We start from the raw sequence: 46,067 nt of genomic DNA on the forward strand, positions 1-46,067 counted from the left end.
GCGCGCGAAGCCGGCGTATCTCGCGCACTCGTTTCCCTGGTGCTGAGGGGTTCACCAAAGGTGAGTGAACAAAAAAGGGAAGCTGTTGCCACCGCCATAGCCGCACTCGAGTACCGGCCCAGCAATGCGGCCCGCTCGCTCGCCAGCGGACGGACGCAAACAGTAGGAGTGCTGCTGGACGACCTCTCTAATCCCTGGTTCGTGGACCTGCTCGACGGCATGCAGAACATCTTCCGGGAGCAGAACCTCCGGATGGTCCTCGGCGATCCACGCTATCTGGCCCGCCCAGGGGAAAGCCCGGTGTCCGCCTTCATGGAATTGCGCGTCGACGGCCTCGTCATCGCCGGAGACTTCAACGCCGATGAAGACCTCACCCGCGCCACACTGCTCACGCCAGCCGTCGTCGCCGGCACCCGCGCCTTCGACCTCCCGGCAGCGGACCGCGTCAGCAACGACGACGCCGCCGGCGCCCGGATGGCCGTCGAACACCTGATTGGTCTCGGCCACAGCGACATTGCCTTCCTCACCGCTCCCACCGGGTCCGCTACCGTGCGGGCCGACGCCTACCGGGACACTATGGCCCGCCACGGCTTGCAGAACTACATCCGAGTGATACCAACGGACTTGAGCGAACATTCCGGCTTTGAGGCAATGAGCCGCCTTATCGACGGCGGCCTGCCCCCGTCAGCAGTCTTTGCCGCCAACGACATCCTCGCCGTCGGTGCGCTCTCGGCCGCCGACGAGCGCGGCATCAGCGTGCCGGGACAACTCTCACTGGTCGGATACGACAACACCTATCTCGCCGGGATCCGCCACATCTCCCTGACCACCGTCGACCCCGTCAGCCGGGACGTAGGCATCCGCGCCGCGGAGTTTCTCCTCGCCCGCATCGCCGACCCCTCCCTCCCGCCACGTACCGAAGTGCTGGCCCCGCGCCTCGTCGTTCGAAGCACCACCGGTCCCGCCGCCCACACCTGACACCCTTGGCCACCCAAAGGCGGGCGGGAGGCGGCCGCTGCCCTCTGTCGTGGTGCAGTGGCCCTGGCTAGACTTGAATTGCGCCGGATTAGACGCATGGATTCGTCTCTGGAGGGCAGGATCATGACAGACCGCAGCGACTCCGAATTGCCCGCGGACCAGGCGCCCGCGGACGTGAAACCAGAAGATAAGGAGCTCCGGGGCCGGTACGTCGAAGGAGCGTACGGTAAGGCTGGCGTGCAGAGAGGCCGGCACGCCGAGGACGAGGAAGGCCAATACGTCCAAGGTGACTACGGTGCGGGCGGCAGGGAGGGCGGCCTGCCCGAACCCTTGGGAGACCGAGCCAAGGAATCCGGGCGCTACGTGGCAGCCGACTACGGCGGCGCTGGTACGGTTCCGGGACGCACGGCCGGGTCGGAAATCGGCCAGTACACCGAAGGTGATTACGGTGCGGACGGTACTGTAGATCCGCTGCGCAAGGCCGGAACAGGTACGCCTGGCGAAATGCCGATGACCGAGGCGCACGGTGGCCACGACGCTGAATCGCAGGCCCGGAACGCCTCGTCGGGTGCCGCGGCCCAGAGCGATGACTCCCGCAGCGGTGCAGATGTGCGCGAAGCGGTCGACATCGCGGAGGCGGGCACCAAGGCGCAGGGGGATCACTCGCATCCGGAACGGGCCAAGACAGGCGAGGCGCCCGTGGAGCAGGTGTTCAACGACCCCGCCATGACCGAGGGGCAGCGGACCGTGACGGACTCCGCAAAGACATCCGGATCTGTACCGCCGGGACCCTCACCCGCCGAAGCCGGATCCGGTGGCGCCCAGTCCGCGGTTGGGGCCCGGGAGTCGGACCGACTCGCGGCGGGCGAGCCGCCGGCCGCGGGCAAGCCCTTCGACGCCGGCAGCGAGGAGGGCACTTAGAGCGCCTGCCCGGGTGGGCAAGCAAGGACGTATCACGAGGCGATTCCGGGCTGGTAGGTGCCGGCGCTCCATTCCTGTCCTTGGGGATCGAGCACCCGGCAGCGCCGGGCGCCCCAGGGGGTGTCTTCGGGCTCGATCACTGAGGTTCCGCCCGCGGCGAGGGCCTTCTGATGAAATGCGTCGACGTCTTCGACCAGGAGATACAGTCCCTGGCCGGTCGACTGGCCGATAAGTGGCGGCCGCTGGGAGGCGGCATCGCTACTTGCCACCATTAACACCGCCTCCCCCATGGAAATCTCGGCGTGCAGCACTGTCCCTGCGGGGCCGTCCTGCCGCTGAATAACGTCAAATCCCACGGCCTGGAGCCAGTCCAGGGCTGCGGGTGCGTCACCGTAGCTGAGATAGGCGAATAACTTGGCGTCCATGCCGGAATGCTATTCCCAAGCGCAGCCGTCCGGAACTAGCGTGGCGGAATGAACTCGTCGAAGACCCCCGCCGAGATCCTCAACATTGCCGGCAACGAGGTTCGCATCTCGAGTCCGGACAAGGTGGTGTTCCCCGAACCCGGACTGACCAAGCTCGACCTGGTCCGCTACTACCTCACCGTCGCCGACGGTGCACTGCGCGGCGCAGGCGGCCGGCCCATGGTACTCAAGCGCTTCCCAAAGGGGATCGGCGCCGAGCCGTTCTTTCAAAAGCGCGTGCCTGAAAACCACCCCGACTTTATCGACACGGCAACGCTGCACTACGCGTCCGGAACATCTGCCGAAGAGGCCGTCATCCGGGATGCTGCGGGCTTGGCGTGGGTAGTGAATCTTGGATGCCTGGACCTCAACCCGCACCCCGTGCGTGCAGAGGACCTCGAGCACCCGGACGAGCTCCGGGTCGACCTCGACCCGATGCCGGGGGTCGACTGGGCGCAGATCGTCGATGTCGCCTATGTCGCGCGGGAGGTGCTCGACGACGTCGGACTGGTGGGGTGGCCGAAGACGAGCGGTTCGCGGGGACTCCACATCCTCGTGCGCATCGCGCCCCAGTGGTCGTACCGCGACGTGCGGCTCGCCGCCGAGACCCTCGCCCGCGAGGTCGAGAACCGCGCTCCGGGCCTCGCCACCGCGCGGTGGTGGAAGGAGGAGCGCGGCGAGAGTGTGTTCGTCGACTTCAACCAGAACGCCAAGGACCGCACCGTGGCATCGGCGTACTCGATCCGGCCCCTGCCCGATGCCCGGGTCTCGACTCCGCTCAACTGGGACGAGGTTACCTCCACCCGGCCGGAACAATTCACGGTGCCCACTGTGCTTGAGCGCTTCGCGGCGATGGGCGACCCCCACGCCGGGATCGACGACGCGGTAGGGACGCTCGACAGGCTCATCAGTCTGGCTGCCGGGCTCGGCCCCGCCGAAAAGCCGCCGCGCGGCAGCGACGGCCTGGGCCGCCGGCAATCGGTAATGCCGCTCATCGAGGTGGCACGGACCAAGACCAAGCCCGAGGCACTCGCGGCGCTCGAGGAATGGAAGACCAGGCATACGGACCTCTTGTCAGCCCTGCATCCCGCCGACGTACTCGTCGACGGAATGCGGGGATCGAGTTCGCTCTGGTACCGGGTCCGGGTGAACCTGCAGCACGTCCCGGAACAGGAGCGGCCGCCGCAGGAGGAGCTCATCGCCGACTACGACCCCTGGGCCGGCAAAGATTGGCCGGGGCGCCCTGGATCCTGACCACCGTCCTGACACCGGCTCCTGAAACCGGCTCCTGAAACCAAGGACGGGGCTCAGGCGTCCTGAGGCTTGTCCGGCTGCGCCAGGGTGTCTGCGTGGCGATGGGCGACCTTCCATTCGCCATCCTCGCGCCGGTAGACCTGGGTCACGCGCAGTGTGTAGTCTCTCGGCTCTCCGTTCACCGAGGCGCTCGTATGCTCGTACCCAACGGTGTAGGCCATGTCCCCGATCACGTCGGCAGCAATCACCTCGTGCGTGTATGACGTGCAATCCGAGAAGGATGCTTCCAACTGACGGAAGATGCGCCCCACGTCCTCGGGACCGCTGCCGGACATCCACGCACCGAGCACGGTAACGGGCTCTCTTCGGGACCAGATGGCGAACCGCGGCGCGGCGTCGCCGTTATGCAGGGCGGTCTCGGCGTCCTTGAGACGCGACCCAACCCAGGCCATGAAGTCATCCCGCTCATTCACGTCGGACCTCCAAAGGGCTCACTGTCCGTCAACGGCAGGATAGGTCTAACGCCGTCCAGGCCGTCCCGGCCCCGCCATCCTAAGCGTGCCTCGTGGTGGCTGCAAGGGTTGGCGTGACTTCTGCCCCGGGCAGCTGCGGGCTAGAGGCCTCGTCTCAATTCCAAGCTTTCCGCAAGGGGGTTCAGGCAAGTTTCGTCCGAGGGTATCCCAATTGATTGCGGGGTGGTTGTTATGGATGAGAAGCCGAGACGGAAACTCTCGGCCCTATTTTGGGTGGTTTCCGTTGCCGTTCTGGGAGCACTTGGGGCATTGGGCTGGTATGCGGTGAACGTCATAGCCGCCCTGTCGTCCCCGTCGGTGCGTTGAATACGTCTCGACGCTGCTGACACCCAATTCGACGCACACTCGGATTGCGGGATCCATTTTGCGGTTGCCATCGCGGCCGGCCGCACATCACCGCCGTCGAACATGCAAAAGACGCGGCGGGGTGCACGACGGGCCTGAACGCCAGATGTTCGCGTTGGAAGTTGTCAGCGGCATAGGCTTCCCGACGACGTCGGGCACGCTTACGGTGGGCAAGAGGAGCAGGACACAAGGCCTTAGAAGGGACCCACCATGCTGATCTGCGCAACTTGCGCCGTGGAACGCGACGAACCTGCCCCGGGGGTTTGCCCGATCTGCGCCGATGAGCGGCAGTATGTGCCCGAGGACGGACAAAAGTGGCTCACACTGGACGGGCTGGCGCAGGAGGGCCAGCAAACGGCGTTGAAGGAGAACGAGCCGGGCCTTGTCGGGATCCGGACGGAGCCAAGAGTCGGGATCGGCCAGACCGCCCAGCTTGTGGCGACAGACGAGGGTTCGCTGTTGTGGGATCCGGTCGGATATGTCGACGACAGAGCTGTGAAGGCAGTGCTCGAGCGGGGTCCGGTCCTGGCGATCGCTGCCAGCCATCCACACATGTTTGGAGTGCAGGTCGAATGGTCGCATCGGCTCGGCGGCGTCCCCGTCTTTGTGGCGGCCGCAGACCGGCGATGGCTGGGGCGCAATGATCCGATCATCGAATACTGGTCCGGCAGTCAAACCATCGCCGAAGGGTTGACCCTGCATCAGACCGGGGGCCATTTCCCGGGCAGCGCGGTGGTGCACTGGGCTGCAGGAGCCGGCGGCAAAGGAGTTCTGCTGACCGGTGACAGCGTGTATCCGAATCCAGACCGTCGCTCCATCGCCTTCATGCGCAGCTACCCGAACCACGTGCCGCTATCCGGCGCGGTGGCGGTGCGAATCGCCGCACAACTGGGAGAGCTCAAGTTCGACCGAATCTATGGCAACTTCAACAATGTAATCGCGTCCGGAGCCAAAGCCATTCTGCACGATTCCGCACAACGGCACACTGCTTGGGCGCGCGGCGACTTCGACCATTTGACCTGATCAGTCCATTTCCCCTTTTGCGTTAGCGTGGGATCAAGCGCCGCAATAGACGTCAGAGGTATCCGAGCCATCATGGCGACAGGAGAACCCCAGGTTCTCACGGCGCTCCCATCCCGTCCCCCTATGAAAGCCGAAGAAGCGGAGTAACAGTGAAGGCCATCGTGTACGAAAAGACAGGACCCTCGTCCGTGATGACCCTTCAGGACAGGCCACTGCCGGCACCCGGACCGGGCCAGGTCAGAGTCCGGGTGGTGGTCTCCGGCGTCAATCCCACCGACTGGAAGTCCAGGGCCGGCGGCGGGAGCGGAAGCAGGCTGGAGGCACCAAGAGTGCCCAACCAAGATGGTGCCGGCGTTATCGACGAGCTTGGATCCGGCGTGCCGGGGCTGTCCGTCGGCGATCGTGTTTGGCTCTGGGACGTCGCCTGGGGCGGCACCGAGGGCACAGCCCAGGAGTACGTGACGGTGCCGGCCGCGCAGGCCGTCGCCCTTCCAGACATGGAATCCTTCGACACGGGCGCATCCCTGGGGATCCCGGCACTGACGGCACATCGTGCACTGACCGTCAGCCAGGACGGGCCGGCCAGGCTTTCGCCGGGCGCCCTGGAAGGGCGGGTGGTGCTGGTCACCGGTGGCGCGGGTGCGGTCGGCCACGCGGCCATTCAGCTCGCCCGCTGGGCCGGGGCAACCGTCATCGCGACCGTGAGCGGGGAGCGGAAAGGTGAACTTGCCCGCCGGGCCGGCGCGCACAGTGTGATCAACTACCGCACTGCCGACGTCCCGCGGGCCGTGCATGAGGCAGCCCCTGGCGGCGTTGATACAATCGTCGACGTCAACGCTCCGGCGAACATCGGCAATGACCTCAAGGTGGTGAAGCCGGGGGGAACCATTTCCATTTATGCTGCCAACCCCGGCGAATCCTTGGCCATTCCCATTCGCGAGAGCATGGGCAAGAACGTCCGATTCCAGTTCATCCTCACGTACACCGTGACGAAGCAGCAGAAGGCGGCGGCCGTTGCCGCCGTCGCCGAGGCCCTGAAAGCGGGGGCATTGCGGGTCGGCGATGAACACGGACTGCCCCTCACCCGCTTTCGACTCGAGGAAACCGCGGCAGCGCACGACGCCGTAGAACAAGGCTTCGTCGGGAAGGTCCTGGTCGACGTGTCCGGCTCCTGACCACGTTCTGCGTGTCCGGCGAGGAGCCCGTGACCAGACAATGGGTTCGGCATACTGGTTCCATGCAGGCGACGACGGTGTTGGTCGAAGGTGAGAGTGACCGGCTTGCGGTTGAGACGCTGGCCTTCCGCCTTGGCCATGACCTGGCAGCCTTGCGGGTGTCGGTCGTCCCGATGGGAGGCGCGACCAGCATCGTCCACTTTCTCGACCGCTACGGACCGAATGGCGCAGGCCACCGGTTGTTGGGCCTGTGTGATGCAGGCGAATCCCGTGGCATCGCCCGCGCGCTCGGCCGGGCAGGTATCGGGTCCGGTTCGCTGGCCGAGCTTGGGTTCCACGTCTGTCACGCCGATCTGGAGGACGAACTCATCCGCTGCCTGGGGATCGACGCCGTGCTCAAAGTCATCGCGGCTCAAGGCGAGCTCGCGTCGTTCCGGCTCCTCCAACGCCAGCCGTCACTGCGGGAGCGGCCAATAGCGGCGCAGTTGCGCCGGTTCTTCGGAGGACGCAGCGGCAACAAGATCCGATACGCGCCACTGCTGGTCGACGCCTTGCCGGCCGGACAGGCGCCTCCGCCCCTCGCCCGCCTCGTTGCATCATTCCCGCTGTGATCCTACTGTCCAAGAAAGGATCGAATCCCTTCACCGTGTCACGGGCATCCCGCTATCTACGTGCGGCGGTGGATGGACTTGTAGCTCAGGTACGCGTTCAGGCCTTCCATCCCGTACTCGGTGCCAAGGCCGGAATCGTGCCGGCCGCCAAAGGGGGCCGCATGGTTGGATGCGAAGAAGTTGAGGCCCACGGAGCCCGTGTCCATCCGGTCGGCCACGTTCAGAGCAGCCGTCGCGTCCTGCCCGAACACCAGGCCGCCGAGTCCGAACTCGGTGTTGTTCGCCAGCGCGACGGCCTCGTCAACACTGCCATCGGCGTCGTCGTATTTTAGGATGCACAGGACCGGGCCGAAGATCTCCTCGCGGGAGATCCGCATCTCCGGGGTGACGTCGGCGAAGACTGTGGGCTCCACGAAATAGCCGCCCTCAAGGCCACCGCCTAACGACGCCGCTCGCCCCCCGGTGGTGACCCGCGCGCCGTCGGCCACGCCCGACTCCACGTACTCCAGCACGGTCCGGTACTGGGACTCCGTTGCGCAAGGGCCGAACACAGTGTCCGCGTCGAGCGGATCACCCTGCTTTCCGGCCGCAATCGTGGCCGTGACCATCTCCACCACTTCGTCATAACGGCTCGCGGGCGCCAGGATCCGGGTCGAGATGTAGCAGGTCTGGCCGGTGTTGCGCATCGACGACCGGATCAGCACCTTGGACATCGCATCCAGATCCGCATCAGGGAGCACAATGGCGCTGGACTTCCCGCCCAGTTCCAGCGTGACCGGACGCAGCAGTTCCCCGCAGGCCGCGGCAATTTTCCGGCCCACCGGCGTCGATCCCGTGAACGCCACCTTTTCGACGCCCGGGTGCTTCACCAGCTGATCCCCCAGCCGGCCGGAGCCGGTTACCAGGTTGACCACGCCCGCCGGAACCCCGGCCGCGGCGACGGCGTCGATAATCACCCGGATGGACAGCGGCGTGGGCGACGCCGGCTTGATCACCACGGTGCAGCCTGCCAGCAGGGCCGGCGCCAGTTTGATGACCACCAGGTTGATGGGGAAGTTCCACGGCGCGATCAGCGCGCAGACTCCCAGCGGGTCGCGCCGGACTACTGACTCGCCGCCGCCGCGCGGGAAGGGGCGGACATCCTCATGCTCAAGGTACCCGGCGAGGGTGGCGAAGTACCGGAAGATACCGGCCGCGTTGGCTGCCGCCCCGGCGGATTCGGACACCGGTGAGCCGTTTTCCCTCGAGTTCGTCAGGGCAAGCTCCTGAGCCCGGTTCTCCACCTCCTCAGCAATCCGGAGAAGGTAGCCGGCGCGTTCAGACGGGGTAAGTCGGGGCCACTCCCCCTGAAAGGCGCGCTGGGCAGAGCCGACGGCGGCGTCCAGGTCTTCCGGCGTTCCGTCCGGCACCGAGCCCCACACTTCGCCCGTAGCGGGGTCGGTCACCGGGTTGCGGCCGGTGCCCCGCGAAGGCTGCCACGCGCCGTCGACAAAGATCGTATCCACATGCGTATGCGGCAGGGACAGCTCCGTCCGGGCTGTCAGGGCAGGAGCATCAGGCGTGGCGGAGGTCATCGGATCACCGCCGTCTTAAGAAGGGCGTTGGATCGGTTAAGGTCCGCGGCGGCCATATCGTGGGCGGCCTGGGTGATGAGTTCGGGCACGATCTCGGTGGCCAGTCTGTCGGTGTACGTGGCCGGGTCCATGCCGAACCATGAGGAGGCGAGGGCGATACCGGCGCGGTCGAAGCGCCATAGCCTGTCGGCATCGCGCATCAGGGCGTCTTCCAGGGACCGGGCCACCGGCCGGGTGTCGTGGCCGTCGATGATCTCGCAGACGCGCTCAATGAATTCGGTGGAGTATCCCAGGGCGGGGAGCACCCGGCGGGCCACGTCGCAGCCCTGCTGCTCGTGTTCGTAGCGGATGGCGGCCTTCCGCCAGTCACCGGTGAAGCCCTCGGATATGATGCGGGATTCATCAACGTGGGCCCAGCCAGTGTCGTGCAGCACAGTGGCCACGCGCACCAGTTCAGCGTCGGCGCCGGGATAGGCCCGGCACAGCCGTTCGGCGTAGGCCAAGGAAATCGGCAAGTGGATGTCGTTTCCGCGCGTCCGCGTCTCATGGACCACGGCCTTCCACAGTGCGTCGAGTTCCTGAACGGCAGCCGGGGTATTGCAGATCGCGGTGGTGTCTACCGGACCAGCCGCGGGAACAGGCCGGACGCTGTACTCCGCGGCAAAGGCCTGGGCCGGCACGTCCACCGGTTTAGCGGCGGGGCTGGCTGCGACCGGAGTCTTGGGGGTGCTCATAATGCTCCTTCGGGTGGGCCGGCGTACTGTCTGAGTGCAGTTAGCTGTCCGTGGTGATGGTCTTGAGTTGCGTGGCGGGGTCCGCCGCGGCGTCGGCAGGGATGTTCTGGCCCTTTGCCAGCGCGTTCTTGACGGCCATGAAGTCCAGCGGGGCGTTGACGCAGTCCGCGGCGATGACCTGGCCCTGGCGGTAGTACAGGACGCTGAACTTTCCGCGGTCCTCGTCCCGACGGAGTACCGTCTGGTCGTAGCCGTTGCACAGTCCGGCGATCTGCAACTTGAGGTCCGCCTGATTGGACCAGAACCAGGGGATGCCGGCGTATTCCTCGCGCCGCCCGGTCAGCGAGTAGGCGGCCACCTTCGCGTGTTCGATGGCGTTGTTGACGCTTTCCAGCCGGATCCGTTCCCCCGGCTCCGACCCTGGCACCGGGTTGGGCATGTTGGCGCAGTCGCCGATCGCCACCGTTGTGCCGTCCGAGGCCAACGCGAAGCGGTCCACCACAATCCCGTTGTCCACCGTCAGCCCGAGCTGTTCGGCCAGCTGGGTGTTGGGAATGACGCCGATCCCCACGAGCACAATCTGAGCGGAGAGGTCTGTGCCGTCCTGGAGTTCTACGCCGGCGACCGCGCTACCGCCCTCGCTTGCTGTGAAGCGCTTCGCGCTGGTGTTGAGCCGGATGTCCAGGCCGCGGGAACGGTGCGCCTGGAGGAAGTACCCGGCCGTCTCATCTCCCACGGCCCGGCCAACGAGCCGCGGACCGAATTCCAGAACGGTGACGTTCTTGCCCATCTTCCGCAGGCTGGACGCGGCCTCCAGCCCGATGAACCCGCCGCCGATCACCACCACATCCGTGGCATCCCCCACCCGCGCCTTGAGTGCCAGCGCGTCGTCGGCGTTGCGGAGGTACAGCACGCCGTCGAGGTTCCCGCCCTCAATCTCCAGCTTGCGGGCCCGGGCTCCGACCGTGAGCGCCAGCCGCTTGAAAGGGAACTGTTTTCCGGAGGAAGAATGCGCGACCCCGGCGCCGTCGGGTTCCTTGTCGATCCGGACGATGTATTCGCCTTTGACCAGGGCCACGTTGTGTCCGGCCCAGTAGTCGTTGGAGCGGAAAATCAGTGATTCGCTCTCGACCGTGCCCTGCAGGAACTCCTTGGACAGGGCCGGGCGCTGGTAGGGTCGGTGGTCCTCGTCGCCGAGCAGGGTGATGTGTTCGTCGAAGCCGAGTGCCCGCAGCGATACAGCAAGCTGGACCCCGGACTGGCTGGCGCCGATGATCAGGAGCCCCGTGCGCGTTGGAGAGCTTTGGTCCGCGACGAGGGTGTCAGTTGCCTGCTCCACTGCTTCCGCGCCCATCGCTACACCTGGGTTTCCGGGGTGGTGACGAACAGCTCCACGGCGTCTGTGAGCCGGAGCTGGCAGGACAGCCGCGAGTTGTCCTCACGGTCGACGGCCGTGCCGTAGAGCATTTCGTCTTCCATGTTCTCCATCGGCGGAAGCTGCGAAAGGCAGTCCTCGCGGACGAAGACATGGCAGGTAGCGCAGGACAATGAGCCGCCGCATTCGGCGACGATCCCGGGGACGCCGTTGCGGACGGCCGTTTCCATGACTGAATCGCCGGGGTTTCCCTGGACGTCGCGGACAGCGCCCCCGGCGTCGGTGAAATGAACCGTTGGCATGTGGTTCTCCTTTGGTTGAATCGGATGATGGCAGGAAAGAGCGCCTCAGATGAACTGGCGGCCGCCGTCCACCACCATGGTCTGGCCCGTGTAGTAGGAACTGTCCGGCCCAGCCAGGAAGAGGGCCGCGCCCACGACGTCCTCGGGCTGGCTGGCCCGCTTGATGGCCCCGCGGTCCACACCGTAGTTCTCGGCGTTCTCCATCAGGCCGTAGCTGGCTTCGGTGAGAGTGAAGCCGGGGGCGATCGCGTTGACCGTGATCCCCCGCCGGCCCAGTTCCTTGGCCATCACCCGGGTCAGGGCCACCACGCCGCCCTTGGACGCGACGTAGTGGAGCCACTGTTCCGAGCCGCTGAAGATCGTGGCGCTGGAGAGGTTGATGACGCGCCCGCCCTCGGGCAGGTACGGGCTCGCCGCACGGGTCACGAGCCAGGGGCCCTTGAGGTTGACGTTCATCACCAGGTCCCATTCGGCCGGGTCGATGTCCTCGAACGGGCTGCGGGTCACCCCCGCGTACACCGCCGCGTTGTTGAGGACGACGTCGATGCTTCCGTTCCCGAAGTCCGCGCAGTCCCGTGCCAGGATCTCAGTGGAGTCCACGCTGGTGACGTCCGCCGGAAAGGCGGCGGCCTCGGCACCGAGTTCGCGGACCAGTTTGGCCGTCTGCTCAGCGCCCTCGAGGTTGATGTCGGCCACCGCCACGCGGTAGCCGCGGCCGGCAAAGCCGAGCGCAAACGCCCGGCCCAGCCCGCCGGCGGCACCGGTGATCAGGACGGTCCTTGCAGCCGGCGCGTTCAGCTCAGACATGGCTGTGGCTGTGCGCGTGGGCGCCGGGTCCGGTGACCAGGAGCTCCGGCTGGTCGGCATCGAGGATCTGCACGGTGCCCTTGGTCCCGTCCACCCGCAGCCGCTGGCCGGTCTTGATGGTGGTGGAGGCGGAACCCGTTCCGGTCACCGCCGGAAGACCGTACTCCCGGCAGACGATCGCCGCGTGGCTCATCATGCCGCCGATGTCCGTGACCGTGGCCTTGATCTTGCCGAAGATCGGGCCCCAGGACGGCGCGGTGACGGTGGCGACCAGGATCTCGCCCTGCTGCACCTCGGAGAGCTGGTCCGCGTCGGTGATGACGCGGGCCAGGCCCTCCACCACGCCCGGCGAGGCAGCCATGCCGCGCAGTCCGCCGCCTTCGACTTCCTCGCCGGCGCCCAGCCACTGCTGGACCTGCTCGGTGGTGATGCCCCACAGCATCCGGGTAAAGGGTTCGGTGATGGATTCCGGCGGGGTGTTCAGCGCCGGGGCGGGCCGGGCGGTCTTGAGCGCGTCCACGATTCCGCGGCGGCGCTCGATTTCGGCCGGCCAGTAGTCCGGGCCGATCGGCTTGGCACCGACGCCCCAGCCCGTGACCAGGTCGAACAGCGCGTCGCGGACCTCGTTGCGGCCCAGGTAGAGGAGGTCGTCCGGTTCGGTCCAGAAACCCTCGGCCTGCATCATGCGGGACAGCTCGCGGATCTTGCGCCAGAAGACGCCCATGGTCCAGTGCTCGATGTAGAAGTTGTGGTTCTCCACGTACGGGTAGGCGGTGGCGGCGAGCCCGCGCTTGGCGTCGAAGAGGGCTTGGTTTTCGCCTTCGAGCAGCTCGCGGTATTCCTCGATGATGCGGTCGCGTTCTGCGATGAGTGCCTCCACCGGCCGCATGATTTCCTGGCCCTCGTCCACGCGGCGGATGTAGTCCGCGATGTAGCCGAGCGGGATTTCCTGGTGTTCGTTCCAGTACTTGTCGTGGCCGTAGAAGCCGTTGCCCACGGTGAAGTTGAACCACGGGTCCTTGGCGCCCTCGTACTGGGCGATCCAGCGGTCCCCACCCGGGGCTGCGGCGATGGCAGCCAGGGTGGCCTCGACGTCGTCGGCGTGACCGGTGTTACGGAAATGAGCCTGCAGCCGTAGCTCAACGGCGAGCTTGGCGAGCTGCTTGAGTTCGTCATCCGGGCGGAAGAGCTCCATGTCCACGCCCTGCACCATTGTGGCGATGGACTGGTCCGGGATGTTGGGGAACACCTGCTTGCAGAAGTTGAAGAAGTCCAGGTAGGCGATGTAGCCGAGGTTGAGGAACTCGAAGTGGTACTGCCAGTTCTGGTAGGCCAGCTGGATCAGCCGGTCATAGCTCTCCAACAGCTTCTCGGAGCCGTCCTTGCCCTTGCCGGAGAGGATGTCCTCCATGGGAACCATGTCCGGAAGCCTGGGGAAGGAGATGGTCTCCATCTCGTCGATGGTGCCCTTGACCTTGACGTGCCACTGCTTGAGGAGCTGCTCCCAGTTCTGGAAGTAGTGGCCCACGCGCTGTTCAAACAGGGGAACGCGGGCGGCGACCTGGTCTACCGGCACCGGGATGGGGGACATGTAGAGGTAGCCCAGGTGGACGCGGAACTCGATGCCGTTGGCGTTGGGGATCATCAGGTGCCGGGCGTTGTACTGGCCCAGGCACTTGACCGCAAACTCGCCGCCGATCGTCTCGAACGGCTTGAACACGGTGGGCCAATGCTGGCTGTCGCAGAACCAGAACTTGGCGTCCTCCTGCTCCTTGAGCTTGTCCTGGAAGACCAGATAGTACGGGTAGATCTTTTCCCAGCCCTCGGCCCCGGCGGGGACCGCGAGCTCGGAGGGTTTGGGGAAGGACTTCAGGGACATGGCGGTCCTTTCAATACGGGCTCGGCGTTGAGCCTGGGTGACGTAGCGGACTAGCGGTTCGGAACGTTCTAGAAGGACGGCTTCAGCACTGAGGCGGTGATGCTGCCGAGGCTAAAGCCGGTGGCGGACGACGGCGCCGGGCCGGCCGGCGTCGTGGTGGCTGGCGTCGTCGGGGAAGCGGGCGCTGCTGCAGAAATGGCGGGGCTGAGTCCGCTGAAGTAGCCGCCGGCTGCCGAGGGCACCGTTTGGGTGGCCGCCCCCGGTTTCGAAGAGTGCACCGTTTCCGGGCGGGACTGCAGCAGGAGCAGGTTCTCTCCGTCGGGCAAGTCCGCATCGAGGGCCCACTCGATGTCCTGCGGGCACTTGTAGTGCTTCTCCGCGCGCTTGGCCATCTGAGCGACGGCGGTGAGCTCGGCGCCGGTGAGGCTGCGGCGGCCGCGGCGTTCGGCGTCGACCTCCCGCTCCACTAGGCGCCCGGCAACGGCGTCCGGGACGAGTTCGGCGTGCTTGTCGCCGAGGTGTTCGGAGACGACCGCCAGCGTGACCTTGTCCAGCATGATGTTGTCCGGCGTGACCTGGCCGGAGACAACCATCTCCCCCACCCCGTAGGAGGAGTCGATAGTGATCTTGGAACGGTCGCCGTTCGTGGGGTCCATGGTGATGGCGACGCCGGAGACCCGTGCGTTGACCATCTTCTGCACCACGACCGCCATCGAGAGGCCCTCGTTGGGGATGTTGTTCTTGAGCCGGTAGATGATGGCGCGGGATGTGAAGAGCGATGCCCAGCACTGGCGGATGTGCTCGGTGACGGCCTTGACGCCGTCGAGCCAGAGGTAAGTGTCCTGCTGGCCGGCGAAGGAGGCGTCCGGCAGGTCCTCGGCGGTGGCGCTGGAGCGAACGGCCACCGGGACTGGCGACTCAAAGCGGGACATCAGGGACTCGTAGGCGGCGACGGTGAGCTCGCGCAGGGCCTGAGGCACCGCGCGGGAGCGGATGTCCGCCCGGATCTCAGCGGACACCCTGTCCACCTGGCCCATGTCTTCTGGGTCCAGTCCTGCGAGGAGCTGGTGGATGTCCCGGGTGATCCCGGCTTCCTCCATGAAGGCATCAAACTGGGCGGTGGTGACCACGAAGCCGGGCGGGACGGGCATGCCGGCGGAGGTCATGGTGACCAGGGAGGCCCCCTTGCCGCCAAGGTTTTCGAGCTTCGGTTCGATGCCTCCGTCGAAGAACTGGACGTATTCGTTGCTCTGCATATTTCTCAGGCCTTCCAGGTGACGGGGACGGTCTCGGGGACGCGGAAGGAAAGGTTCTCGCGGAAAGCGATGGCTTCCGGATGCTCCAGCTGCAGCCCCGGGGCGAGCCGGACCACTTCCTCGAGGGCGATCTTGGCCTGGAGCTTGGCGAGCATGTTGCCCAGGCAGTAGTGGATGCCGAACCCGAAGGACAGGTGCTCGCGGGCGTTGGGGCGGGTGATGTCGAAGTCCTCGCCGGCGTCGAACTTGGTGTCATCCCGGTTGGCTGAGCCCATGAGGAGCAGCAACTGCGCGCCTTCTTCAATGGCGACGCCGCCAACTTCGGTGTCCTTGAGGGCCTTGCGGCGCCAGCCGACGATCGAGCCGGCGTAGCGCAGGACTTCGTCGATGGCGGCGGGAATTTTTTTCGGGTCCTCCACCAGCTGCTTCCATTGCTCGGGGCGGGCCAGGAGTTCGCGGAGGGCGTTGGAGATCAGCGTGGTGGTGGTCTCGTGGCCGGCGAAGAGCAGGCTATAGAGGACGGAGGCGATCTCGTGGTCGGAGATTTCCGCGCCGTCCTGCTGCGCTTTGACCAGGTCCGCGGTGAGGTTGTCGCCGCCTTCCTCGTGAGCCACCCTGACCAGCCGGAGGCATTCCTGCCAGTACTCCACGAGGTTGTGGGCGTGCGGGATCTGTTCGTCGTCCGTGAGGTCGCCCCACGTCATGGCGGCGCGGGAATCGCTCCAGCGCTTGAAGGTGTCGACCTGGGCTACGTCTGCGCCGATCAGGGTGAGGATGGTGATGGTGGGGACGTCGTAAGCAAGGTCCTTGACCATGTCGCCGCGGCTTTCCGGCCGGGCCAGCATTTTTTCGAGCAGTCCGACGACATTTTGCCGGATGAACGGCTCCAGGGCCTTGTAGCGGCGGGGGGTGAAGGCCTTCTGCACCACGGCGCGGATGCGGGTGTGCTCCGGCGGGCGGCGGGCGGAGAGGCCCGAGTAGGCGGTGAAGCCGCCGTCGTCCATGATCTTCTTGGCCGCGGCACCGCGTTCGCGGACAGGCGCCTGGGCGTTTTCGCTGGAGAAGGTTTCCCAGTCTTCAAAGACGGCCTTGATGTCGTCATAGCGGGAGACGACATAGAGACCGATCCGCTCGTCGAACATCACGGGCTGCTCGGCCCGGAGTTCGGCGTAGGCGGGGAAGGGATCCTTCATCTGGAATGGCTCGTAGCCGTGGTGCCCTGTAGGGGCTTCGGCGCCGTGTCCGAAGGGACAGCGGCCGGCCGTTTCAGTCGACGATGACATCTGGGCTCCTTGGTTTTCCGGTCCCGCTGGCAGCAGCAGTGCATGCCGGGGGTTCTTCCACCAGTGTGGCCCCCGTCACCTCAGGATGGCAGGAAAGGCTTCCACTGAGCGGAAGCCACTTTGCCGCGGGCCTGCAGCTGCAGGGTTCGGCCTAGTCCGCTGCCGCGGTGTGGCTGCCCAGCAGCGTTTCCAGCGGGATCCGCGCGGTTGCGCGTTCGATCTGCGCCGAGATGCCCCTCAGGACGGGAAGGTGGCGGCTCATCGTGGCGGCCTGGCTCGTGGGAAGCACCAGGCCGATCGCGGCGCCGATCCTGCCGGTGTGGAAGACCGGGACGGCGATGGAGCACGAGCCCAGCCGGACTTCCTCGAGCGTAGTGGCGTAGCCCTGCTCCCGGATCTGGGTCAGTTCGGCGGCCAGTTTTCTCGGGTCAACGTGGGTGTGCGCGGTGTGCCGCTCGAGCTGCCGGTTCAGGTAGGCGTCGCGGACCCAATCCTCCTCGAAGGCCAGGAGGATCTTCCCGACGGCGGTCGCATGCATGGGCAGGCGTCCGCCGACGCGGGAAGCGCGGGGCAGGCGCTTGGAGCCGTAGACGCGGTCAATGTACAGCACCTCGTGGCCGGACCGGACGGCCAGGTGTGCGGTTTCGCCCGTGAGGGAGAAAAGATCCTGGATGTACGGGCGCGCCGCGTCGCGGAGCTGCCGCCCGGTGTTCTGGGCAAGCTCCCAGAGGCGGATGCCCAGCTGGTAGCGGCCGTTGGGCTCGCGCGAAAGTAATCCCCAGTCTGTGAGCTCGTTGACGAGCCGGTGGGCGGTGCTCAGGGGCAGCCCGGATTTTTCGGCGATTTCCGTCAGGCTGAGGGCACCCCGGGACTTTTCGAAGGCTTCCAGGATGGAGAGCACCTTCGAGGTCACAGTCCTACCGGGCTCACTGCTGCCGCCAGCCATCAAGGCTCCTCTGCGATATTGGCCCATCGTCGATGGTCGCCGGGACGTCCGATCAGAGTCTAGCCCTCGATCAGGAGCGAACGAGTCCCCCACAGGCTGCGGCCGACCGACAAGTAGAATCCGGGGAAGTATCTTCCATGGAATCTAAATGCTAAGCTTGGTCCATGGACACCAGAGCTGGCCAGACTGACTTCTATTCCCTCTTCAGCACGCTGACCCGACTTGAAACAGAGCTGTGGGATGCGGTCGACGCCCGCCTGCGCCAGAAATGCGGACTTCCCCTCGGCAGGTTCGAGGCGATGGTCGTCGCCTCCTCCCTTGGCACGTGCCGGGTGTTCGACATCGCGTCGGCGCTGGCCATTACCGTGGGCGGCGCCAGCAAGCTGGTTGACCGTGTTGAGGCGGCGGGGTACTGCTCGCGGAAGATAAACCCGGGCGACCGGCGCTCCTCCCTCCTTGACCTCACGGAAGAAGGGAAGGCGGTGGTCGCCCGGGGACGCACTGTGATCGAGGCCGAACTCGACAGCTGGTTCACCCCGGCCCTGAGTCCGCAGGAGACCACCACACTGCTCGACCTCCTGGCCCGGCTTCGCAGCGCGCAGCGGCCCTCCCTGGACTCCAAGGCGGCCGGTCAGTGAGCGGCGGCACCATGCGGGCCGTGGTACTGGACGGCCCAGGGCCGGCCGAGGCGCTGGTCATTCGCGACCGACCCATCCCTGTGCCGCTGCCGGGCCAGGTGCTCATCCGGGTCCGGGCGTTCGGGCTCAACCGCTCGGAGCTGCATACGCGCCTGGGCCTGGCCCAGGGCGTCACGTTTCCGCGCGTGCCCGGGATAGAAGCTGTCGGAGAGGTGGCCGACTCCCCCGGCGGCGAGTTCCGCGCCGGGCAGAAGGTCGCCACCCTGATGGGCGGCATGGGCCGCGTGTTCGACGGCGGCTATGCCGAGTACACGTGCGTGCCGGCCCGGCAGGTCATTGCCTTCGAATCAGAGCTGCCCTGGTCCGTCATCGGCGCCATCCCTGAGATGCTTCAGACCGCCCACGGCTCCCTCACCATTGGCCTGGACATCCAGCCCGGCCAGAGCCTGCTCATCCGCGGCGGAACCTCGTCCGTCGGCATGGCCGCCGCATTACTTGCCAAGCGCCGCGGGCTCGCCGTCCTGGCATCAACGCGCGACGAAGCCAAGCGGGAAGCCCTCGCCTCGATCGGCGTCGATCATGTCCTGATCGACGACGGCGACCTCGCCACTGCCGTGCGCCGCATTGTTCCGGGCGGCGTGGACGCCGCCCTCGAACTCGTCGGCACCCCCACGCTGCCCGACACGTTGCGCGCCACCCGGGTCCACGGCGTCGTCTGCTTCACCGGGATGCTCTCAAACCAGTGGACAGTCCCGGACTTCTATCCGATTGACTACATTCCGCGGGGCGTCCGGCTCACCTCCTACACAGGCGGCGCCGCCGACCTCCCCGGCGGTGTGCTCCAGGAATTCCTGCAGGCCGTCAGTGACGGCACCGCGATGGTCCCCATCGGCAAGGTCTACACCCTCGATGGCATCGTCCAGGCCCACACGGACATGGAGGAAAGCCGCGTCAGCGGCAAACTCGTCGTCACCACGTAGGACCCGCAGCCGGCAGCGAATCCTTGTTCCCCAGCGACTGTTGCGACGCCCCGCTGATTCGCAACAGTCGCTGGGGGAATACGCGACGCGCCATAATAGTTGAAACTTCAAGAGAAACTTATTGTGCCCAACACCCACGAGCAGGAGCTTTCATGCGCATCTCCGAGAAGTCCACCGATCTTGACGGCCGACACCCGGGCACCTCGGCAGTGGCGACGACGGACGGGTCGTCCGACCCTGCGGCTCCCCTGGTGGTGCTCTTGCACGGCCGGGGTTCAAGCGAGCGCGAGATCATAGCCCTCGCCGACCACCTGCCGCCCGGCCCCGCCTACGCCGCCGTCCGGGCACCGATCGCAGAGGGCGGCGGTTATGCATGGTTTGCCAACCGCGGCATCGGCCGTCCGGTTGCCGAGTCGCTGACGGCATCCATGGCATGGTTCCGAACCTGGCTCGACACTGTCGCCCCCGCAGGCCGCCCGGTCGTGCTCGTCGGTTTCAGCGGGGGTGCAGCATTCGCTGGCGGGCTGGTTCTTGCAGATCCGCAACGATTCTCCGGTGCGGCTATTCTGTACGGCACCTTGCCGTTCGACGCCGGTGTCCCGGTCACGCCGGCCCGGCTGGCAGGCCTTCCGGTTTTCGTCGCTCAGGGCGACGAGGACAAAGTCATCCCGCCGGAACTGCTGGACCGCACCTGGAACTACTTGCTGACGGATTCCGCCGCCCCCGCCTACGCCCGCCGCGACCCCGGAGGGCACCAGATCAGCGGCCAGACGCTCCGTGAACTCGGGGGCTGGATCCACGAGCGGCTGTCGTTCCTGGCTCGTTCCGGAGCGGATGAAGGCACCACCGGCGGACGCTGGTCGGCCCTGCCGGACGGCACCCTTCCCCGAAGGGCCGGTCAGCGTCCCACCGTGTCATGGACAATCCCGCAGGAACAGCGCACTGACAATGCGCCAGTGTACCTTAAGGAAAAGTTGTTCGCCAGGATCAGTTCGCTCGCCGGAGTCTCGACTTCGCAGTCCGTTATCTCCATTCCAGGCGCGCGGGGCCTGATGATAAAGCCGGAACCTGACGCACCCAAGGATGCGTTCCTGGTTCCCTCAGCCGGGGAGTTTGCCCACCAGCACCCGTCCCACGACGGCTCCCTCCACCTGGCCCTGCCGCCCCAACTGGCCGCGGACGCAATCGCCAAGGGCTGGGCAGTGGCCCACCCGCTGGCCGGCATCCGGCTGGCTCGAGGCATGGTCATGGTCTACGGGCCCCGCGACGAGAATGAGCTGCACGTGGTCGCTGCAATGGTAGAGACCAGTCACGCCTACGCCACAGGCCCCGACGCCGACAGGCTGTAACTTCCGGCAGGCCGGCCCCGATCATGCACCCCGGTGTGGCTCGCGAACCCGCGCATGGCGTTTCGCATTGTGCCGCGCCCGAGTGCGCGTGGCAACGTGGCCCAGCTTCGCCTGGAGCAGGAGAAGGCGGGGAACGGCGAAGTAGACGGCAATGGGAACGACCACAAGAGTGAGCGTAAAAGCGCGCAGGACCGGGGGCCACCCCGGCGCCAAAGCGGCCAAAATACTCATCCCGATTGCGGCCAGCGGAAAGATCGCCACCCAGGTGATAGCAGCCCTTACATGGACGGATGCCATACCGACGGTTCGGTGATGATGCGCATCCGTTTCGTCGGCCGCTAGCGCTTTACCCTCGTGTTCCACTCAATCTCCAAACGTCCGGTTGGAATTGATGCTACTGCGTGCTGTTTCGCGAAAGCAAACAAACGGTTGGAGTTATGATGGGGGCCATGGCATGGGACACTGATGCGACGCAGAAGAAAATCCTCGATGCCGCAATTACCGAGTTCTCTGATCGGGGCTTCTCCGGTGCGCGCATCCATCAGATTTCGCGGATCTCCGGGTGCAACCGCGAGCGGATTTACTTCTACTTTGGCGGCAAGGCCGGACTCTTCGAAGCGGCGCTCACCCGCGAACTCGCCACCGCCCTGGACGACCTTCCGGTCGCCGGCATGGGTCCTGTTGCGATCGGAGATTTCGCGGGACGGTACTTTGATTTTTCCAGGAACCGCCCCAGCCTCGTACGCCTTACCTTTTGGGAGGGACTTGAGCAGGGACATCCCGTAGGAGCCGAGGCCCGCACCCTCCGCTCGGCGAACAAAGTCACCGAGATCCGGAATGCCCTTCCGGCCTTGAGCGAGGCGGCTGCGGAAGACCTGCTCCTGACCATCGTCACCCTATGCCACGCCTGGGTCTCGAGCCCGAATGTCCCCCTCGTGATCACCGGACCGCCGGACGAAGAGCGCAGGCGCGCATCCATCGTGCGCACCGGCGAACTGCTCGCTCAAGATGCCGTGGATACGGCCCAGCGGCCGTCATAGGCGCGAGCCCGGCCTGCATAGCCGCCGCTCCCCCCGCGCCAAACCCCGGGGGAATTCACTTCCCACACGCGCCCGCCGCGTGGCCATTAAACGCAAACACCTCGTTCCGTTCGAAGAATTAGTTGACGCTTCAACTTTCCTGACGTACATTTAGTTGTAGCTTCAAGCGTCACTCCCCCAAGAGAACAGAATCTGATGAAAACCCTCCTGGCCCGCATATTCGGAAAGAAGTCACCCATGACGAACCTCACCATCATCGGCAACGGCAACATGGCCCGCGGCATCGCCACCCGAGCACTCGCCGGCGGCCTGACCGTGGAGATCCTCGGACAGGACATCACCAAAGCGCAGGAACTGGCCGCCGAACTCGGCGCCGGCGTCACCTTCGGGACCACGGCCGAGGCTCCGCAGGGCGCCATCGTGGTCCTCGCTGTCCCGTTTGACGCCGCCAAGAACGTCGTCAGCGCCTACGGCGAGGCCCTGACCGGCAAGACCATCGTCGACATCACCAACCCGGTGAACTTCGAGACCTTCGACTCCCTGGTCGTCGAGCCCGGCACCTCCGCCGCCGAAGAAATCGCGCAGCTTGCCCCCGCCGGCGCCAACGTGGTCAAGGCGTTCAACACCACCTTCGCCGGCACCCTCGTCGCCGGAGAGTCAGGCGGACAGCCCCTGGACGTCTTCATCGCCGGCGACAACGCGGACGCCACCGCCGCCGTGAGCAGCTTCGTCAGCGCCGGTGGCATGCGCCCCCTGGTGGTCGGACCGCTCAAGCGCTCCCGGGAACTCGAAGGCTTCCAGTTCGTCCTCATGACCATGCAGGCCAACCCCGAGTTCGCCGACTTCAACTGGGACACCGGACTTCAGGTCACCAAGTAACCCGGACTGCGATAGGCGTCAAAAAATAGACGCAAGAGGACGACGGCGGGAAGGATCCGCCGTCGTCCTCTTGTTTGCCTCGGCGGCAGGCCTCCGGTTCAACGCTTCTTGCCCCCGACACCCGGCACGGACGCGACCTGCTTCATCCACGCCGCGATCTGGCGTTCGTCAACGTCGTCCATGGATTTGAGCTCCACACCCCGCGTCGACCCGCCCATCCCCACCGGTGTCACCGGCGGTACAGGCTCGAGCGCTGCGCCTTTCACAAACATGAGCTTGACATGGCCAGCGAAAGCGCCGCAGCTGAAGCACCACCCGTCGCCGACTCCGTAGTAGGACATGCCCCACTTCACTGAGCGCCGGAGGCCGGGCAGTGTCTTTGCCGCCAAAGCATCGACCGCTTCGGCGATGCCCCGCTGCGGCTGTGGCAGGCTGGCGATATATGCGAAGACCGGCTTGTCTCCGACCGCCGCTTTCGCCGGGCTTGCCCTGCCGGTCATGGCTTCCGGCAGAGTTGGGGCGACGTCAACACGTGCGCCGGTGCGCGTAGCCGGCTTTTGGGCTTCCCTCTTACCGATCTCCCCGCTGGTCATGGAAGGTATTATTCCTCACCCATCGCGAGACGGAGCCACCACCGTTTTCTCGCGAACCGTATCGGGCTCTTCGGGTAAGTCTCTACCTGTCCGCAGTTATCGATTCCCGGACGGCCTGGAATGCCGGACTTACTCGTATCCCCAGGCCACCATCCCCTCCCGGCGCGAACTCACACCCAAGTCATGTCCAGGGTTCCGGCCGGGAATCCAGACATGCCCAAGTATCGAGACCGAGATTCGCGTGCATTGCGCTGCCCGTAAGCCGATCGGTCTGCAAGGCGTGTGTATGGTGCTGATATGGCTTCTCCGCAGACGCTAAGTGAGCCCGAGCGCCGCGTCGTCGCGGGCTGGGCCGCAGACTGCGCTGAGCGGGTGGTGGCTTTATTTGAGGCCGAGGCTCCTGCAGATGGTCGCCCCCGCGACGCCATCGCCCGGGCCCGGGCCTTCGCTCGCGGTGAGCTCGGTGCCGCCGACGAGATCCGCCGGCGGTTTGTGGCCGGCCGTGCCGCACGCGAGGTTACCAGCCCTGCTGCGGTGGCTGCCGCCCGGTCCGCCACGCAAGCCGCCGCCGTCGCCCACATGGGAGCGCACGCCCTGGGGGCAGCGGCGTATGCCGCGAAAGCGGCCGGACTCGCAGCGCCCGATCGACCCCAGACGATCGACGACGAGATCCACTGGCAACTCGAGCACATGAGCGCCGAAGCCCGGTCCGCGCTCCGGCGCCTGCCACCGCTGGGCGCGAATTCCGCCGGTCCGCTAGGGCCAGGACTTCTCGCATCCGGAATCCTCGCCTCGATCATCCGCACGATCCAGGCCGACTTGGCCCGCCCCGACCGGCCTGCCTCCGCCAGCTGAACGAGGCGGCCATTCGCCGGAGACGGTGGTCGCGGATCCCATCACCTGCTACGATCCCCAGAATCCCCACACGACCGCATGCAGGTCGCAATCACTCAGGAGGTTCGCGATGCCGGACACCACCTGCCACATGTCGATCTCGCTGGACGGCTTCGTCGCCGGGCCGGACCAGAGCCGCGAGAACCCCCTGGGCAAGCGGGGGCTGGAGCTGCACGGCTGGCACATCGGCGACCCGCGCGCCAACGATGCCGACAAGGTAGCGAACGAGTGGCTCATGCGCCCGCGCGGCGCATATGTGATGGGTCGGAACATGTTCGGCCCCATCCGCGGGGACTGGGATGAGGAATGGAAAGGCTGGTGGGGAGCCGAACCGCCCTATCACGCGCCGGTGTTCGTGCTGACCCATCACGAACATGACCCGATCCAGCTGGACGGCGGGACGACCTTCCACTTTGTCACCGAGGGCTTCGACTCGGCCTACTCCGCAGCCTGCCAGGCCGCCGGAGACAAAGGCGTGGACATCGCCGGTGGGGCCTCGACCGTCCGACAGGCACTGATCGCCGGCGTGATCGACGAGCTCACCCTCGACATCGCACCGGTCCTGCTCGGTTCGGGCGAGCGTATTTTCGACGGGGTTGAATCCTTCGGCTTCGAGCCCGCCGAGGTGCTTCACTCACCGCTGGCCACCCACATCCGCTATCGCCGCGTCGGCTGACTCCGAACACGCTGCCGGCCTCCCGCGCCGCAGACAGTACGACGTCGTCGACAACCTGGTGGAAGCGGCTAAGGCTTCCGGGGCCCGCGTCCTGCTCGGCGGCAACCCGGGCACCGACCAGCCAGGCTACTTCTACCCACCACCCTCGTAGCCGACATCGACAACAACAACCCCTTGGTGGCGGAAGAGCAGGTCCGCCCGGCCCTGCCGATAGTCCGTTACAGCACGATTGACGAGGCTGTTGCAATGGCTACCGCCCTCGACGTCGGACTCGGAGCCTGTGCCTGGTCCTCGGACTGGTCCATTCGGAATTTGCGGGTCTTGCCCTGCGAGATCATCCGGGGTAATGCTGGACGAAGGGATCCGAGCAGACTTCGAGCTGACGGTTTCCCGGCAGATTGCCAAGTGGAAGCGTGGCGAAGCCGAGGCCGACGTGAATCCCGAAGCACTGGCCCGCGCGTCGCCGCAAGTATTGCTGGATTGTTGGTGGTCGGGGCGAACCCTCACGTGACGGTTGCGAGCGTGGCCGCACCGGTCCCGGCCGCGCCAGGCAGGATTGAGGCTTGGATTCCTAAGTGCGACCCCGACGTTGACCACAATCCCAAGCCGGTACGGAATGGTGAACGGCGGCCACCCATCAGTGGCCGCACCAAGCTCCGCGGGAAAGGCTCGAACCGGATGGCCGGATCAGCCATTCTCTCGTAGGGAGCGTTTGATGCGCGGCGTTCGAACCGGCCAATCAGCGCCGCAGACCCGCGACGGATCCTCGATTTGTCGACCGCAGACTAAGGCCGTGGGGGTCCAGCAGGAGGTTTAGCCATGTATGAGAGTAAAGAGCAGAACCATCGCCCGGTGATCGAGGGCGGAGGTGAAGGTGCGGACGTCGCCCGCGCGTCAGGACCAGGAATTGACCGTCGTAGGGTCTTGGGATCGGGTCTGGCGATGGCCGCCACGGCGGGTCTGTTGGGGGCCGGTGCCGCCCCTCGGGCCAGCGCGGCCGCCCCCGGGGAGCCTGGCCCGTTCCAGGAAGTCAGCGGCCATGCCCTGTACCTCTTGCCGCAGGACCACAAATGGCACACGGGCGGAATCTTCGACACCGGCCAGTTCCAGGAGTGGCACTACTGGACCGGCTTCTTCACCGATGACGACACCGGGGAAGAGTTCGGCATTTTCTATAACCTCACGAACAACCCGAGTGCTCCCGGAGGGCCCTCGCTGTGGCAGCAAGGCGTCAGCTTCTCGTTCGGGGACTTCGCCAAGCAGGAGTTGATCTGGGCGCACCAGCCGACTGCTGTTGGCTCATTGCACGCGACACAGCCGCCGGACTCGACCTCGCCGGATGACTTCCAGTACAACGCCAAGGGCGAGAACGTGGAATTCACCACGGTGTACCGTGCCGAGCCGGACACGTGGCGCTTCCAGTTCACGGGTGTCGCCGCAAACAACGGGAACTCACCCATCGCCATGGACATGGAGAACACGGCCCAGTCACCGTACGGCTACATGCCGGTCGGGCTGGGCGGCTTTGAGAACCAGAACATCCCCTGGAACGGGCAGAACCTGGATCCCGCCACCATGTACGCGCTGTCCTACTATTACACCGGTCCGATTTCGAAGAGTAAGGGCACCGTCACCATCGGCGGTAAGACCCGCCATCTCACCGGCACGATCTGGTTTGAGCACCAGTGGGGGAACTTCAACTCCGGGCAGCAGGTGTGGACGACTGCGTATACCTGGGGGGCGCTGACGTTCAACGATGGCACCGTCTTCACCTGGCGCCAGTGGTACGGCGCGCCCAACGGATCGGCTCCGCTCCAACCGATTCTGGAGATCGGCCGCAACTCGTTTGGGACGCCCAATGGCACACCGCAGGGCAGCCTTACCTTTCATGTGGGGAACAATGCGGAGTGGAAAGCGTTGAAGACCTGGAAATCTCCGGTGAGCGGGCGCAACATCGCCACCCAGGCACGACTGACCAGCACCTTCGGGATCTGGTACCTCACGAGCGTCTTCGACAACTACGAGATGCCCTGGGGCTACCCGCCCTACGGGAACAATCCATACAGCTTTGTTGAATCCGCGATGTGGGTCCGTACCGGCTCGGTCGACGGGCCGATTGTCGGCCACGCGTTCATGGAGCAGGCCAACCAGTTCACCCTGTACCAGGGTGCAGTTCCCGGGTAGCGGTTGCGGCTGCCTCGCATGTCCCGCACACCGCGCGCGGGAGGCGGTGGCTCGAAGGGTGAACGAACGCCTTAGCGACATTCAGTCATCGGACGCGGCCATGTCTTCGCCCGCGGGTTCGGACAATCACAGCGAGGTGACGCCGCGCACACGGTGGCCAACGGCGATCGACTCCCCAGTGATGGCTCCAGCGATCGGAGACAAGAGGAATGCGATCAAAGCAGCAACGTCGGAGGGCCGGACCTCTCCCTCCTTGCCGATCTCCACTTCAGCAGCGGCGTCCTCGCGGACGACGCCGGGCCTCACGGTGTTGCCCGTGACACCCGTGCCGGCGACGCAGTTGGCAAGGTTCTTCGCTGTGATGATGAGCGCCGCATTTCGCACCGCACCGTCACATTTCCGGTGAGGAAAGCATTTTGACCGGATGACGATGCCGCTCTCCGCGCTGGACTCGCCTCATCCGCGACCCGAGGCGGGTGGGACGGGACCTACTGGTTATCGCAGCAGAAGCGGAGCATACTCGAAGGACTGCCGCTCGCGCTGATTTGCCGTCCTCCGGTGCCCCCTGTCAAGGGTCGTTGTCAGGGCCCGATTGAGGAACGTGCCCATGGCCGATGATCCACATCTGTTGTTCCCGGATCTCCTCGTCGACCACTTGCAGGATCTTGTCCTGAAAACTGAGGGCGTGAAGGAGATGCTCGATGAACTTGCCGAGTTCTCCGCCGTCACCTTGGCCGACCCCGCCATCGCCTTCTGCAGCATCACGCTGATTCAGCGAAAGAAGCCAGTGACCGTGGCCAGCAGCGAAGAACGCGCCATCCGGCTGGACGAGACTCAATACAGTTCTGGCGATGGGCCCTGCCTGTCAGCGATCCGCCAGCAGGTCGTCGTGCATGTGCCTGATCTGACAAACGAATACCGCTGGCCCGCCTACACCGCGGCCGCGCTGGAGGCCGGAGTGGGATCCAGCCTCTCCATACCGCTGATCCTTGAGGGTGAGGCGGAAGCGGGCCTTAACCTGTACTCCACACGCTCCCATGGATTCACCGGTGAGGACATCAGCACGGTTGAAACATATTCCTATCATGTGTCCAAAGCACTTCGCCTGGCCGTGCGGATCAGCCAGCTGGCCGAGGCGAAAACCAACCTCATTGCTGCTATGGAATCCCGGACCACCATCGACCTGGCGTGCGGCGCCATCATGGCGCAAAACCGGTGCAGCCAGGAAACGGCCATGAAGATCCTGAGGATCGCTTCCAACACCCGGAACGTCAAACTCCGGGTCATCGCCGCATCAGTGGTCGCTTCAGTCTCACAGGACCCGAGGGTCCGGACGCACTTTGACGCGTAAGGACGGTTTTCAAACGGCCTGAAGACCATCGGGGCGGGTGCCATAGCAGCGGCTTTGGTCCCGCGGCGCCCGCCCGCCTGGTGCGGGGCCGTGGCAGGACGGGTCCATCTTGGACCGACGGCAGCGGCGCGCTCCTGACGCCGCATGGGTGATGATGTATCTGCTCGGGCTGAACCGACAACACATCGCTGCTCTCCAGCCCGTCCCGTCGGCCGCGGCAGGCCACGGCGGTGGATCTACCGTTGGCCTGACACGCCGGGCGGACCATAACTTGACTCTGCGGCTCCCGTCCCGGGTCAGGACCTACACTCCTGACCATGACCACCCACAACGAACGGCAGGCCCGAGCGGAACACCGTTGGCCCGCCGTCATCGGCCTTCTCATCGCCTTGGCGCTTTACGCCACGCTGCCCACAACGTTCCTGCCGGCAGTACGCTACTCCGTTGTCGTCGTCGGCCTGGCGCTGCTGATTCCGCTTATTGTCCTGAATCCACGCAGGCTGGTCCGTGAAACCCGCTGGTCTAGATACCTTTCTGTCGGCCAGGCCCTGTTGCTTGTCGTGGCCAACGAGGCAGCACTCGTCCAACTGGTCATTCTCCTGACCAGCTCCAGCAACAGCAACGGGCCGACGCTGCTGCTCGCGGCTCTCCAGGTTTGGGTTACAAACGTCATCGCCTTCGCCTTGGTCTACTGGGAACTTGACCGGGGCGGTCCAGTCATCCGGCGCCACGCCCCGCGCCATGAGCTGCCCCTGGCAGACTTCCGGTTCCCCCAGGACGAAGACCACGACGCAGTGAAGGAAGTTGCCGCCCGGTCCTCCGTGAAGACGGACTGGACGGCTTCCTTTGTCGACTACGTCTACTTTTCGCTTTCCAACTCGATGGCTTTCAGCCCCACCGACACGATGCCCCTTTCGCCAAGGGCAAAATCCCTGATGGGCGTGGAGGCCTTCGGAGGGTTCGTGCTGCTCGCACTCGTCATCGCCCACGCCGTCTCCCTCCTTGGTCAGTAGCCCCCGACCAGCAACAGGCCCTCCACGAAAGCCAGCTGTTCGATGATCGACGCGCCCTGTTCCTCCGCGCTCGTACCGGGAGACAGGAATCGCTCCATCCTCAAGAGGGACGGAGCCTTTCTGCAGCCAGTATTGCGATACCGCACTTCCAGAGACCTAAGCAAGAACCATCGCATGATGGCCGTTCCAACTTTTGGGACGCAGGTCAATTTGTGCCGGCCCTTTCCGTGGCTGCCTCGCCGACCACTCCCCCCAAAGTCCTTAACGCTTTTCACTTCGCCGATGTGCGGGGTTTCGTCGAATCGGGCTTGGCCCGTGCTCTGGACAGGGCCGCCGGAACTCCGTTAGATTCGGAACAGTCCTAGACAGCCCTTCCGGGTTGGGACCCTTTGCCGTCGGGTGCACGGCTGCAAAGAGAGCCGCTGTAGCCGGACGGCGGCATAAGAATGCACCCGCGGAGAAGAGCCCCTCATGGCCACCTCGCACTTCGAAAGATTCCTCCTTGAAGCCACCGTCCCGGACGAAACGCGCCGGCCCTTAGGGCCAGATTCTCTCCGGGGCCTGTACACAAGTTGGTGCCTGCTCCATAACATCACCCCCGTGGAGGATGTCACCTTCCGGTCAGCCATGCAGCGCTGTGGCGTCGATCTGCGCAACAGCCATCGGCGGATTACGGGACAGGCCGCAAGAGACTACATCCTGGCCAGCTACCCCGCGACGGCCTGAGCATGTTCCGTCGACCTTCCAAGGCCCGCGCACGGATGCCGCCAAGGCTCCGGCCGACGACGTCGACGTCGGCACACATGCTGGAAATGCTGGACCGGTGGTCGTAACACTCGTGGGCTACGCCACTACCGAAGCCAGCATCAACAACTTCACAAAGGGGCTCGCCCAACGGCTGGCCCCCGAGGGCATTCGGGTCAAGGCCGCGGCGGCTGGACCGATCCGGACGCCACTGCAGGTCGGCAGCGGCCAGCCGGAGGAGGCTTTGCCCGAGTTCGGCAAGGACACGCCGCTGGGCCGCGCCGGCCAGCCCGCGGAACTGGCACCGGCTTACGCGTTCCTGGCTTCCGCGGAATCCAGCTTCGTCGTGGGCGCAACCCTCAACGTCAACGGGGGCAGCACCACTCCATGACCAAGCGGGCCCCTATTCGTCGTGGCCCTGGTCCCGGCTCATCTGGTCCTCGGCCGGGGGCGTCTCTCCCGGAGGCACTCCCCCGCCGGGCTCCAGCCCGGTGATCTTTCCGCTGAGCGGATCCGGGTTGGCCGAGGCAGCCGGCTCGACGGCCGGATCACCCCCCGTGTCCGGATGCGCTGCATGTTCCTCGTGGTCCGCCTCCTGAAGCGGATCCGGGTTGGCCGGGTCACTCTCGGGATGATACGTACTCATGATTGTTTCCTTTCCCTCGTGTGGCGTCTCTGCACTCTTTGTAAGCATGCTGATAATTCTGGAACCGTCAAGGGCGGGGAATCCGAAACAGTCAAGCGATGTGAGGAGCAAAGCGATGGGAATTGGTGACAGCGTGAAAAAGCCGCGGAAAACGCCATGGAGGACCTGGCCGGGACCTCCAAGTCGACCGATGACGCGCATGTGCCCGAGCCGGGCGCACCCGACGAGGACATCCGGGTTCATTCGTCCATCAGCGAGGGGTCCAACGCCATGGACGATGCCAAGGAGACACTCCGCCGTAGCAAAGACGAGCAGCAGCTACCGGACGAAAACACAGCCCCCGGCGGCGAGGCGAAAACCGGCGACCCCGAGGGTTCGGATGCAGACAGTGCGGTCCGTGAGGTTCCGCGGGACGTGCCGGGCCCGGCAAGCCTGCCCGGCCCGGACCCGGACGTGCTCCGCGCTGACCCATCAGAGGGTGACGAGGATCCCTCCAAGGACATGGGCCGAAGCTGAAGGGCACCCTCCCGGACCCGAACGTAGAGACGTCGTGACGTGGTGGAGGTTCGCCGACTCTGATATCAGCCAAATCGGCCCGAAATCAGTCCAGCTCCGCGAGGGCTACATCGCCTACAGCCCGGCTCTCCACAAGGGAACCCAGACGCGGTAGCCCCGAAGATCGCCAAGGCTCACCAATATTAAGTGTCTGTCCCGGGGCGCCGGTTGGCGCGTTAGGCAATTCTTTCTCGGGCCGCGGTAGCCCGCAGGAACCCGGCACGCCGGCCATCTCCGGGATATCCGCCCCGGCAAGGGCGTCAAACATGTTGATCAGCCGGGTGGGTGACGAACGGCCCGGTAGCCATCACGGCCGCAGCCCACTCCCGGCCGAGGGGATCGACGGAGACAAGGACTAGATGATCCCTGCTGGAAAACTGGCAACTAATGGAGCCCGCCGGCGCCGCCCGGCATGCCCGCCTTGATCAGCTCCATAACTGACGAGTCCGCCAGCGTGGTGACATCCCCGATCGGCCTGTCCTGCGCCACATCTTTGAGGAGCCGTCGCATGATCTTGCCGGACCGGGTTTTAGGCAGCTCGGCTACCACCATGATCTGCCGGGGCCGGGCGATTTTGCCGATTTCCTTGGCTACATGTTCGCGCAACTCCTGCACGACCTCCGGTCCCCCGTCGCCCGCATCGCTGCGCAGGATAACGAACGCGACAATGGCCTGCCCGGTCGTCTCGTCAAGGGCGCCGACAACGGCGGCTTCGGCCACCTTCGGATGGGCGACGAGCGCGGATTCGATCTCCGTCGTCGAGAGCCGGTGTCCGGCCACGTTCATCACGTCGTCCACCCGGCCGAGAAGCCAAATATCCCCGTCCTCGTCCTTCTTCGCGCCGTCGCCCGCAAAGTAGAGGCCCGGGAACCGTGACCAATACGTCTCCACGTACCGGTCGTTGTCACCCCAGATGGTGCGCAACATGGATGGCCAGGGTTCCCTGAGTACCAAATAGCCGCCAGAGCCGTTGGCAACCGGTGCGCCCGCGTCATTGACGACGTCGGCCTCGACCCCGGGCAGTGCCCTCATGGCCGCGCCCGGTTTGCCCGCTGTGACTCCCGGGAGCGGACTGATCAGGATGGCTCCGGTCTCGGTCTGCCACCACGTGTCCACAACGGGCGTTTGGTTGTGCCCGATGTTCTCGCGGTACCAGATGTATGCCGCCGGGTTGATCGGTTCGCCCACGGTGCCGATCACGCGCAAACTCCGGAGGGTGTACTTGGCCGGTATCTCGGCGCCCCATTTCATGAACGTACGGATGGCGGTCGGGGCACAGTAGAGAATCGAGACTTTGTACTTGTCGATGATTTCCCACCAGCGGCCCTGGTGCGGGGTATCCGGCGTGCCCTCGTACAGCACGGAGGTGGCACCGTTGGCCAGGGGACCGTACACGATGTAGCTGTGCCCGGTGACCCAGCCGATGTCCGCGGCTGTCCAGAAAATATCGGACTCAGCCTTTAGGTCAAACACCGCCCAGTGGGTGTAGGCGCATGCCGTGAGGTAGCCCCCAGTGGTGTGCAGGATGCCCTTGGGCTTGCCAGTAGTGCCGGAGGTGTACATCACGTAGAGGGGACGTTCGGCGTCGAAGGTCTCGGCCTCGTGTTCGGGGGAAGCCCGCTCAACCGATTCGTGCCACCAAATATCACGGCCCGGTGTCCAGTCGACCTCCTGGGCTGTGCGGCGGACCACCAGGACGTTGCGAACGTCCGGGCACTCCAGCAGGGCCTCGTCGACGGCGGGCTTCAACCCGTTGGCCTTGCCGCGGCGGTAGGCGCCGTCGGTCGTTATGACGATCCGCGCGTCGCAGTCGTGGATCCGCGTCCGGAGCGCGTCCGCGGAGAACCCGCCGAACACGACGGTGTGCGGTGCTCCAATTCGTGCGCAGGCCAGCATAGCCACGACGGTTTCCGGGATCATCGGCATGTAAATGGCAACCCGGTCTCCCGGCTTGACGCCCAGACCGGTCAGCGTGTTCGCCGCCTGGCAGACCATGTGGGTGAGCTGGGCATAGGTGATGGCACGGGTGTCCCCCGCTTCTCCTTCAAAGTAGTAGGCGACCTTGTCTCCGCGGCCGGCAGCTACATGCCGGTCAAGGCAGTTGTACGCGGCATTGAGCCTGCCCCCGACGAACCATTTGGCGAATGGCGGATTCGACCAGTCCAGGACCTCACTCCATTTTTGGGACCAGTCCAGCCGCTCCGCCTGCCGCGCCCAAAACGCCAGCCTGTCGCCGGCAGCTTCGTCATAGTCCGACGACGTCGCGTTGGCCTGCGCCGCAAAGCCGGCGTCCGGAGGAAAGCGCCGCTGCTCGTGCAACAGGTTTGCGAGGGTCTCATCCGATTCTGTTGGGTCTGCTGCCATGGCCTGTCACCGTCGTCCCACCGGAAGCACAGTCCGTTTGTAGGTGGAGTTGGCAACCACCGCGAGGGAGCAGTACCAGGCAATCAGCGCCGTCACGATGCCCAGCCAGCCGCCCAGCATCGACAGCCCGGCTGCCCCGAAGAAGGCGCCGAGAAACAGCGCAAGGAAGGTCAGGGTCAAGAAGACAAAAACGGCAAAGACACCCATGCTGACGCGCCAAGCTGAAACGGTCATGTAGGCGGTAAAGATTGCCCAGCCCAGAAGATAGAGGCCGACAGCTTTGCCGGCGTCCGCTGCCGGAAGACTGCCCGCGCTGAACTGGCTCAGGAACCAGAAGGACAGCCAGAAGGCTCCGTACGAGCAGAACGCCGTCGCGCCGAAAACGTTGCGGTTGGCAAATTCCCAGATTCCGGCGGCGAACTGCGCCATGCCGCCGTAGAACAGTGCCAGTCCCAGGACAACGGGTTCGACTGCTTTGGGGATCAGGCCGGCATTGATGACACTGAGGACAAACGTGGTCATTGCGAAAGCGCCCAGACCTAAAGCTGCCGGATCGGCAAAGGGTAGGCTGGCGGTCCCCTGTGGAGAAACAACTGCGTCTTGGGCTGGTACGGGATTTACAGCCCTGCGACCACCTCCCGCCGGGACGGTCCCCGCCGCGGAGCTTGATTCGACACTCATGGCACGACTCCTTGGTCAACACCAGCACCATTGCTGGTGACGTATAACAGGTTACTCCTGACTGCACAAGGCCAACTTCGAAACTGAACCCGGTTTCGTTGGTTGCTTGACCAGGCGAGCAATTCGCCCAGGTGCAAAGCATTCGACGAACCGTCGAGCCGAACGGTGGCACATGGCTGCATCCGCGGATAAGAGTCACCGATAACCACCTTGCCCTTCGAACGATTCCTCCGGAAGCCGAGGGTGCGATTCACATTCTCGGAGAGTGATCGGTAAGGATAGGGAACTCAGAGGGCGGACGGGTTGCGACGCGGCGGGAAGAAGACGCGTACAGGGAGTACGAGCCCGATCAACGAGAGGGCKATAAAGACGACCTGGTGGACGTGATCCGTACCGGGTGGGAGGTTTCCAAGCAGGTGGGCCAACCAGAAAACGGGGTAGAACCAGAGCGCGCACCACGCCCACCGCTCGATGCGCCGATACGGCACCAGCACGATCAGGGTCCCGAAAAGGCCGAGTCCGGTCGAGGCGAGACCGTCCGCACGATACAAGGCGGCGTCCCCACCCGTCGGAACGACCGCGACCACGACACCAAAGACGAGGATGGCCAGGCTAACGATCGCGAGGCAGATCCAGCCTATCTGCACCGTCAGCTTCATCGCGAGCACGACGTCACCTTACACCGCGCACGGGAGTTGACGGCCCGTGTGGTGCTCACCCGAAACCTCCTATCCCACGTTTTTGGGAACATTCAAATGAACGCGCGCACCTCACGGTTCACTTGACAATATTTCTGAGTCAACTCAAACTTGAGTAGACTCATTTTTCACCAAGCCTTACGTCATAGAGGAGCAGCACGCCATGAGGGCATTCGTCGTCACCAAGTACAAGGAGCCGCTGCGCGCAGCAGACGTCCCTGAGCCGACCGTCGGCGAGCGCGATGTGCTGGTCCAGGTCCAGGCAGCTGGCCTCAACCAATTGGACGAAAAGATCCGCCTGGGTGAGTTCAAGCAGATCCTCCCGTACAAGCTCCAGCTGATCCTTGGCAACGATGTCGCCGGCACAGTCATCCGTGTCGGGGCGAAGGTGCGCGGCTTCAAGCCCGGTGACGAGGTCTACGCCCGACCCGACAAAGACCGCATCGGCACGTTCGCCGAGCGCATCGCCATCACCGAGACCGACCTGGCACTGAAACCCGCATCGATCAGCATGGAGGAGGCCGGCTCACTACCGCTGGTTGCACTTACGGCGTGGCAGGCCCTCGTTGAGCAAGGCAACGTACGGCCGGGGCAGAAAGTCCTCATTCACGCCGGGGCCGGCGGGGTCGGGTCGATCGCGATCCAACTCGCCAAGCACCTCGGGGCGGCCGTCGCGACCACCGCCAGCGCCGCCAACGCCGACTTTGTGCGCGACCTCGGCGCGGACACTGTGATCGACTACCGTACGCAGGACTTCGAACAGCTCCTCGCCGGGTACGATCTGGTGCTCGACAGCCTCGGCGGGGAGAACCTCGTGAAGTCACTGCGCATCCTCAAGCCCGGCGGGAAGGCGATCGGAATCGCCGGTCCGCCGGACCCGGCGTTCGCGCGCAAAGCCGGTCTCAACCCTGTGCTGCGCCTTGCCATCGCTGGGCTCAGCAGCAGGATCCGGCGGCAGGCGAAGAAGCTCGGCGTCAGCTACGAGTTCCTCTTCATGCGTGCCAGCGGCGACCAGTTGCGCCAGATCACCGCCCTGGTTGACGACGGCGTGCTGCGCCCGGTCGTAGGGCAGGTCTTCGACTTCGCCCAGACCCCACAGGCGCTCGAGTCGCTGGCCAAGGGCGGCCTCCGCGGCAAAGCCGTCGTCACCCTTCCCTCCTGAGCCGCCGGCAGCCATTCACCTCACAGACCACCCAGGAGGACTACCAGCATGAGCAGCTTTGACACCCCGAACGGCTCTGTCGCCACCTCGTACGCGAAGTCCGCCACACGCTCCATCACTTCAGGTGGCGTTACCTACGCCTACCGCGAGCTGGGGCCCAAGACCGGCATCCCCGTCGTGTTCTTCGTGCACCTTGCCGCGACCCTGGACAACTGGGACCCGCGCATCATCGAGCCCATCGCGCAGAACCGCCACGTCATCACCTTCGACCAGCGCGGTGTCGGCGCCTCCACCGGGCAGGTTCCCGACAGCGTCGAGGCGATGGCCGACGACGCCTACACCTTCATCAAGGCCCTCGGGTTCGACCAGGTCGACGTCTTCTCCTTCTCAAGGGGCAGCATGATCGCCCAGGACCTGGTCCTCAAGCATCCCGACCTCGTCCGCAAGCTCGTGCTGGCTGGTACCGGGCCGCGGGGCGGCAAGGACATCGACAAGGTCGTCGGCACCACCTACTGGGACGTCCTCCGCGCGACCCTGACGCGCTCGGACCCGAAGGAGTTCCTGTTCTTTAACCGCAACGCGACCGGCAAGCTGGCCGCGAAGGCGTTCATCAAGCGCCTTCAGGAGCGCACTGTCGACCGCGACAAGCCGATCAGCACCAAAGCCTTCCAGACTCAACTGAAGGCAATCCGGAAGTTCGGCCGCTCCGCGCCGTCGGACCTGTCAAGGCTCACCCACCCCACCCTCATCGCCAACGGCGACAACGACCGCATGGTGCCGTCGGTCCTGTCCGGGGACCTGCACCGGCGCATCAAGGGATCCGAGCTGATCATCTACCCCGACTCGGGCCACGGCGGAATCTTCCAGTTCCACGACAGGTTCTCCCCCGTCGCCGTAGAATTCCTCGCCCACTGACCAGCACCTACCTGACAAGATCCCGCCAACAGAGCAGAGAGCCGCTGTGGCTGTGCCCGCCCGTGAATACGGGCGCTCACTTTTGGTGAACGCGGTGGCACCGGTTGTTCCCTTATGCGTCTGTGTCCACCAACTGCGGGTAGACCGCTTCGAGGGGTGCGCTGAGTCCGGCCTTGAGCTGGACAGACGTGCCGTCGGCGAGGACCTCGTACTCCCCTGCCTCGGTGGCGTCGAACACGGTGCGCACCAGCACGGCCGGGTCGAGCTTCGGGCCGGTGGCGTGCGCGGCCATCGCGGTGTCGACGTATGCGACGTGGACGCCGACGACGTGCACGCCGGCGGGAGCGAGTTCGAGGCGGAGGGAGTTGGTCGCGGACCAGAGGGCGGCTTTGGTGGCGCTGTAAATGCCGGCGACGGCGTACCAGCTCAGAGCCGAGTGCATGTCGATGATCATCGCTCCGTCCTTCACCGACAGGACCGGAGCGAACGCGCGGGCGACGAAGAGCGGCCCGAGGAAGTTCGTCTCGACGTTCCTGCGGATCTCCTCGTCCGTGTGGGTGAGGATCCCGGCACTGGAGACCGACGCGCCGGCGTTGTTGATCAACACTGTCACATCCGGTGCCGCCTCGACCGCTGCCTGGATGGAGGCGGAGTCGGTGACGTCCAAGGCGAGCGGAACGATGCGCTCGTCGTTCCAAGTGCGGGGGGTGCGGGCGGACGCATAAACCTTTGCAGCTCCCCTGGCGAGGGCTTCGTGCACGAACTGCGTGCCGATTCCGCCGTTGGCTCCGGTGATGAGGACGACTGCTCCGTTAAGTGAGGGCATGGCTGTTTCTTCTTTCTGATCGGTACGGGGTATGTAAGGTCGGCGGCGGACGGCCCGCGGCAGACGATTAGGCGTGTGCCAGGGCCGGATAGTCGGTGTACCCGGCCGCGCCGCCGCCATACAAGGTTGTCGGGTCCACCTCATTCAGTGGCGCACCAGTGCGCAGTCGCTCAACAATGTCGGGGTTCGCCAGGGCGAAGCGGCCCAGCGGCGCGATGTCCGCGAGCCCGGCGTCGATGTCGTCGGCAATCTGCTCACGGTCGCGCCCATAGCGGACGACGAGGATGGCTGCAGGCCACGCGTCGCGGAAGGACCGCAGCAGTTCGTCGTCACCGAGGTGGTGTACGTGCAGGTACGCAAGGTCCAGTGTGGCGAGTTCGCCGACCAAGTGGCGGTACTGGGTCCGGACGTCGGCGGGATCCCCTTCGTTGATTCCGCCCAGCGGAAACGCCGGTGAGATTCGTATGCCGGTGCGGTCTGCCCCGATGTCCTCGGCCACCGCGCGGGCGACCGCGACGACGAACCGGGACCGGTTCTCCACGGATCCGCCGTATTCGTCCGTGCGGTGGTTCGAGTTTGGCGAGAGGAACTGGTGGAGCAGGTACCCGTTCGCGCTGTGGATCTCCACGCCGTCCGCTCCCGCTGCGATAGCGGAGGCTGCGGCGTGGCGGAACCCGGCGATGGTGGCCTGGATGTCTTCGGCAGTCAGCTCACGCGGCACCGGCGTCTTCTGCGGGCCCGTTGGAGTGAACATGTCCTGCTCGGCCGAGATCGCCGATGGGCCAACGGGCTGACGGTGGTGCGGGGTGTTATCCGGGTGCGACATCCGGCCGACGTGCATCAGTTGGATGAACAGGGCTCCGCCGCCTGCATGCACCGTGTCGGCGATCCTTCGCCATCCCTCGATGTGTTCGGGAGTGTAGATGCCGGGGGTGTTCAGATAGCCGTGGCCATCCTCGGACGGCTGTGTGCCCTCGGTGATGATCAGCCCGAGCGAGGCGCGTTGGCCGTAGTACTCCGCGGCCAGTTCCCCGGGGGTGCCGTCCGGGTTTGCGCGGCTCCGGGTCAGCGGGGCCAGCGCGAGCCGGTGCGGCAGCTCCACATTGCCGAGGGTGAAGGGTTGCCAGAGGGAGGAAGTCATGTGTGCGGTCCTTTTCGTCGCGGGGTAATAGCGCCACCACTCCGCCGGGACGGAACACCGGGGTTCGGCCCTTGCGTGGGAGAATGAACGAAGGAACATTCGAACCCACACAGTAGTGACTACACTCATAACTGAGTGCAGTCAGAATCTATTCCGGAGGATCCATCACCATGTCTCTCGCCTCCCAGCCGGTCGGACGGCGCGAGCGGAACAAGCAGCAGAAGCTGGACCGCATCACGGCCGCGGCAAGCGAACTGCTGGCCGAGCACGGCATCGAGGATGTCACGACCCAGCAGATCGCCGACAAGGCGGACATCGGCACCGGGACCCTGTTCCTTTACGCGAAGACCAAAGGCGAACTCCTCCTCCTCGTGCAGAACGCACACTACGCCGAAGCGCTTCAGCAAGGTCGGGCTGATGCCGAAACCACCCCGGATATCCTCGATGCGGTGCTGGCAATCGTACGGCCGATCGTGGAATGCAACCGCGTCCAGGTCGACAACGGACGCACGTACCTGCGGGAAATGGTCTTCGGTGATCCCGCGGAGCCCCGTCACGCTGAGGCCCTCTCCATCGTCGCGCAGACCGAGGAGGCCATCGCTGCCGTCCTGGGCAGGCAGGAGCTGCCTCGTGCGCAGGATGCCGCTACGACGGCCCGCATCGTCAGCGCCATCATGTTCCTCAGCATGGCAGCGACCGTGAACGCTGCATTGAGCATCGACGAGATTGTTCAGGACATCCGGACCCAGGTCGGCGTACTGCTGTCTCGCTGACACAATCAAGTGCTCGCACTAACGCCGGTGTCCACCGATTGCCTGGGGTCGTGGATCGGCAGAAGAACGGCCACCGCTACTGTACTGGATGCGCAGCCTCTCACCGGGAGCGCGGTTCGCGGCATTCCGGGTTTTTAAGTCCGGCCGGGCAGCAGGTGGGGTCCCATCCGATCGGTCCGGGCCGCCATGAGTGCGTCGGTAAGCCGCCGGACGTCCCTTGCCCGCACTTCGTCTGTGGGTGGCACGGTGCAGGACTCGCTGGTGCAGGTCAGCAGCGCTGCCGTGACCTTCGCGATCAGAGCCGGGGATGGGCTAAACCGGTATCCGCCGTCGGCAGGGTCGTCAGAAGAATTCAGCGCCCTGGTGATGAACACGGCGGCCTGCGTCCTGCTCGCCATGCCGAGTTTCCTCAGAATGGTTGAGGTCAGATTCTTCACGGTCTTTTCCGCCAGCGACATTTCCTGGCCGATCTGGCGGTTGGTCAGCCCTCTCCCCAGTCGGATGGCGGTATTCATTTCCTGTCTCGTAAGGGTCAGGAGTCTCCTATCCAGGGACTGGGTTGCGGGCCCGACGAGCGGGGTAACGAGCGCGGTCCGGAACCGGCCGCTGTACGCGGTGTGYCCGGCCAGGGCACGGCGGATGAGCCTGAGCTGTTCGCAGCTGCCGTCCTGTTTGGACAGGCACCCCCATGCGCCGGCCAGAATCGAGTCGATCAGCACGGCTTCGTTGGCATCTCCGGTCATCAGGAGGCACCGGATGGTCGGGTCCGCCGCAGCGATGGCCCGGCACACGTCGGCACCTGAACCGTCAGGGAGATCATCGTCCAGGATGACCAGCTCCGGGCGGAGGGCAGGGATTCGCCGGAACGCCCGGCGCGCGGATCCTGATTCTCCGGCGATGCTGAGACCACCGGACTCCAGTAGATGGCGCAGGCCCCGTCTCACGACCTCGTGGTCGTCCAGCAGATAGACGCCCCGGCCGGCCAAAGGGGGCGGCGGGTGGATTTCCGGTTCAGCCATCATCGCCATTACGTTCCTTCGCTTTTAGGGCACCGAAGGCGTGCTGGATGATCCCGTCCGGTCCCCATCCAGCGTGCATCCATGCGCACACTGCCCGACAGGCCCCACAGTAAACCGATAGTGCCGACCCAACAAGGGCCCGCGGGGGTGGATCCGTGGCTTTTCTGAAGGTGTTCTGCAGATAACCGGTGTCGTAACCTCAGACCGCCACTAGAGGTCCGCCGGGGAGTATGGCCCAGAGCACGCTCGGGCAGCGTCGGGCGCTCTTGGACACTGCGCGCTTCTCCGATGGCGCTCATCATCCCGTGGTTCGAACGTGTCGGCCGAGGATTTCGGCGCGTTTCCTGACCGCGCTAACGTAATCGGTGAAAGCCTGCTGCGTGTCGGACGCAAACTCCCGGAGCAGCAGCCCGCAAAGCGGGCCAGTGAACTCTTCTCTTACGAGCAGGTGCGTCATGCCGCCCACCGGTTCAAGCGTGAAGGTGCGCACCCCGGTGAGCAGGCCCAGAGGCAAGCCCTGGGTCCAGGTCATCACCTCGCCGGGCATCTGCTGCACGCGCAGCCGGAAGGTGCGCTCCCCTCCGGTGTGGGTTCGGATTCTAATGGTGCCACCGTTGCGCAACTCGCCCCTGATGTGCGTGATGCCGGATTCCCAGACGGTGAAGTTCCGTGCATCGGTGATGACGTCCCAGACGGTGGAGCTTCGGGCTTTGATCAGTGTCTCGGCCCCGACCGAGTGCCTGGCCATGCTGTGACCCTGGCCGAGAGGGCGCCGGGTTGTGGGCACCTGGTCTGTAGACATCAGCCCGCAACCCAAGGCATTGGCCGCGGGACCGGACCGCCGACGCGACCAGCCAGGCATCGGCAGGCTCCACGGCCGATAGCGCCGGCAAGGGACAGCGCCGCGTTCTGGACGGCCATGACACCGCAGCCCTCCGCGGCAGCCAGATCGTGCATCACCAGCACGACGCTCCCTACTGATTCTTCAGACAAGGGGTTCTCCTTTTCTAAACGGAGTGACAGCCGGATAGTAGCCCGGCTTCCTGTGGGCAGCCGGAGAGTCCACTGATCGGGTTATGCCTCGCAGCCTCGGCCGGTCCGAACCGCCTGCGGGAACGCCCCCGACGGCTGGCAACCGGCCACCGTGCCGCCCAATGGCATGGAGCGACAGTCTGGCGGTTGCGCAGAAGGACACCGCACCCTGGTCGAGGACTAAGACACCACCTCGTCCATGGTCATTGCATCTGCTGCCAAGCGGTGCTGGGTCGATGGCGCTCTCAGACCAGAGCCTTGGTCTTGATTCTTTCGAATTCATCAGCGCTGATTGTTCCGGAGTCCCGAAGAGCCGTGGCTTTGGAGATCTCGTCGCTCGGACTCGGTGCAGCGACGCTGCGGATGTAAGCATCCGAGGCCTCCCGGTTCACCTGGGCCCGTGCCATGGACCGCTCCGTCATGCCCTTACCGCGGGCAATCACGTAGACCAGCACACCCAACAAGGGCACGAAGACCAGGAAGAGGATCCACACGGCTTTCCACCAGCCGCTCAGCGTGTCGTCGCGGAACAAGTCGCCGATGACGGCGAACAACGCCCAGAGGAAGGCGATGAACGCGTATACGAGGAAGAACCACCAGAAGATATCCCAAAAGTTTTCCCAGAAACTCATGTCAACTTCCCTGCTTTCTGTAGGAGCGGTGTGGGGCGGGAATGCAGCCGGGCAGGACTGAGGCTAGCTGCAGACCTGCCCGGAGGGGCCTTGAGGTCAGCATTTAGTCGCCGTCTGGAGGTCACTGACCGCGGCCTGGACGTTGGCGGCGTCGTCCCGCAGGGAGGCGGCCGCCTGAGTAAGGGTGGCATCATCCGGGACGGCTCTGACGGCTGCGTCGAACTTGTTTTCGGCCGTCTTAACTGCGTCCATTTCGTCCTTGGCTACGTCCTGGCTGGCCTTGACCAGGTCGTCGTAGGTCTTCGCGACCTGTTCCCGTGCCGATTTGATCTGTTCTATCGTGGCACCGGGTTTGAGTGTCTGTTTGAAATTTGTCAGGGATCCGGCGAAGGCACTGGCAGCAGCGCATGCCTGCGAAACGTTCTTCTCCGCTCTGGCGCTGCTGACACTGGTGCCGGGGCTGGACGTGCCGCAGCCCGTGAGCAGTGCGATGGCTGCCCCGGCTGCGATCGATCCGGCAAGGATCGGGTGTGGTCTGGACACTGGAGGCCCCTTTCCGAAATGGAATGCGGCAGGGAACCCTGCCGCACGTAAGTCCGACCATTGTCTGCCCGAAACACGGGCGTGGGCCTCATCCGGGGAAGGTGATACGTACTGCTAGCACCCGGAATCCCTCGGCGCCCCGCCACCAACCGGGCGCCGACCGCGGGATCTCCTACCCACATTGGGCAGCAGCAGATCCCGGCCGTCGTTACGCGTCCCGTTCCCCGGAAGGTATGGGCGATGGTGCCACGTGCGTCTGGATGACCGTCTTAGGGGCTTTTCCTTCCGGCATGCTGTTGTTGGGGATATTCTGGGGATCAGCAGCGCGAGCGGGCCGGTGATCATGGCTTGCGGAGGAGGGCTGTATAGCTTCATTGGCAGCCGCCTTGCAGTGGCAGGGTTGGAGGCCTTCCTGTTAGGAGCTGCCTTGAATTCTTCAATGACGAGACCACCCAACCGTTCTGGCGGCGAGGTTCCAAGGACGTTCGGCGTCGAGGAGGAATTCCTGCTCGTCGATGCCACGACGGGGCAGCCCGTACCCGCAGCGGAAGCGTGCTTGGCCAAGGCCCCGCAGCGCCCTGAAACCAGTTGCGGCCCATCCTTGGCTTTGGAGGTCCAGCAAGAGCAGCTCGAGGCCGTCGGCCCTGTCTGTTCCACGCTGCAGGAAGTAATTGCGGGCATCCGCGAGGGCCGGCGGCTTGCCGACGAGGCGGCCCGTTCGGTGGGCGCACGAGCTGTCGCCGTGGCTACCAGTCCCATGCCGACCACTCCTACCCTCGTAGCGCAGTCCCGTTTCCTGAACATGGCAACGCGGTTCGGGGTGACGCTCCGGGAGCAACTCACCTGCGGCTTCCATGTTCATGTCGGTGTCACCGACGGTGAGGAAGGGGTGGCAGTCCTGGACCGGATCCGGCGTTGGTTGCCCGTGCTGCTGGCGCTGAGCGCGAACTCCCCTTTCTGGCAGGGTGCCGACACCGGATACGCAAGCTTCCGTTACCAGGCTTGGAGCCGCTGGCCGACCGCCGGGCCCTGCGAAAGGTTCGGATCAGAACGGGAATACCACCGGTACGTTCAATCCCTGCTGGCTACGGGCGTACTCCTCGATGAAGGCATGGTGTACTTCGACGCGCGCCTTTCCCGGAATCACCCGACTGTGGAGGTACGCATTGCCGACGTCTGCATGGAGGCCTCACACGCGGCCGCGATTGCCGCGCTGGTGCGGGGACTCGTTGAATGGGCCGCCCAGGAATGGCGCTCCGGGATTTCTGAGCCCCGGCTGTCCGCCGGGCAACTGCGCCTGGCGGCGTGGAAGGCAAGTCAATCAGGCGTCGACGACACCCTCCTGCACCCCCTACTGAACATTCCATGCCCGGCTGGAGAAGCGGTCCAGGTCCTCCTCTCCCATATCCGGCCAGCCCTGGCCGACAGCGGGGACGAGGAGCAAGTAACCGCGGAAGCGGCCCGGATCCTGAGCGCCGGCACAGGTGCACGCCGGCAGCGCGAGATCATGATGAGCACACAGAGCCTGGCCGCCGTGGTGCTCGAGGCCGTGGGACACACCCACGGCGTCGAACACCACGGCCCAGCCCCGGCGGTCCCGGCGCCTGCAAGCTACCTGACGGATATTCCCAGATCACATTCCTGATGACTCGGTTGAGGATATGGGTAACGCGGAGCCGGCTCCTGCCAGCGCCCGGGCACACGCCCGAGCCGCGATCCTCCCTTGGATGGTTCTGCTGGTGCTGGCCGTGATCTCCTCCGCGGTCGCCGCGGGTTCACGGGTGCTGGTCGGCGTTGACCTGGCCATCGGCAGGCAGCCGCCGGCGATGTTTTTATCGCTGGGCTGAACGGGGCTATGGCCACGGTCTTTTGGCTGTGGCGGTCCCATTCTGCACGACCAAAATTTCGGCACAGGCACACTGAGTGGTCGTGATCACTTCCGCCACGTGGTTCACGTCCCGAGATAGAAGGTCGGGCATTCTCGGTTTGGATCCGTCGTCGTGGCGTTGGAATTCCACTCCGAACTCGACTTCGAGCACGATTCTCGCGGGCTAGCATCAGGGGCGGCATCCGCAACCCTTGGCGAGAGCACCTGAGGTCCTTCCCCTCACGACATATTCGGACCTTCCTTGACGGTCTGTGTGACAGGTGCCATAGTCTTCATATGGACCTGTTGGACAGCTGGACAGCTGCACAAGATCGAGTGGTGCGCGTCGGCGCGGCCGAAGCGGTCTTCGCATCCCTCCGCAACGCAATCGAAGGCGGCAAGATTCCTGTCGGCACCCGCCTGGACTCGGAGGCATCGCTGGCCAAACAGTACGGCGTGAGCCGCACGATGGTCAGGGAGGCGCTGCGTTCCTGCACCGCATTGGGACTCACGGCCACCCACACGGGTAAGGGCACCTTCGTCATCGCTGACAAGGTGGCCCAGGACCTCAAACTCGGCAAATATTCGGCCAGCGCCCTCGTGGAAGCCCGCCCCCACGTGGAAGTGCCGGCCGCGGGCCTCGCCGCCCAACGCCGCAGCAGCGAAGACCTGGAGGCCCTTCGGGAAATCCTCCGGGAAATGTCCGAGGAAGATGATCTCCAGCAGTGGGTGCTTTTGAACACCGAGTTCCACGTGACCATCGCCCGGTGCAGCGGCAATGGCGTGTTCGAATCATTCCTGTCAGACATCTGCGACGCCATGGCCAACCAATCAAACACCCTTAACCTCGTGGCTGACCGGCGCAAGGAATCGGGTCAGGAACACGCCCGCATTTTCGCTGCCATCGAGAATGGATCAGCCGAGGAAGCATCCCAGGCCATGAGGCTGCATTTGCACGGGGTCGAATGCGCCCTGGGCACCATAGTCCCCGGAAGTGGAAACTCCAGGGCCGGCCATACGCGCTAAATCCTAAACCCCGGATTTCACCCACCCTACCCTGCTGCAATCGCCGCAAGCCCCGCGCGGCGTCTTTGCCCTGGAACAACCATGCCCACCGTGCCGGCTGCGGCGTCACTCAGTCCTGCCCCGACCCCAGATTTTTACCGTCCAAACCCGTCAACGAAGCCCTGTGAGGACCCCATGACCACCGCACATACCGCCCCGGACACCCGCTCCGAACACGATCTCCTGGGTGACCGGGACGTTCCCGCCGGCGCCTACTGGGGCGTCCACACCCTCCGGGCCGTGGAGAACTTCCCCATCACCGGCCAGCCGCTGTCCTCCAACATGCACCTGGTCCGCGGGCTGGCCGCCGTGAAACTCGCCGCCGCCCGCACCAACCACGAGCTCGG

At 65.2% G+C, this 46,067-nt stretch carries 49 protein-coding genes and 3 pseudogenes (1 of these 52 cut by a window edge); 28 read left to right on the forward strand and 24 right to left on the reverse strand.

Annotated elements, in window-relative coordinates:
* Both AC1DZV_RS06675 and AC1DZV_RS06680 read left to right on the forward strand, forming a co-directional pair.
* A protein-coding gene (locus AC1DZV_RS06675; protein WP_476953297.1) for a LacI family DNA-binding transcriptional regulator crosses the window boundary here: on the forward strand, positions 1 to 978 show its 3' portion. Its footprint begins 60 nt before the window's first position; 978 of the gene's 1,038 nt are visible here — the last part of the coding sequence; the start codon falls outside the window, past its left edge; it ends in the stop codon at positions 976 to 978.
* A gap of 96 nt (positions 979 to 1,074) precedes the next feature.
* Positions 1,075 to 1,899, forward strand: a complete 825-nt coding sequence (locus tag AC1DZV_RS06680) for a hypothetical protein (RefSeq protein ID WP_476953298.1) — start codon at positions 1,075 to 1,077, stop codon at positions 1,897 to 1,899.
* A gap of 32 nt (positions 1,900 to 1,931) precedes the next feature.
* Here the strand turns inward: AC1DZV_RS06680 and AC1DZV_RS06685 are convergent, their stop codons facing one another.
* Positions 1,932 to 2,324 carry a VOC family protein gene (locus AC1DZV_RS06685; RefSeq protein ID WP_476950300.1) on the reverse strand — a complete coding sequence of 131 codons (393 nt, stop codon included), beginning with the start codon at positions 2,322 to 2,324 and terminating at the stop codon, positions 1,932 to 1,934.
* A 48-nt stretch (positions 2,325 to 2,372) separates the two neighbouring features.
* Here AC1DZV_RS06685 and ligD point away from each other — a divergent pair, with 48 nt between their 5' ends.
* Positions 2,373 to 3,617: a non-homologous end-joining DNA ligase gene (gene ligD / locus AC1DZV_RS06690; RefSeq protein ID WP_476950301.1), complete on the forward strand. Its 1,245-nt coding sequence runs from the start codon at positions 2,373 to 2,375 to the stop codon at positions 3,615 to 3,617.
* Positions 3,618 to 3,670: 53 nt separating this feature from the next.
* On the opposite strand, the gene AC1DZV_RS06695 is transcribed toward ligD, so the two are convergent.
* Entirely contained in the window at positions 3,671 to 4,090 is a 420-nt protein-coding gene (locus AC1DZV_RS06695; RefSeq protein ID WP_476950302.1) for a nuclear transport factor 2 family protein, read from the reverse strand.
* A gap of 615 nt (positions 4,091 to 4,705) precedes the next feature.
* Here AC1DZV_RS06695 and AC1DZV_RS06700 point away from each other — a divergent pair.
* From AC1DZV_RS06700 to AC1DZV_RS06710, 3 genes are all read left to right on the forward strand, one after another.
* Positions 4,706 to 5,518, forward strand: coding sequence for an MBL fold metallo-hydrolase (locus AC1DZV_RS06700; protein WP_476953299.1), 813 nt, complete (start codon positions 4,706 to 4,708; stop codon positions 5,516 to 5,518).
* 149 nt (positions 5,519 to 5,667) lie between these two features.
* Positions 5,668 to 6,693: an NADPH:quinone reductase gene (locus AC1DZV_RS06705; RefSeq protein ID WP_476950304.1), complete on the forward strand. Its 1,026-nt coding sequence runs from the start codon at positions 5,668 to 5,670 to the stop codon at positions 6,691 to 6,693.
* A 62-nt stretch (positions 6,694 to 6,755) separates the two neighbouring features.
* Positions 6,756 to 7,304 (forward strand): TOPRIM nucleotidyl transferase/hydrolase domain-containing protein, encoded by a 549-nt coding sequence (locus AC1DZV_RS06710; protein WP_476950305.1) that lies wholly within the window; start codon positions 6,756 to 6,758, stop codon positions 7,302 to 7,304.
* A 56-nt stretch (positions 7,305 to 7,360) separates the two neighbouring features.
* On the opposite strand, the gene AC1DZV_RS06715 is transcribed toward AC1DZV_RS06710, so the two are convergent.
* The 9 genes from AC1DZV_RS06715 to AC1DZV_RS06755 all read right to left on the reverse strand — a co-directional run bounded on the left by AC1DZV_RS06715 (position 7,361) and on the right by AC1DZV_RS06755 (position 17,460).
* Positions 7,361 to 8,878 (reverse strand): aldehyde dehydrogenase family protein, encoded by a 1,518-nt coding sequence (locus AC1DZV_RS06715; RefSeq protein ID WP_476950306.1) that lies wholly within the window; start codon positions 8,876 to 8,878, stop codon positions 7,361 to 7,363.
* Positions 8,875 to 9,612, reverse strand: a complete 738-nt coding sequence (locus AC1DZV_RS06720) for an HD domain-containing protein (RefSeq protein ID WP_476950307.1) — start codon at positions 9,610 to 9,612, stop codon at positions 8,875 to 8,877. Before AC1DZV_RS06720 ends, AC1DZV_RS06715 begins: the two co-directional genes overlap by 4 nt.
* 40 nt (positions 9,613 to 9,652) lie before the next feature.
* A complete protein-coding gene (locus AC1DZV_RS06725; RefSeq protein WP_476953300.1) occupies positions 9,653 to 10,966 on the reverse strand; it encodes an NAD(P)/FAD-dependent oxidoreductase in 1,314 nt (437 codons plus the stop codon).
* 2 nt (positions 10,967 to 10,968) lie between these two features.
* Positions 10,969 to 11,289, reverse strand: a complete 321-nt coding sequence (locus tag AC1DZV_RS06730; RefSeq protein ID WP_028276636.1) for a 2Fe-2S iron-sulfur cluster-binding protein — start codon at positions 11,287 to 11,289, stop codon at positions 10,969 to 10,971.
* A gap of 45 nt (positions 11,290 to 11,334) precedes the next feature.
* Positions 11,335 to 12,096: an SDR family NAD(P)-dependent oxidoreductase gene (locus AC1DZV_RS06735; RefSeq protein WP_028276637.1), complete on the reverse strand. Its 762-nt coding sequence runs from the start codon at positions 12,094 to 12,096 to the stop codon at positions 11,335 to 11,337.
* A complete protein-coding gene (locus AC1DZV_RS06740) occupies positions 12,089 to 13,975 on the reverse strand; it encodes a PEP-utilizing enzyme (RefSeq protein WP_476953301.1) in 1,887 nt (628 codons plus the stop codon). Before AC1DZV_RS06740 ends, AC1DZV_RS06735 begins: the two co-directional genes overlap by 8 nt.
* 68 nt (positions 13,976 to 14,043) lie before the next feature.
* On the reverse strand, positions 14,044 to 15,231 hold the full coding sequence (locus AC1DZV_RS06745; protein ID WP_476950310.1) for a PEP/pyruvate-binding domain-containing protein: 1,188 nt from the start codon (positions 15,229 to 15,231) through the stop codon (positions 14,044 to 14,046).
* 5 nt (positions 15,232 to 15,236) lie between these two features.
* Positions 15,237 to 16,514: a cytochrome P450 gene (locus AC1DZV_RS06750; protein ID WP_476953302.1), complete on the reverse strand. Its 1,278-nt coding sequence runs from the start codon at positions 16,512 to 16,514 to the stop codon at positions 15,237 to 15,239.
* 151 nt (positions 16,515 to 16,665) lie between these two features.
* Positions 16,666 to 17,460, reverse strand: a complete 795-nt coding sequence (locus tag AC1DZV_RS06755) for an IclR family transcriptional regulator (protein WP_476953303.1) — start codon at positions 17,458 to 17,460, stop codon at positions 16,666 to 16,668.
* Between the two features lie 164 nt (positions 17,461 to 17,624).
* Between AC1DZV_RS06755 and AC1DZV_RS06760 the strand changes: the two genes are divergently transcribed.
* The 5 genes from AC1DZV_RS06760 (at position 17,625) to AC1DZV_RS06780 (ending at position 22,346) form a co-directional block, all read left to right on the forward strand.
* Positions 17,625 to 18,098 carry a MarR family winged helix-turn-helix transcriptional regulator gene (locus AC1DZV_RS06760; protein ID WP_476953304.1) on the forward strand — a complete coding sequence of 158 codons (474 nt, stop codon included), beginning with the start codon at positions 17,625 to 17,627 and terminating at the stop codon, positions 18,096 to 18,098.
* A complete protein-coding gene (locus AC1DZV_RS06765; protein ID WP_476950314.1) occupies positions 18,095 to 19,078 on the forward strand; it encodes a zinc-binding alcohol dehydrogenase family protein in 984 nt (327 codons plus the stop codon). The genes AC1DZV_RS06760 and AC1DZV_RS06765 overlap by 4 nt, the downstream gene beginning before the upstream one ends.
* Positions 19,079 to 19,230: 152 nt before the next feature.
* Complete coding sequence (locus AC1DZV_RS06770) at positions 19,231 to 20,427, forward strand: luciferase domain-containing protein (RefSeq protein ID WP_476953305.1); 1,197 nt, start codon at positions 19,231 to 19,233, stop codon at positions 20,425 to 20,427.
* Between the two features lie 449 nt (positions 20,428 to 20,876).
* The gene (locus AC1DZV_RS06775) at positions 20,877 to 21,467 is read left to right on the forward strand and encodes a TetR/AcrR family transcriptional regulator (protein WP_476953306.1); all 591 of its coding nucleotides are present in this window, start codon (positions 20,877 to 20,879) and stop codon (positions 21,465 to 21,467) included.
* Between the two features lie 237 nt (positions 21,468 to 21,704).
* Positions 21,705 to 22,346, forward strand: a complete 642-nt coding sequence (locus AC1DZV_RS06780; RefSeq protein ID WP_476851166.1) for an NADPH-dependent F420 reductase — start codon at positions 21,705 to 21,707, stop codon at positions 22,344 to 22,346.
* A gap of 98 nt (positions 22,347 to 22,444) precedes the next feature.
* Here the strand turns inward: AC1DZV_RS06780 and AC1DZV_RS06785 are convergent, their stop codons facing one another.
* Positions 22,445 to 22,939 (reverse strand): DUF1801 domain-containing protein, encoded by a 495-nt coding sequence (locus AC1DZV_RS06785; protein ID WP_476953307.1) that lies wholly within the window; start codon positions 22,937 to 22,939, stop codon positions 22,445 to 22,447.
* A gap of 297 nt (positions 22,940 to 23,236) precedes the next feature.
* On the opposite strand from AC1DZV_RS06785, the gene AC1DZV_RS06790 reads away from it, so the two are divergent.
* The 5 genes and pseudogenes from AC1DZV_RS06790 to AC1DZV_RS06810 all read left to right on the forward strand — a co-directional run bounded on the left by AC1DZV_RS06790 (position 23,237) and on the right by AC1DZV_RS06810 (position 26,693).
* Positions 23,237 to 23,794: a putative immunity protein gene (locus tag AC1DZV_RS06790; RefSeq protein WP_476950318.1), complete on the forward strand. Its 558-nt coding sequence runs from the start codon at positions 23,237 to 23,239 to the stop codon at positions 23,792 to 23,794.
* Between the two features lie 109 nt (positions 23,795 to 23,903).
* Entirely contained in the window at positions 23,904 to 24,509 is a 606-nt protein-coding gene (locus AC1DZV_RS06795; RefSeq protein WP_476950319.1) for a dihydrofolate reductase family protein, read from the forward strand.
* A gap of 19 nt (positions 24,510 to 24,528) precedes the next feature.
* Positions 24,529 to 24,806 (forward strand): annotated as a pseudogene (locus AC1DZV_RS06800) (aldehyde dehydrogenase family protein); the annotation flags it as partial.
* Positions 24,807 to 24,855: 49 nt separating this feature from the next.
* Positions 24,856 to 25,020: a hypothetical protein gene (locus AC1DZV_RS06805; protein ID WP_476953327.1), complete on the forward strand. Its 165-nt coding sequence runs from the start codon at positions 24,856 to 24,858 to the stop codon at positions 25,018 to 25,020.
* Between the two features lie 308 nt (positions 25,021 to 25,328).
* Positions 25,329 to 26,693: a lipocalin-like domain-containing protein gene (locus tag AC1DZV_RS06810; RefSeq protein WP_476953308.1), complete on the forward strand. Its 1,365-nt coding sequence runs from the start codon at positions 25,329 to 25,331 to the stop codon at positions 26,691 to 26,693.
* A 126-nt stretch (positions 26,694 to 26,819) separates the two neighbouring features.
* Here the strand turns inward: AC1DZV_RS06810 and AC1DZV_RS06815 are convergent, their stop codons facing one another.
* Positions 26,820 to 27,077: an SDR family oxidoreductase gene (locus AC1DZV_RS06815; protein WP_476953309.1), complete on the reverse strand. Its 258-nt coding sequence runs from the start codon at positions 27,075 to 27,077 to the stop codon at positions 26,820 to 26,822.
* Positions 27,078 to 27,300: 223 nt separating this feature from the next.
* Between AC1DZV_RS06815 and AC1DZV_RS06820 the strand changes: the two genes are divergently transcribed.
* From AC1DZV_RS06820 to AC1DZV_RS06835, 4 genes and pseudogenes are all read left to right on the forward strand, one after another.
* Positions 27,301 to 28,044, forward strand: a complete 744-nt coding sequence (locus tag AC1DZV_RS06820; protein WP_476953310.1) for a GAF domain-containing protein — start codon at positions 27,301 to 27,303, stop codon at positions 28,042 to 28,044.
* A 317-nt stretch (positions 28,045 to 28,361) separates the two neighbouring features.
* On the forward strand, positions 28,362 to 29,057 hold the full coding sequence (locus AC1DZV_RS06825) for a hypothetical protein (RefSeq protein WP_476953311.1): 696 nt from the start codon (positions 28,362 to 28,364) through the stop codon (positions 29,055 to 29,057).
* Between the two features lie 600 nt (positions 29,058 to 29,657).
* Positions 29,658 to 29,783, forward strand: coding sequence for a hypothetical protein (locus AC1DZV_RS06830; protein WP_476953312.1), 126 nt, complete (start codon positions 29,658 to 29,660; stop codon positions 29,781 to 29,783).
* 103 nt (positions 29,784 to 29,886) lie between these two features.
* Positions 29,887 to 30,192 (forward strand): annotated as a pseudogene (locus tag AC1DZV_RS06835) (SDR family oxidoreductase); the annotation flags it as partial.
* A 12-nt stretch (positions 30,193 to 30,204) separates the two neighbouring features.
* Here AC1DZV_RS06835 and AC1DZV_RS06840 read toward each other — a convergent pair.
* Positions 30,205 to 30,447: a DUF6480 family protein gene (locus AC1DZV_RS06840; protein ID WP_476953313.1), complete on the reverse strand. Its 243-nt coding sequence runs from the start codon at positions 30,445 to 30,447 to the stop codon at positions 30,205 to 30,207.
* Between the two features lie 156 nt (positions 30,448 to 30,603).
* Here AC1DZV_RS06840 and AC1DZV_RS06845 point away from each other — a divergent pair, with 156 nt between their 5' ends.
* Positions 30,604 to 30,963: a hypothetical protein gene (locus AC1DZV_RS06845; RefSeq protein ID WP_476953314.1), complete on the forward strand. Its 360-nt coding sequence runs from the start codon at positions 30,604 to 30,606 to the stop codon at positions 30,961 to 30,963.
* Positions 30,964 to 31,386: 423 nt separating this feature from the next.
* Here the strand turns inward: AC1DZV_RS06845 and acs are convergent, their stop codons facing one another.
* From acs to AC1DZV_RS06860, 3 genes are all read right to left on the reverse strand, one after another.
* Complete coding sequence (acs, locus tag AC1DZV_RS06850) at positions 31,387 to 33,366, reverse strand: acetate--CoA ligase (protein WP_476953315.1); 1,980 nt, start codon at positions 33,364 to 33,366, stop codon at positions 31,387 to 31,389.
* Positions 33,367 to 33,372: 6 nt separating this feature from the next.
* A complete protein-coding gene (locus AC1DZV_RS06855) occupies positions 33,373 to 34,047 on the reverse strand; it encodes an acetate uptake transporter (protein WP_476953316.1) in 675 nt (224 codons plus the stop codon).
* Positions 34,048 to 34,334: 287 nt separating this feature from the next.
* Complete coding sequence (locus tag AC1DZV_RS06860) at positions 34,335 to 34,715, reverse strand: hypothetical protein (RefSeq protein ID WP_476953317.1); 381 nt, start codon at positions 34,713 to 34,715, stop codon at positions 34,335 to 34,337.
* A gap of 193 nt (positions 34,716 to 34,908) precedes the next feature.
* Between AC1DZV_RS06860 and AC1DZV_RS06865 the strand changes: the two genes are divergently transcribed.
* Together AC1DZV_RS06865 and AC1DZV_RS06870 are read left to right on the forward strand one after the other, a co-directional pair.
* Positions 34,909 to 35,907 carry an NADP-dependent oxidoreductase gene (locus tag AC1DZV_RS06865; protein ID WP_476953318.1) on the forward strand — a complete coding sequence of 333 codons (999 nt, stop codon included), beginning with the start codon at positions 34,909 to 34,911 and terminating at the stop codon, positions 35,905 to 35,907.
* A gap of 48 nt (positions 35,908 to 35,955) precedes the next feature.
* Positions 35,956 to 36,822: an alpha/beta fold hydrolase gene (locus AC1DZV_RS06870; protein WP_476953319.1), complete on the forward strand. Its 867-nt coding sequence runs from the start codon at positions 35,956 to 35,958 to the stop codon at positions 36,820 to 36,822.
* 112 nt (positions 36,823 to 36,934) lie between these two features.
* Here AC1DZV_RS06870 and AC1DZV_RS06875 read toward each other — a convergent pair whose 3' ends face one another.
* Both AC1DZV_RS06875 and AC1DZV_RS06880 read right to left on the reverse strand, forming a co-directional pair.
* Positions 36,935 to 37,648: an SDR family oxidoreductase gene (locus AC1DZV_RS06875; RefSeq protein WP_028276652.1), complete on the reverse strand. Its 714-nt coding sequence runs from the start codon at positions 37,646 to 37,648 to the stop codon at positions 36,935 to 36,937.
* A 67-nt stretch (positions 37,649 to 37,715) separates the two neighbouring features.
* Positions 37,716 to 38,789 (reverse strand): alkene reductase, encoded by a 1,074-nt coding sequence (locus tag AC1DZV_RS06880; RefSeq protein ID WP_476953320.1) that lies wholly within the window; start codon positions 38,787 to 38,789, stop codon positions 37,716 to 37,718.
* 170 nt (positions 38,790 to 38,959) lie between these two features.
* Here AC1DZV_RS06880 and AC1DZV_RS06885 point away from each other — a divergent pair, with 170 nt between their 5' ends.
* Positions 38,960 to 39,562 (forward strand): TetR/AcrR family transcriptional regulator, encoded by a 603-nt coding sequence (locus AC1DZV_RS06885; protein WP_028276654.1) that lies wholly within the window; start codon positions 38,960 to 38,962, stop codon positions 39,560 to 39,562.
* Between the two features lie 134 nt (positions 39,563 to 39,696).
* Here AC1DZV_RS06885 and AC1DZV_RS06890 read toward each other — a convergent pair whose 3' ends face one another.
* From AC1DZV_RS06890 to AC1DZV_RS06910, 5 genes are all read right to left on the reverse strand, one after another.
* The gene (locus tag AC1DZV_RS06890) at positions 39,697 to 40,590 is read right to left on the reverse strand and encodes a response regulator (RefSeq protein ID WP_476953321.1); all 894 of its coding nucleotides are present in this window, start codon (positions 40,588 to 40,590) and stop codon (positions 39,697 to 39,699) included.
* 289 nt (positions 40,591 to 40,879) lie between these two features.
* Complete coding sequence (locus tag AC1DZV_RS06895) at positions 40,880 to 41,329, reverse strand: SRPBCC family protein (protein ID WP_459384580.1); 450 nt, start codon at positions 41,327 to 41,329, stop codon at positions 40,880 to 40,882.
* A gap of 53 nt (positions 41,330 to 41,382) precedes the next feature.
* A complete protein-coding gene (locus tag AC1DZV_RS06900; RefSeq protein WP_476953322.1) occupies positions 41,383 to 41,574 on the reverse strand; it encodes a hypothetical protein in 192 nt (63 codons plus the stop codon).
* 284 nt (positions 41,575 to 41,858) lie between these two features.
* On the reverse strand, positions 41,859 to 42,245 hold the full coding sequence (locus AC1DZV_RS06905) for an SHOCT domain-containing protein (protein ID WP_476953323.1): 387 nt from the start codon (positions 42,243 to 42,245) through the stop codon (positions 41,859 to 41,861).
* A gap of 96 nt (positions 42,246 to 42,341) precedes the next feature.
* Entirely contained in the window at positions 42,342 to 42,788 is a 447-nt protein-coding gene (locus AC1DZV_RS06910; protein WP_028276898.1) for a hypothetical protein, read from the reverse strand.
* Between the two features lie 439 nt (positions 42,789 to 43,227).
* On the opposite strand from AC1DZV_RS06910, the gene AC1DZV_RS06915 reads away from it, so the two are divergent.
* From AC1DZV_RS06915 to aspA, 4 genes and pseudogenes are all read left to right on the forward strand, one after another.
* Positions 43,228 to 44,433, forward strand: coding sequence for a glutamate--cysteine ligase (locus AC1DZV_RS06915; RefSeq protein WP_476953324.1), 1,206 nt, complete (start codon positions 43,228 to 43,230; stop codon positions 44,431 to 44,433).
* Between the two features lie 16 nt (positions 44,434 to 44,449).
* A complete protein-coding gene (locus AC1DZV_RS06920; RefSeq protein WP_476953325.1) occupies positions 44,450 to 44,635 on the forward strand; it encodes a hypothetical protein in 186 nt (61 codons plus the stop codon).
* 317 nt (positions 44,636 to 44,952) lie between these two features.
* Positions 44,953 to 45,681, forward strand: coding sequence for a FadR/GntR family transcriptional regulator (locus AC1DZV_RS06925; protein ID WP_476952299.1), 729 nt, complete (start codon positions 44,953 to 44,955; stop codon positions 45,679 to 45,681).
* A 174-nt stretch (positions 45,682 to 45,855) separates the two neighbouring features.
* A pseudogene (gene aspA, locus AC1DZV_RS06930) lies at positions 45,856 to 46,067 on the forward strand (aspartate ammonia-lyase); the annotation flags it as partial.

This window comes from Arthrobacter sp. P1_D12, assembly GCF_056406175.1.

Excerpts from the sequence above, each read along its gene's own strand:
- ligD (WP_476950301.1), top strand. The coding sequence starts at position 2,373 with ATGAACTCGTCGAAGACCCCCGCCGAGATCCTCAACATTGCCGGCAAC.
- AC1DZV_RS06730 (WP_028276636.1), bottom strand. The coding sequence starts at position 11,289 with ATGCCAACGGTTCATTTCACCGACGCCGGGGGCGCTGTCCGCGACGTC.
- AC1DZV_RS06725 (WP_476953300.1), bottom strand. The coding sequence starts at position 10,966 with ATGGGCGCGGAAGCAGTGGAGCAGGCAACTGACACCCTCGTCGCGGAC.
- AC1DZV_RS06895 (WP_459384580.1), bottom strand. The coding sequence starts at position 41,329 with ATGGCCAGGCACTCGGTCGGGGCCGAGACACTGATCAAAGCCCGAAGC.
- AC1DZV_RS06755 (WP_476953303.1), bottom strand. The coding sequence starts at position 17,460 with ATGGCTGGCGGCAGCAGTGAGCCCGGTAGGACTGTGACCTCGAAGGTG.
- AC1DZV_RS06710 (WP_476950305.1), top strand. The coding sequence starts at position 6,756 with ATGCAGGCGACGACGGTGTTGGTCGAAGGTGAGAGTGACCGGCTTGCG.
- AC1DZV_RS06790 (WP_476950318.1), top strand. The coding sequence starts at position 23,237 with ATGGCTTCTCCGCAGACGCTAAGTGAGCCCGAGCGCCGCGTCGTCGCG.
- AC1DZV_RS06915 (WP_476953324.1), top strand. The coding sequence starts at position 43,228 with ATGACGAGACCACCCAACCGTTCTGGCGGCGAGGTTCCAAGGACGTTC.
- AC1DZV_RS06805 (WP_476953327.1), top strand. The coding sequence starts at position 24,856 with ATGCTGGACGAAGGGATCCGAGCAGACTTCGAGCTGACGGTTTCCCGG.
- AC1DZV_RS06880 (WP_476953320.1), bottom strand. The coding sequence starts at position 38,789 with ATGACTTCCTCCCTCTGGCAACCCTTCACCCTCGGCAATGTGGAGCTG.
- AC1DZV_RS06750 (WP_476953302.1), bottom strand. The coding sequence starts at position 16,514 with ATGTCATCGTCGACTGAAACGGCCGGCCGCTGTCCCTTCGGACACGGC.
- AC1DZV_RS06840 (WP_476953313.1), bottom strand. The coding sequence starts at position 30,447 with ATGAGTACGTATCATCCCGAGAGTGACCCGGCCAACCCGGATCCGCTT.
- AC1DZV_RS06720 (WP_476950307.1), bottom strand. The coding sequence starts at position 9,612 with ATGAGCACCCCCAAGACTCCGGTCGCAGCCAGCCCCGCCGCTAAACCG.
- AC1DZV_RS06810 (WP_476953308.1), top strand. The coding sequence starts at position 25,329 with ATGTATGAGAGTAAAGAGCAGAACCATCGCCCGGTGATCGAGGGCGGA.
- acs (WP_476953315.1), bottom strand. The coding sequence starts at position 33,366 with ATGGCAGCAGACCCAACAGAATCGGATGAGACCCTCGCAAACCTGTTG.
- AC1DZV_RS06775 (WP_476953306.1), top strand. The coding sequence starts at position 20,877 with ATGGCATGGGACACTGATGCGACGCAGAAGAAAATCCTCGATGCCGCA.
- AC1DZV_RS06855 (WP_476953316.1), bottom strand. The coding sequence starts at position 34,047 with ATGAGTGTCGAATCAAGCTCCGCGGCGGGGACCGTCCCGGCGGGAGGT.
- AC1DZV_RS06760 (WP_476953304.1), top strand. The coding sequence starts at position 17,625 with ATGGACACCAGAGCTGGCCAGACTGACTTCTATTCCCTCTTCAGCACG.
- AC1DZV_RS06680 (WP_476953298.1), top strand. The coding sequence starts at position 1,075 with ATGGATTCGTCTCTGGAGGGCAGGATCATGACAGACCGCAGCGACTCC.
- AC1DZV_RS06885 (WP_028276654.1), top strand. The coding sequence starts at position 38,960 with ATGTCTCTCGCCTCCCAGCCGGTCGGACGGCGCGAGCGGAACAAGCAG.
- AC1DZV_RS06735 (WP_028276637.1), bottom strand. The coding sequence starts at position 12,096 with ATGTCTGAGCTGAACGCGCCGGCTGCAAGGACCGTCCTGATCACCGGT.
- AC1DZV_RS06740 (WP_476953301.1), bottom strand. The coding sequence starts at position 13,975 with ATGTCCCTGAAGTCCTTCCCCAAACCCTCCGAGCTCGCGGTCCCCGCC.
- AC1DZV_RS06685 (WP_476950300.1), bottom strand. The coding sequence starts at position 2,324 with ATGGACGCCAAGTTATTCGCCTATCTCAGCTACGGTGACGCACCCGCA.
- AC1DZV_RS06780 (WP_476851166.1), top strand. The coding sequence starts at position 21,705 with ATGACGAACCTCACCATCATCGGCAACGGCAACATGGCCCGCGGCATC.
- AC1DZV_RS06845 (WP_476953314.1), top strand. The coding sequence starts at position 30,604 with ATGGAGGACCTGGCCGGGACCTCCAAGTCGACCGATGACGCGCATGTG.
- AC1DZV_RS06825 (WP_476953311.1), top strand. The coding sequence starts at position 28,362 with ATGACCACCCACAACGAACGGCAGGCCCGAGCGGAACACCGTTGGCCC.
- AC1DZV_RS06820 (WP_476953310.1), top strand. The coding sequence starts at position 27,301 with ATGGCCGATGATCCACATCTGTTGTTCCCGGATCTCCTCGTCGACCAC.
- AC1DZV_RS06870 (WP_476953319.1), top strand. The coding sequence starts at position 35,956 with ATGAGCAGCTTTGACACCCCGAACGGCTCTGTCGCCACCTCGTACGCG.
- AC1DZV_RS06925 (WP_476952299.1), top strand. The coding sequence starts at position 44,953 with ATGGACCTGTTGGACAGCTGGACAGCTGCACAAGATCGAGTGGTGCGC.
- AC1DZV_RS06785 (WP_476953307.1), bottom strand. The coding sequence starts at position 22,939 with ATGACCAGCGGGGAGATCGGTAAGAGGGAAGCCCAAAAGCCGGCTACG.
- AC1DZV_RS06875 (WP_028276652.1), bottom strand. The coding sequence starts at position 37,648 with ATGCCCTCACTTAACGGAGCAGTCGTCCTCATCACCGGAGCCAACGGC.
- AC1DZV_RS06865 (WP_476953318.1), top strand. The coding sequence starts at position 34,909 with ATGAGGGCATTCGTCGTCACCAAGTACAAGGAGCCGCTGCGCGCAGCA.
- AC1DZV_RS06920 (WP_476953325.1), top strand. The coding sequence starts at position 44,450 with ATGGGTAACGCGGAGCCGGCTCCTGCCAGCGCCCGGGCACACGCCCGA.
- AC1DZV_RS06715 (WP_476950306.1), bottom strand. The coding sequence starts at position 8,878 with ATGACCTCCGCCACGCCTGATGCTCCTGCCCTGACAGCCCGGACGGAG.
- AC1DZV_RS06745 (WP_476950310.1), bottom strand. The coding sequence starts at position 15,231 with ATGCAGAGCAACGAATACGTCCAGTTCTTCGACGGAGGCATCGAACCG.
- AC1DZV_RS06795 (WP_476950319.1), top strand. The coding sequence starts at position 23,904 with ATGCCGGACACCACCTGCCACATGTCGATCTCGCTGGACGGCTTCGTC.
- AC1DZV_RS06700 (WP_476953299.1), top strand. The coding sequence starts at position 4,706 with ATGCTGATCTGCGCAACTTGCGCCGTGGAACGCGACGAACCTGCCCCG.
- AC1DZV_RS06770 (WP_476953305.1), top strand. The coding sequence starts at position 19,231 with ATGCGCATCTCCGAGAAGTCCACCGATCTTGACGGCCGACACCCGGGC.
- AC1DZV_RS06905 (WP_476953323.1), bottom strand. The coding sequence starts at position 42,245 with ATGAGTTTCTGGGAAAACTTTTGGGATATCTTCTGGTGGTTCTTCCTC.